Here is a 57,671-nt window from a genome sequence, read left to right as displayed (position 1 = left end):
CTATCTTGTTATCGGGATGGCGCATGTCGTGGCTGGAGCGATTCTGGAGCCGTTGCTCGCGCAGTATGGGCTGGATTATCAATCCGGCGGGCAATTTATTATGAACCAGTTCCTTGGATTTCTAGGCGGGGTGCTATTGACGCCGTGGCTGTCCTCGAAGCTTGGTCGGCGCAATACGCTGCTGCTGGCGTTAGGCAGCTTGACCGTCGCGGAAGGGCTGTACAGCCTGTTCCTGCCGTGGGGCTGGATGCTTGCGATTGCGCCGGTGGCGGGCTTTGGCTTCGGGATGACCGAAGCGATTATTGGAGCGATGATTATAGAGTACGTCGAGGAGAAAAAAGCGTCCGCCATGACGTTCATCGAGACGTTCTTTGGCGTGGGGGCGCTAATGATGCCGATCATCGCCGCCCTGTTGATCAAGAACGGGGTCTGGGAGCTGAGCTTCCCCATTGTCGCGGCTGTCTCGGGGGTTGCCTTTCTGTTATGGGCGTTCATGTCCTTCGGCCATGTCGATCAACTGATGGCGCGCAGGCCGCAAGCGGATTCCAGTATAGCACAGCCTGTGATTCGGCAGCGTTATCCACGCTGGGCCCTGCCGATTCTCGTGCTGGGAGTGCTGTATTTTGCCTTATACGTGGGTATGGAGATGAGCTTCTCCAACTATCTTCCTTCTATTATGATCGAGCGGCTCGGCTTGAATGAAGCGGAGGCGGCGTCCACGATCAGTATGTTCTGGGGGTTGATGGTCGTCGGTCGTCTGCTTGCTGGACGAGTGGCGGAATGGAGCGGGTACGGCCGGTTTCTGCTGATCATGACGGGCGCCGGCATGCTGTCGCTGATCGTACTGAGCTTCGTCAGCCAGGCGGGCTGGAGCCTGTTCGTCATCGGTCTGAGTGGTCTGGTATGGGCAGGGGTATTTGCAATCGGACTGGTGTACATCAATCAACTGCTGCCTGGCTACACCGAACGGACGACGAGTCTGCTCGTCGCCGCCGGAGGGCTCGGGGGCGCGCTGTTCCCGAAGCTGACGGGCTGGCTGATGGACACCTATAATGCAAGCTGGACGATGGCGATGCTGTCTGGATTGACCCTTGTGATGCTGGTGATTATGATCGTTCTGCTCCTGGTGGAACGGGTTCGGATTCGTCAGATAAGGTCAGAAAGTCAAATAAGGTCAAATTAAGCGAGTGAGGCAGCTATTTCAGCTTCATGGGGTTAAATGAGCTAAAATCGCGTTTTTCGGTGGAGGATCGGCTTTGAGGGCTTTGGTGACTGCAGTATATAATAAGAACTGTGAACACCACCAATCCACAAAGGAGCTGATTTTGATGTTTGATCTGATTCCATTCCGCAAACGCCAGGAGGATATGCTCGGACACATGATGAAGTCCTTCCACGATCTGGTGGAGGATCATTGGGCCGCTCCATTCACGGGCTCGGGCACCTTCCGCACGGACATTCGTGAGGAGAAGGATCGCTATCTGATCGAGGCGGAGCTGCCGGGCATCGCCAGGGAGGATATTAGCGTCGAAGTGGAGCAGCAATATGTGACGATCCGCGCCAAGCGCAATGAGTATACAGAGCAAAAGGACGATGCGAATCGTGTGCTACGCCAGGAGCGCCGCTCTGGCGAGTTCGCCCGCCGCTTCTACGTCGGGCAGATCGACGAGGACGGCATCAAGGCCAAGCTGGAGCAGGGTGTGCTGAGACTGGAGCTGCCGAAGCGTCTGGATACTGAGCACCGTAAGCAGATTCGCATTGACTAAGCAGGGCAGTTTGAACAAGGTACAGTCAGGCACCGTGCGCCATGGGATGGCGTGCGGTGCCTTTTTGATGATTGAGGCGAAGGATATGACGATTCGCTTCCTGCTTTATCATACGAAGGGTTATCCGGTATAATAGGACGCAGGTATGGATACAGGAAGGCGGATGAAGAAATGAACAATATCGTATCGTTAAAATGGCTGCTCGCCCGCATGTACGAGCCGGATGTCGTCATCGTTGATTGCCGATTTGTGATGGGCACGCCGGACGCGGGCCGCGAGCTGTATGAGGCTTCGCATATACCCGGAGCCGTCTACCTCGATCTGGAAAAGGATTTGTCAGCTCCGCTCGACGAAGAGGGGCATGGCGGTCGTCATCCGCTGCCGGATATTTTCGATCTTACGGTCGCGTTGAGCCGCGTCGGCATTAGTAACGAATCCCGCGTCGTTGCCTACGACGACCAAGGCGGGGCTATGGCTTCGAGACTGTGGTGGCTAATGAAATATCTGGGCCACGAGCAGGTATTCGTGCTGGATGAAGGCTTCACGGCATGGACGAATGCGGGCTTCCCGGTAACGTCCGAGCAGAAGGTACTCATTCCTGCGAAGTTCTTCGCAACGGTACAGCATACGATGCTGGTGGAGATGGACGAGGTGAAGGAGCTGCTCGGCAACGAGCGCGTCACGCTGATTGATTCCCGCGAGGCTCCACGTTATCGCGGCGAGGTCGAGCCGCTGGACAAAGTGGCCGGCCATATACCGGGCGCGATCAACCGCTTCTGGAAGGACGGCATCACAGAGTCCGGTGCATGGAAGGATGCCGCCGCGCAAGCTGATCGGTTCGCCGATCTGGATCGCGAACGCGAGCTGATCGTCTATTGCGGCTCCGGCGTCACCGCAACACCGAACGTTATCGCGCTGAAGGAAGCGGGATTTACGAAGGTGCGGCTGTATGCCGGGAGCTGGAGCGATTGGATCTCGTACAAGAATAATCCGATTGCGAGGGGAGAAGAGTAAGGACGGAGAGGCCGCGTTGGACGCGGGTTTGGGGGCTGTGACAGGTTGCCGGTGGGCGGGCTGTTGCGGCCCTCTTTGGGCTGTACTGTCAACAGCTTGCAAACAAGAAGTCGAGGAAAGTGGTTGCAGGAAGCCTGGAGCCAGCCACAGTCCGGCGGTCGGAACAGGTGGTTGTCGAATGTTCGTGACCCTTGCTTCCGTCCATCCACAACCCTCGTGACGAGTTCTTACGTGCGGAGCAAGAGTCCAGCCGCGATTTAGAAAGCATTGATAATCCAAAACTCCAACCATTTACGAACGAGCAGGACATTATTATCATTCCACGAATACATCAAGTACGGCGAATTTACGAAGTTCAAATTTATGTCAGTAATTAAACTACCACGTGAGCCATGAGGGATAGAGATAGGACTGATTATATATTGGGAGGTTGGATATGGACTTTATTTACGAAGATGAAACGCTGGCAGTAACCATTGTCAAAGCGATCCACACTGGCGATATTCCATCTTTGAAGCGACTGCTCGTCGAGAATCCAGGGTTGGCAAGGGCAAGAATTATCGGAAGAGACAATAGTAACGAAGGCGACAGCTATAGGATGTCTCGAACACTGTTGCATGTGGTGACTGACTGGCCCGGTCACTTTCCCAACGGATCGGCTACCGTGGGAGTGTTAGTCGAGTTCGGTGCGGAGGTGAACGCTCGTTTCACGGGTTCGAACACCGAGACACCGCTGCATTGGGCTGCGAGTTCCGATGACATTGAAGTTCTTGACGCGCTTCTTGATGCTGGCGCCGACATCGAAGCGCCAGGTGCAGTGATTGCCGGTGGCACGCCACTGGACGATGCAGTAGCATTTGCACAATGGCATGCAGCCCGTAGATTGGTTGAACGCGGAGCGACGATTGCACTCTGGCATGCGGCTGCGCTTGGACAGATGGACGTAATAAAAGCTTATTTCGCTGGGAACACGCTTTCTGAGAGATATCCTTGGGGAGCAAATAGCGCTTCTCCTCCGAACAAGGTTACCGTTGCCTTCTGGTGCGCTTGCCACGGAGGTCAGTTGCAGTCTGCAGCATACCTCCTCGAACAAGGTGCCGAACTGAACTGGATATCCGTCTGGGATGGATTAACTCCACTGGATGCAGCGCATCGTAGTTCTGCTACCGATCTTGTTCATTGGCTGCAGAGTCAAGGCGCCAAATCTGCCGGCGAATTGTTGACTTGACAGCTCTCAAAGAGCACGTAGGAAATCTTCCCCCGTTTTGTTAAGCGTCTATGATGAAGCTATGAGGAGCAATCTAAAATGAAAAGACGGAATGCTATATGCTCTGCTCGCCGGTATTGTGATTATAGCTGTTGTTGCAGGAGTGCAGTTACTAAATGGTCAAAAGAACACTATTGATATTACTATCATGGAAGGTCAAGATCATTTGGATCAGAACGTGACACAGTGGATCGAATCAACAACATCCAACAAGGGCATCCATCTATTCTATGTTCTACAGGAAGATGGAACGTACAACTATTGGCTCTATTTCAACAAGAACAGCGGCGAGAACCTTTATTACAAAACCAGAATGAACGTGTCAGAGGAAACAGGGAAGCTAAAAATATGGATTGCCGAAGACAATGCGAGTAATGATAGTGAGGTGAAGGATCACATCATCGCAAAATTTGGGCTTCAGAAGAAACCGGATGAGATTGACGTGTATTACAATGGTGCCCCCCATCAATTTGATGTGGTAGCGGGTTCGGGTTCTAGTTAGCTGCTGATGTCCCTTAGCAGCACAGCGTGCCCGGAGCGGGCACGCTGTATTAACGAATCAGTCCAAAAAAGATGCAGTGAGCTCGGCCAATTGCTTTGAGTGGGTATGGTGTAGATAGTGTTCGCCCTCTATGATGTGGATAGCTGATTTTTGACTATTTTGAATCATGTCTTGATGAATCTTCAACCAGTTATCGTTAGTATCTGTGCTTTCAGTAGCCAAAAAATATAAAACGGGCAGGTTCTTAGGATACTGTAGATCAATAGTTTTATTAAAATTATCTACCATGGATTCGCCTTCATTCATCGTTGCTTCCGAACCTATATTTTTAAGGGATAAATATCTATACTGCTCGCCAAGTTTATCTCCAACTTCTGGAATTTTTAACATGTCTACGTTCATATTGGAGAGTAATCGATATAGTCCCAACTTACTTAACAATTGAATGGCTTCCGAATTATGTTCATCAGCGCCTCCTTGGGAGGGAAGGCTGCTATCGATGCCTATGAAGGCTTCAACTTCATGAGGGTATTTATTAATATAGGCCAGAGAATATACCCCCGAGATGGAATGCCCCATAATTGTGTACTTGTTAATCCCTTGATGAGCCAGGAGCTCATGTAGTTCCTCATTTAAATTTTCAACAGATCTTTCCTTGTCCGTATCATCGCTTAAACCATACCCGAAGGGTTCTACTGCAATCACTCGATATTTTTTCTCTAATTCATTAATCAGTAGCTTGAAATCAATGATGGGCGAAGCCGTCATATAACCAGGTAATAGAACGATTGTCTTTTCGCCTTTGCCTGAGATCTGGAACCTCATGTTTTTTCCATCGATCACAGCGGTTTGACCGTAAGATACGATCTTCTTGCCTTCACGATTCAATTGAATTTTATTGTTAATAAAAACTCCTGAAAAAAACAGTGCAATAATGAGTAGCATAGATAGCGAAACGATCCCAAAAATTTTCAAGGGTTTCTTCATACGTCTTCCTCCCTTAATCATGGTGTAGCCCTCGTAAGTTTTTGACGATAGTTGAAAAGACCTCATCACTTAGCACATTTACTCCACTTTTTTGTAGCACATATTGAGCGGCTTTTAATTTCTCAAAAAACAATTCAATTGTATTTGGAAATAGGGCCTCAATGAACCAGGTGCCTGTTAATAAAATAATGAGCTCTGCCATCTGTTCGGGTTGCGGTACGGTGATCGAGCCGTCCTCATTGCCTGCCTTCAGATACTTGATTAGAATTGGGGTCATCACTTGGCACATTTGAGTGTTATAGATCGAAGCAAAGGTCGGGTCCCTGACTAAGGACAACGAAATGGCTGTCGATTTCGAAATATTCTCATTAAACATCGTTTCCAGTAATATTGTCTGAATCTTGTCCAAGCCACTCCAATCATCTCGTTCATCAATAGCATCGAATACATCCTGTTCGGGTATAAACCTTTGTGCGATTCCTACAATAATCTGATATTTCGATTCGAAATGATGGTAAATCGCCCCCCGAGTAAGCCCATCCAATCCAGCAACAATATCACTAATAGAAGTATGCTCATACCCTTTCTCAATAAATAACACCGAAGCCGTATCCAGTATTAAGTTTCTGACTTCCTTCGCTGTATATTTCTTTTTCAAGTTGTCCTCCTGAAAACATTCAATCGGTATGTTTTTTGTAAGTATAAAATAGATAGGCATAAATATCAATCGTTTTTCATGAGAAAATGTTGGAATATGGAGTGGTAGCTGGTTCTGATTAGCAGATGTAGCCTCTAATAGTAAAGCGTGCCCGGTTCGGGCACGCTTTATTTACCTGCTTGACGGTGGTTGCTGCCAGGCGAAGCCCGACCGTTAAGCTACTGCGGAGCATAAGCGGGGTCGAGTACAATGTGACGGGCGGTGATTGTGCCCTGGTCATCCCGGTGAAATAGAACGACGATATATCGATGACCATCGCCGCTCATTGGGAAATTATTGGTGGAAAATCCTGTCTGCCCCTCTTCAAATACCGTTTCAAGCGGTACTGTGGAGCGTATCCCATCATACTCAAACGTTATATTCCCGGATTCATCGTAATCAACCTCTTGAACCGAGCCCTCCACGGTCTCCCCGATCGAATCGCCATTGCGAATCGCCTCGCGAATCTTGGCGACCGAGGCAGCGTACTTGTCGATGTCGCCTGTCGGTTCCGTGCCTGAGGTTTCCTTGTTCCGCTCCGATTGAGGATTAAGCAAATCTTCGAGGTAATTCTGGGCTTGCTTCGGATCAGCCTTGGAGGCATCCAGAGGAAGATCGAACAGCAATGAGGCTCCAGCGTAGTCGGCTCTGGCATGGACCTCCCCTGTGGCCGCATCATATTCAAAGGCCGCGGTGCTGTAAAAGGGCGATCCGCTGCTGATGGCCAGATAAATCCCCCGGTCTGCAAAAATTTCCACCTGATCGCAAGCGATCAGCCTGTACATAATACCGTCGATCACGATATCATGGTAACCACCGTTCATGGAGGCAATATTGACACGCCATGGCTCTTGTCCTTTAATCAGCGGAGATATAAAGAACGGGTCCTGTCCATATTCGGGATCGCTCGTGTCGGGCATGGGCACGCCATCCTGGCGGCTAATGGAGACAACGGCGTAAGTTCGGCTCGGATACAGCTCTTCTGAAGAGTGAGGGAGCCCGCTCAGACTCGCCCCGCTCACCAGACCATGGAGTGTAAACACATACTCCCCGGAAGAGGCCGTCTGATTCATGGGTACAGCTTCCTTGCTTTGGAAGGCTTCGGCCAATAATGTATCGCCTATATGCGTAGCGATCTGATCGGGACGTAGAAATTGCACCGCCGCATAAGCTGAGATAGACAGCGTGAGCAGCAAAGCGGCGACGAACAGCCCGACCGTATATTTTTTGCGAAGGATGCTCTTCCCTCGGCTATCATCTTGCATGTGTCTGGTAACCTGCTGATTTAATGGTTCTCCGGGCTCTGGCGCGGATGACAGTGCATGATGCAGCAGTCGCTCCAGATCATCGTCTTTCATAGAGAGTGCACCTCCAATGCTTTTCTTAAGGTTTGACGTGCCTTGTGCAGCCTGCTTTTGATCGTTCCTTCAGGAAGTTTCAAGGCCGCTGCGATCTCCTCGATCGTCATGCCTGCGGTGTAGTGCATGTAGAGCGGCAGCCTGTGCTTATCGTTGAGCTGATGTGCCGCATGCTGTATCAGGGTCTGTCGCTCTATCGCCAATACGGCATCCTCTGGTGTGCAAGCCGTTCCGCTCGGATCAGACAGCTCCATTGCGTCCAGCTTGGCAGTCGGAGCAAGTCTCAGCCTGCGCGCGAGCTTGCGGCGAATATTCCGATGCACTTGTATGGCAATCGTCACCAGGAAGGCTCTTGGGTTGCGAGCCGTGTCAATTCGGGAACGCATCTCTACAGCTCTCAGGAACGTTTCCTGATAGAGGTCGTCTGCATCCGCCCTGTTCCCTTCGAGTCTGTAGCAGAAGGCATAGATAGATGTTCCGTGCTGCTTCACCAGCTCGGTCAACTCCTCGGTATTCAATTCGCAGCTCCTTTCTGAATGGCCATTCACCTATATATTGTCGTCAGAGCGGGATGGGTTCACTAGATAGATAAGGATATAAGGATTTATAAGTGGAGCGGCTCATACCTGACTTCTATATTTACGGCTACACGAAGCTTAGCACGTCAGGGAAGTCGGCAGCCATTTACGCTTGTGGTGGATGAGAATGCTCGGATGAAAGAGGGCTGAAATGATAGGGCTGTGAGGCTGGAAGTGGCAGGGGCTCGGAGAGGAAAAGCGTCCAGGGCCCGGCACCATGAATGGCGTGGCCCTGTTTCGTGGAGGATAGAATAGGAAATCTAATGTCTCAACGCAAAGCGATGTTATGCAATGCAATGTAGTGTATTAGTCGTATAGGGTCGTGCGGCCCGCGCTTATACCTGCTCCGCAACAAGCTCTCTGCAACGGACAGTCAGCTCAGTCATACCCTTGCCGCCGCTTAGCAGCACATGCAGCTCATAGCCTTCTTCATGGCGGTACAGCTCCTCATAGAGCCAGCAGCTGTTCTCGATTTCTCCCGTCTGATGAATAATCTTGGCTGCGACAAGTGTCAGGCGATTCAGATTCGTGAAGCCCCCATCCGTGTTCAGGCGAATAACAAGCTCCGGATCTGCACCGCCTGTTGCCTGCATCGAGACCACCCGGCAATCGTGGAATCGGCATCCGTTGCGAATCTCCTGGGGAATCGGCTCGGCATCCTGCGCCAGTGCGTACTCGCCCAGGATGCGATGCACCTCATGCTTATTCTTCTTGCTTTGCGCAGCCGCCCGGCGCTTGACCTCCTTGGTGCAGTAGCCGAGCGCATAGACACGCAGATCGGCAATCTCCGCACGCAGCTCGGGCGGAAGTGTGCGCTGCGCTACCGTGACATGAAGAGCATGGATGCTGCGGAATTCTTGGCGGCTATGCTCCTCGTCGAACGGTGGACGGGCATCGAACGCTGCAATTAACTGCTCGATATGAGCCTTTTGTTCAGGCGGCATCTCATAGACCATCGTATCCTCCTGAGCGGGAGCCTCTTCGCTCAGGAACGCATCCAGCCGCACCATAGTCGCTCCGTCCTGCTCCAGCATAAAGCGGGGATCGGTATCATAGAGCTCACGCCGAATTGTAATATGTTCTTTTTCTTTCCGCTTATAGAGACGGGCATACAGCCCCTCGTCAAGCCGATCCGCACCGCGATGAACCCTCAAGCGAGTATGCAGATCGATCTTCTGGCATAGGTCATACCATTCTGCTGTCAAATACCTCATGGGCGATATCTCCTTTACTCTACCTACTGAATACTATCAGTTCCATCTAAATTAAAGCAGATATGAATATATTTTTCCAGTGTAGGTTTATAAAATGGAGTCTGCGACCGGCTCTCCCATCCGTCTGCGGCTGACGATGACTAGTGCGGCAGCCCCGACGGATAAGAACGTACATACGTCGAACATGACAGGGTAGGAGCTGGGCTGACGACAGGCCCATAGCCAGGCTGCCCAGAGAGAAGCCAAGATCATAAGATGAAGGTGCCCATTAGCACATGATGATGGATGAGAGAAGGCTGTCCAGAACGTCCATTGGCATGAATAGCACGCCAAAAAAATACACCTCAGGAATGCGGATAAAACCGGCATGTTGAGGTGTGCTTCTTCTTTCATTGTCGGGTTCGATTCACATTCTTGAGAGACGGAGGGATGCGTGAAAATTCATCTGTTGATCCAATTGGCAACCTGGCGGGCCACAGTGGGGTGATTGAGATAGCCGAACAGATTATGCGGGTTGCACCGCCCCCGCTGATCCCGCCATAGATTGTAGATCGGAGATTCATCGATTACCTCCCGTACCAGTCCTCGGTCAAGCATCGGACGAAAATCATCGGCGATCGTCTGGTCGTGAGCAATATAGTCATCTACCGCATTGATGTTGACCCATTGTTCCACATTGGTGGGATACCTTCCGTCCTCCGGTTCATTGGAGTCATACAGACCCTTCATTACAGACGGCTCCCCCAGAGGATTGCCGATGGTCAGCCATACCTTCAGCTTCTGGTTCCATAGCTGCTTATATTCACTCATTCGCGAGAATTTCCATAGCACATCATAGGACACCATGCAGCCCATGCTGTGCGAGATCAGCATGACATCCTCGCTGCCGCCCAGCGCCTTGCCTAGAGGGGCCTGCAGCCGTTCACGAATCTCGGAGCCAACCCTCCGGCTGTCCAGATACGCCCCAAGATCAGGCAACAGCTTGCGAATCGCCCGATAGCTCATATCGAACAGAGAGAGGAAGGGGCTGATCGCTCCGGCCAGCTCATCGCGGAAGGTGATCCATGGCTGGTGGCGCACTAGCTCGCTGTAGGCCTTTTGGTTCAGCTCCGCCGTAGGACGCGCGATCAGCCGCTCCAGATCCTCATGGTAATAACATGCTCTTACATACCATTTGCCCTTCTGCTTGAACCAGTAATCCTCCTGCGACATCCCCACCTGCTTCTCCAGCAACAGCCGATTGTTAATGTCGCCGTAATAGACAAAGGAGAGCTTCACCGCTTCCTCCTCCAGCAGGTGTGCGGCACGCTCGTCGACTCGGCGCAGGCCTGCTGTCAACGACAAGCGGACGAATCTCTCCATCTCCTCACAGACGGGCTTCTTGTCGCGCCCATGGATGATAATCAGATGCTTGCTGCCCATGGTGTGTTAGCCTCCTCTACAGGATATGAAATTACATCATGTAGCATCCCATAATATGGAGGCAACTATTCACAGGAAGAGGAATGCCGCTACCCACCTGAGTTGTTCAGGTGTAGCTGCGCGCAGGCTGCAGCCTCCTCAAGCTACCGTAAGAGGTCGATGAGCGGGGCAGACAGAGTCTACTCTATGGAGCAGGAGCCATCCTGACAATTCGCCGCATCATCCTTCGTGCCGGGCTGCTCGCTGCCTAGCACTTGCAATGGACGCGAAGATTCACTCCATGCTTTCTGCACCGCCTGAAGGAACGTATCTGTCGACTGTGCCCCGGATACTGCGTATTTGCGATCGATGACGAAGAAGGGAACACTCGTGATGCCGAGCTGCCGTGCTTCATCCTCATCTGTGCGTACCTGGGTGGCGAAGTCATCACCCTCCAGCATCTTGGCCGTGGCCTGGCGGTCTAGACCGATCCGCTCCGCAAGGTCAAGCAAGGTATCGTGATCCCCCAGATGCTGCGAATCGGTGAAATAGGCGCGGAACAACTCCTCCGCAATCTTGTCCATCTTCCCTTGCTGCGCGGCATACTGTGTCAGTCTGTGCGCATCGAAGGTATTCGTCAGCTTCATGGTGTCAAATTGGAAGGTAAGTCCTGTATCCTCAGCTTGACGCGCGAGGTTGCGATTCATCTGAATGGCCTGCTCCCGGCTCATGCCGTACTTGGCGGACAGCATATCATGAACATCATGGTCAACCTCCCGTGGAGCCTGAGGGTCCAGCTCGAAGCTCTTGTAGACGACCTCAATATCCTGACGGTGTTCGAACTGTTCCAGAGCAGTACCTAACCGCTCCTTCCCGATGTAGCAGAAGGGACATGCATAGTCGGACCATACCTCTATTTTCATATTGAACTTCCCCTTTCGTTGTGTAGTATTCCAATACTTAACAAATCCTACTCCGCAGGTTGGATGACTACTGCCAGGTGCCTTGCGTGTCACCGTGGGGGGCTGTGGGCGGCTGGGGCAAGCACACAGCTAGTATTCAATCGACGTTAGCCGCGGGGCTTGAATGTACTCATATATGAACTGTAACTATTATAGTTACAAATAACCTTTCATGTCAAGTACCGTCTTTCAGTAAGACGCATGCCGGTTTGCCGTGTGGGAAGCAGGAGGAGGGAGCTAGAAGGGCGAGCTCAGACCTCGGAACTTGTCATTGACAGGATGGATGTACCAATTCTATAATATATATAAAACCTACTATACTAATAAGAATTGTTTGAAATTGCTGGTAGCAAAGGCATTTTATTATAGATACAGAGGAGCGATTGTAATGTCGACTGTGCGTACATTTAAAGCGACGGCTGAACTGCAAGACGGAGTGAAAGTACTGACCAAGGCTAGACAATTTGAGCTCGTCATTGACGAACCGCCAGCACTGGGCGGAACCGATACGGGGATGAATCCTGTAGAAGCATTGCTGGCCTCACTGGGGGCCTGCCAATCGATCGTGGCGAGAGTGTACGCGCCCAAGTTTAATGTGAAGCTGGACGGATTCCGCGTCGAGGTTGAGGGAGATCTGGATCTGGATGGGTTCTTCGATCGTGCGCCTGTGCGTCCAGGGTACTCGGATATTCGCTATACGTTCTACGTTCAGACCGATTCACCGAAGGAGGATGTGGAGGCATTCGTTCGCTTCCTGGAGAGCAAGTGCCCGGTCGGTGACACGATTGCAAACCCTGTCAATGCGAAGCTGGATCGCATCGTTATTGAAGATTCTTCGTCGGCACAGTCATAATTGAATGCGTCTATACACTACCGCAACATCTGCAGACCGCAGTTGCTGCGGTTTTTTTGATAGAGCCATCTACTTCGCGGCCAACAGTTTCGTTGAACCGTTCCGAGTGGTAAGGTAATAGTATCATTAACAGCCGTCTAATCGCGGCTTGAGGAGTGGAACTACAATGACGAAGCGACACCATGCGCCCATCCTATCTTCTATCTTCTATGCGTTGCTGGACATCCGTCCTCTAGGCGGCCCAGATGACGGCAGGCGTAACCGCCCCCACCACGCACTGCTCTATATACAGGGCGGAAGCGGTGAGCTGAAGCCGGAAGGGGAAGCTCCCATCCTGCTGAATCGCGGCAGATGTATCGTGCTGGCGCCCGGTACGCGCTACCAGCTTTGGAGCGATCAGAGGCAGAAGCTGCAAGGTGTGGAGCTGCTGTTCGACGGGATACGGCTGACGAATGCGGCTCAAGCGCATGGTGTTCGTCATGAGTCCGCCCTGTTCCCCTATACAGGAGAGATCGCCTATGACGAGAGTGGCTCCATCGGCGCAAGAATAGACCGCTTGCTCGAGCTGCATGTTGAGACGGATGAACGCGTGCAGTTGCAGTGCCAGCGGGAATTTCTTGAGCTGCTGGACGAGATGTGGGACGATGCGGCCCAGCGCTGCAAGCCGCGGATCGATGACCGCGAGGGGGCGATTCAGCGGACGATGGCTTACATGGAGCAGGCATATGACCAGGAGATTACAAGGGAGCTGCTGGCAGGAATCGCCGGCATGAGCCCCGGTTATTATTCCTCCGTGTTTCGCAAGGAGATGGGGCGCAGTCCGATGGATATGCTGGCGGAGATTCGGATGGAGCATGCCAAGCGGCTGCTGCTTACGTCGGACTATCCGTTGCGCCAGATTGCACAGGCGGTGGGCTATAGCAGCGAGTTTTATTTTAGCAGCCGCTTCAAGCAGGTGACCGGCCTCTCCCCCTCTTCCTATGTCCAGCGCAACCGCGGCCGCAAGCTGGCCAGCTCGGAGGCGTATACGACCCATTTGCGTGCTGCGCCTCCCACTGCTGATCGTGAGGCGAGTCGTCCACAGCGAATTGTCGGGCTGTTTCTGGAGGATCATCTAACGGTACTGGGCGTGAAGCCGCTCATGCAGTATTCATGGTCAGACTACTACCAGAGATATCTCAGTCCTTATCTGGAGGGGGTCGAGAAGCTGGATATGGGTCGACCTGACTTCGAGCAGCTTCGGCGCGCCCGGCCGGATGTGATCTTGCTTGGCTTTGCTTCCTTTGCAGGGGATGGGCGATATGACCGCTTCGCGGAGATTGCGCCGACCTATGTCTTTCAACAGGCGATGGGCGATTGGCGCGAGACGCTGCACAGTTTAGGGAGCCTGATTGGACGGGAAGCAGAGGCGAGGCAGGCGGTGGCTCGCTATGAGGTTAAGGTGCAGGAAGCGCGCGAACTGCTGTCGCGGAAGATCGGCCGCGAGACGGTGGCCGTGCTGCGCCTTCATTTCAAGGATGGATTGTGCCTGTACGGCGGCTCTGGCGGATATACCGCGCCCGTGCTGTATGAGGATCTGGGGCTAGCGATGCCGCAGATGCTATGCGATTGGCGGACTCAGGACATGCCCGGTGTGATGCCGGTCAAGCTGGAGACCGTATCCGCGCTGAACGCGGATCATCTGTTTCTAATCGTAGATGAAGGGCAGGAGGAACAAGCCGCGCAGCTCATGCGCGACCCAAGCTGGAGCAGCCTGTCTGCTGTGGGCAGCGGTCGCGTCTATGTGGAGACAACGGATGTCTGGATGACATTCGGGATCATTGCTCATGAGAGCAAGATTGAGCATGTGCTGAATGCACTGCTAGGTGTAGATCGGGGAGATGAAGCGGCGGACATTCTGGAGTAGGCGCCATATACTGCAAGCGCATCTGACAATTTTATAAAGATTTTCGGCTAATTCCGTATGGTTGCAGTCCAAGAGGCGTGTTACAATCATTTTCGTGATAATGAGAATCTTTATCAAACAAGGGGATGCAGCAATGAAAGTAATGCGTATCGTTCGGATGTTCAGCATGATAGCGGCACTGGGTGTGATGTTGGCCGCTTGCGGAGAATCGGCAGTGACGGAGCAGCCTTCAGGCACAAGTCAGAATGCCGCAGAGAATACAGGTGCCAAGCAGAATGGCGGCGATCAGTCTGATGGGGTACAGAAGGAGCAGGAGGCGGGTCAGCCGGCGGGAGAGAGCGGGTGGCCGCGTACATTTGAGCATGAATTTGGCAGTATGACCTTGCCTGAGGAGCCTAAGCGCATCATCGGCCTGTATTTGGAGGACTATCTCGTCGCTCTGGGCATTAAGCCCGTTACTCAGACGGTCATCGGATCGTTCTCGCTGCAGTATCTGCAGCCGCATATTGGCGATCTGCCCACGCTCGACTCGAGCGCTGTGAGCTTCGAGGCGGCGCTGACCGCTCAGCCTGATCTGATATTGCTGGCTTTTCCAGGCTATGCGAGCGAGGGCAAGTACGACAAGTATGACAAGATTGCCCCAACCTATGTGTTGCCCGCCGATGCGCCGGATAACTGGCGGGAGACGCTGCGCACGGTTGGCAAGCTGACTGGCAAGGAGGACGAGGCGGAGAAGGTGTTGGCTGACTATGAGGCCAAAATCCAGGATGCGAAGGTGAAGCTGGCAGCCGAGCTTGGGGATGAGACGGTCGCCTTGATCCGTGTTCGCAGCAATAAGGAGCTGCGGTTGTATGGTGGCCCCGGCGGTTATGTGGGCAATGTGCTGTATACTGACCTGGGTCTCAATCCGCCGAGCATTGTGAAGCAGCTCGCTTGGGGCGATGAGAGCATGAAGGTTGTCTCCACAGAGATTCTCCCGGATCTGGATGCCGATCGTCTGTTCATCACATATGATGAGGGCGGCAAGGAGCTGGCACAGGAAATTATGGACAGCAGCTTCTGGAAGGCGCTGCCTGCGGTTCAGAGCGGGAAGGTCTACGAGGTAAGTATGGATCACTGGATGACGTTCGGGCCGATCGCCTATAACCAGAAGGTGGACGATGTGCTGAAGGCGTTAGTAACGGAGTAGAGGGGGAGAATGGACATGGAAAGCTACGCAGCGATTGAGAAGACGATTCGCGAGCGCCGCACGGTCAATCAGTTCTCCAGCAAGCCAGTGCCAACCGAGCTGGTGCTGGAGCTGCTGGATGCGGCGGTCTGGGCACCGTTCCACTCGCGGAAGGAGCCATGGCGGTTCATTCTGTTTGCAGGGGAGGGCCGCAGGCAGTTCTCAGATGCGGTGCTGTCGACTTACCCGGATGATAAGCGGGAGCAACTGGGCGATAAGGTGGCGCATATCTATTGCAACGAGGTGCCTGTGCATCTGGTGGTCTTGATTGATGAGGAGCCGCGGTGGAAGGAATGGGAGGAGGCGCTGTGTGCCGCCAGCGCTCTGATCCAGAACTTGCAGCTATTGGCCTGGGAACGGGACATCGGGGTAGTATGGAAGACGAATGACTATAACTGGAATCCGCGATACCGCGAGGGCATCGGCGTCAAGCCAGGGCAGAAGGTGGTGGGTACGCTGCACATGGGGTACTTCGACCACGAGAAGGTGCGTCGCGCCAGACCACGAACACCGGTGAGCGAGCTGCTCACCTTGGTGGAGTAGGGCGGCATTAGCATAGGAGCAGGGAAGTTGTCCAGATGGCTTCGTCCAGGATCAAGGATCAGAAGCTGTCTATAAGGTGAAGCAGGGAGCCGTGAGGCTCCCTTGCTGCGTATGTGGCTTTGCTTAGGAATAGTTAAAGCATTGGCTATCGTATGGTCGGCTGACTGACGAAGCTGCTCGTTGCTGTTAACGGAGCGGTACCGCTTCCGCCTGCTGCGATGGAGCGGCCTCCGATTTAGCCACAGGCGCATGAGGCGCTTGCCGTGCGGCTCCGGCCCAGAAGGCCGCGAGGAAGCCTAGCGCCGCAGCCCCGACGAGGAACCAGAAGCCGTATTGCACCGCGTCACCGAGCAACTGGCGCAGCAGTGCAAGCTGATTGGCCGGGAGGTCGGTGCTGGAGCTTAGCAGGGCTAACGGGTCTGTGACAGTGCCCGGTGCTGTGGCAAGACCTGTCAGCTCGGAGCGATGCTCCGCCAATAGCCTCGACAGATGTGAATAAACCAATACCGTGAGGACTGCCGTCCCGAGCACTCCGCCGATCGAACGAAAGAAGCTGACGGAGGAGGTGGCAGCACCGCGCACGGATTCGTCAACGCCCATGCTGACGGCCGTCTGTCCAACCATCATCATCATGCCGATGCCCAGTCCAATCAGCACCATGACAAGACAGAGGACGATGAAGCTGACGTTGATCGGCAGGAAGATGAGCAGCACGATGCCGGAGCCAGAGAGCAGCATGGCGGTGCTGATCGTGAATCTCCATGTGGTACGCGAGATGAGCGCGCCACATAAGGTTGCGCCCAGCATCACGCACAGCATGAGCGGTGTCAGCGCTCCGCCTGTTCCCGCTACACCGCCGCCCAGGCCGCCCTGTACAAACAGCGGGATATAGACGAGCGAGCCATACATAATGATCCCTTGCATGAAGGTCGCCATATAGGTGCTGGCGATGACACGGTCACGGAACAGAGGCATCGGAATGATCGGCTCCTTCTCCCTCAGTTGCTGTAGGACGAACCATGCACCCAGCCCGATGCCTGCTGCCAGCAGTCCGATGATCTCGACCGAGCTCCAGGCGAACTGGACGCCGCCCAGCTTCAATGCCAGCAGCAGCGACAGGGTGCCTGTAATCAGCAGCGCCGGGCTGAGATAGCCGATCGAGGCGCCTCGATGCGATGGCGATGGATCATGCGGCAGTAGCCGAAGGAAGATCACGAGAATCAGCAAGCCGAACGGCAGGTTGATGAAGAAGATATAGCGCCAGTCCAAAAGCGAGGTGATGAGCGCGCCGATCGCTGGGCCGATGACCGAGGACAAGGCGAAGATGCTCATATACAGCGTCTGGTAGATGCTGTTGCCGGTTCTTGGCATCAGACTGAAGACCACGGTATAGGTAATCGGCATCAGGAAGCCAGCCCCGATTCCCTTGATCCCCCGGAAAATAATGAGCTGCAGCATCGTATCCGCCATGCCGCACAGGACGGAGCCAATGACGAAGATCGTCAGCCCCAGTATAAGAAACAACTTGCGGCCATATAGATCCGACAGCTTGCCCGCAATCGGGGTGATCGCCGTTGAAGTCAGCATATATATGGTGAACACCCAGGACATCTGGGCAAAGCCTTCTAATTGCGTCGCAATCGTCGGCAGCGCGGTCGACACGATCGTCTGGTCTAGCTGGGTTAACAGGATGCTCAGCAGCAGCCCTGCAAACAGCCAATTGTACTGCGTGCTGCTCCATCCCTTGAACTTCGTCTCCATACCATCACCTGCTCCATGTACACAAGGTTCTCTTAAATACCGGTCATTTTCGCGCAGCGGTTGAGATAGCCGTGCACGGTATGCGCCGCAATTCGCGAGATGGCAAAGCCTCCAAAACGGTTAATCGTCTCCTCCAGCAACTGTTGTACCGCATCCGATGCTGGCCCCCGGCGTTTCGTCCAGATCGCCACGAAGCGGTCGGCAACAATAGAGGAGTTGGCCTCCAGCTCCTGCAGCAGCTTCACAGTAGAGGCGGATAGCTCGCCATATGTACTGGAGGTGACGAGGAAGAGCAGGTCCTTGCCGCGAGGCGTCTCCTGCCTCCATGCCTCTACACTCCGGCACAGCCGCACCGTGCAGCCCTGCCAGCTCTGTATCATCTCCAGTATGCCCGACACATCCTCATCCTGTGGCGGATTCTCCATCTTGTCGTCTGCATTCGTGTCGCTGCAGGCTTGCCGCCCGGCCGCTCTCTCCGAGGAGGACTCTCGAATGTTCGTGGTTCCCGTCCCGAGTGCCGACTCATCATAGAACAGATGAATGACACGCGGCTCTACAGAGGAGGTGGCGAGTGGCTCGGCTGTTTTGAGACTGTGCGCCAGCAAGCCGTGCTGTGCCAGTGCGACCATCTGGTCGGCAATCTCGTCTTGCAGTCGTTCGATGGAGCCGGAGTGCCCGGTAATCATGGCGAGCGCCTCTTCGTCGCGGTAGTAGAACTGGTTCATCATCCCCCATAGGCAGAAGAGCACAACCTGCTCATTGACATGCGGATTGATAATGCCCGCTTGCTTCCATTCGGTGAACATGCGGCTTTTGTCGAGGAAATCCTGAAACCATTTTGCCGAGGCATACTGATCGAACAGCTTGCTGCCCTCCAGTGCTTCCTTGTGAAAAATTTTGTATAAGTTCGGAATTTTACATTTAATCTCAAAATGCGACTTCACATACTGTCTCAGCACTTGCTCGGGGTGGACATTCTCCCAGGACTGCTGCTCAAGATAGCTCTCCCACTGGCGAAACAATCGTTCCAGCACAGCCTGATACAGCTTCTCCTTCGTGTCGAAGTAGTAGTGCACCATCGCCTGATTCACCCCGGCCTTAGCCGCTATATCGCTGATACGCGTCGCCGAATAACTGCTGCTGGCGAACAGTTCCTCTGCGCCATTGAGTATTCGTTCCTGTACATTTGTTTTGTGCTCGTCCGTCTTCATGATTGGAGCCATGATCGAATCCACCTTTCTGCATGGGGCAAATATTCGGGTTAGCCTCTTGCCGCCGCCACGAATATTTCTCCGCCGCAGCTTACAGCAGAGCCTTCATGACAGCTTCTTGGGCTGTTGCCCATTCGGAGAGAACGTCCTGGCGCTGATCCAACTGCGAGTCCAGTACGTATAGCCCCCGCGCTGGGCAGAGCGCGCCCAGCTCCGACAGGAGCGGCCGCAGATGCAGCTCAACCGCCAGTTGATGCTGATAGCCTGCCCCGACCATAATCGGGAAGGCCAGCTTGCCCGCCAGGGCATTCATCGGCAGCACATCGAGGAAAAGCTTGAGTAGCCCGGTGTACGTTGCCTTGTAGGTCGGACTGGCGATGACCAGGCATGAGGATGACTCGATACGAGCGAGCAGTGTGCTTATGATGCTCTGATCCCATGTAGCCAGTGCGACGGCGTAGTCGGCCAGGTCGATCACCTCATGCTCAATCTCCTCCGATGTTTGTTTCTCTAGTATAGCATGAAGCTGTGAAGCCGCTTCCTCTGCGATCGTCCGGGTTTTGGATCTGGCCTTTGGATTGCCTATAATCGTCGTCATTAACATCGGTTACACTCCTGCGGGTTCCAGCTTGGCATAGCTGCCCTGGTAGAATAGAAGCGGCTCCGTCTGTGACGCCGCTTCTGATGGATGAATGCGGATGCCGCGCCCGAGCAGAATCAGATGATCTCCGCCCTCCAGCACATCGCTGATCTCACATTCAATGCTAGTCAGGCAGCCCTGGAGTACAGGCAGGTCAAGCTCGCCGCGCTCGTAGGCGATGCCCTGGAACTTCTCACTGCCGCCCTTCCTGGCGAAGCTACCGGATAGAGCCTGCTGTGAGGCCCCGAGCACATTGACACAATATTTGCCCGCTGCAATCAGCTTTGGCAGCGTGGAGCTGCCGCGATCGACGCAGATCAGCGCCATCGGCGGCTCCAGCGAGAGGGAAGTAAACGCATTGGCTGTCATGCCAAGCGGCTGCCCGTCCTCATCTATCGTCGTAATAATGGTTACCCCTGTTGCGAATTGTCCCATCGTGGATCTCCATGTCCTTGCATCCATTCCAGACGCCTCCTGGTCTCGTTTTTTCATTGCACAGTCGTGCGGTTGCATAGCTTCCAGGCCGTAAAGGCATAGATCGCCGCCGCATCCACCATATCCTCTAATGTGGGCTGAAAGCGGGAAGGCCCGAAGGTGGCAGCCGGGATGCGATACATGTTGAATATATTATGATCCCGCCACATGCTCGCATAAGCTTCATGCGCCAGCGTCAGCGGGCCGCGCTCCGCCGCCTGGCGCCCTGTATCGATCGCCTGAGCCAGCGGTGTCACCGCCTGCTCATCCGCCTCATAGCCCTGGCGGAAAATAAGCGGCAGCACACGTCCTTGCAGACCTGCGTCATGCAGCAGCAGCTCCAACTGACGCTGAATCGGGGCAATCGACTGCCTGGCGGTCAGATTGACCTCAATGTAGATCGAGCACACCTCGCTGCCCGCGCCCATAATATGCGGGTCGCCGCCACGAATCGCTGACAACTGCACCTTGGGGATGGACAGTCCGCCGCTCCCCTCATACGTATGCTCCCGCTCGTAACGGATTGCCCACTGCTGGAGTAGGGGAATGAGCACCGCGGACTGCACGAGCGGATTCGGATGCGCAGCCAGCTCGAGCGGATGCTCCAGAATCGGGGTGAACAGCTCCTCGCCATACAGATCAATTCGGAACAGCACATGTCCGCAGGACATCCAGGTGATGCCGAAGTCGGTGCCCTCTGCCGCGATGGCATAGTCGGGTGCTACACCGCCATGTGTCAGTAGATACTGCGCGCCAACCTCCTTGCCGAGATACTCCTGCCCCTGGAACTCCTCCACCTGCTCTGGCCCGATCTCACCCGGACAAGCTGTAATGTACAGATTGCCCTTGAGTGTCAGGCCCGCCTGCTTGAGCGCCTTGGCGGCCATCAGCGTGCAGGTCATCGGGCCGCGGTCATTCTCAACGGGTCGGCCGGAGAAGACGCCATGCTCGTAGCGCGCCTCCAGCCATTCCGACCGCTCGACCGTGCCCGGCTTGTAGCGCCATTCATCGCGGTAGTTATACTGTGGCGCCTCCGTATCCAGGTGGCTGGTCAGGAGCAGATTGCTTCCCTCGCCGGGCGCCTCTCCACCCAGTGTGCCGATGACATTGAAGCGGCTGGCGAACATGCCGGCCTTGCGCGGGGCGAAGCCCTCCTGTTGCAGCCAGTTGTAGACATACTCGCCAGCTTCCTGCTCGAAGCCAGGGAGGCTGCGGATATTGCCCAGCTCCAGCAGCAGTTGCACCAGCTCATTCGGGTCAATATGCTGGCGGATACGCTGCATGACCTCCCGATCCTCCTCAGACAGCGGCTGCTTCTCCCACAAGCTCATGGGCGGTCACGCTCCTTCCAATAGGAGAGCAGTTGAGCTGTTGTCAGAACGGTTGCAAAGTTCATCTCCAATATGCGTATGGACATCGCATGCACCTCCTGCTCGTAGGCGGCACATGCGTCCTCGACGACGTAGACTTCATAATCCTTCATCGCGCCATCGCGGATCGTAGAGTCGACGCAGCATTCGGTGGTCACGCCAGTCACTACCAGTCTTCGGATGCCGAGTCCCAGCAGCAGCAGCTCCAGGTTCGTTCCGACAAAGGCGCTGTATCGCTGCTTGCTGACGCTATAATCGTGTGCGGCGGGGGCTATCCGGTAATAATCTGCGCCGGGTGTTCCCCGTCTGCATACGGCAACAGCCTCTTCAGGATCATATCCCTGGCGCGTGTACCACGCCTTCATACCTGGGGAATCGGTAGCCGGATCGGTCACGAGCTGGATGAAGATGACCGGGATGTGCCGGTCATGCGCACCCTGCAGCAGCCGTTCAATCTGGTCGACAGCGGGATCGATGGCGGACAGGTCGGCGCCGTATTGCGCCATTTTGCCATCTGCTCCGCAGAAGTCCTGCTGTACATCGACAACCAGCAATGCGGTGCGGGTGGTCAGCTCCTGCATCATCTGCATCCCTCCTACTTCAGCACAGCGTTGCCGCGGAGCTGTGTCAGCACATCTCGCCCGAAGATGGTCAGATCCTCGACATAATCCGGGAAGGTGAGCATCATGCCATCGATCTTCGTAACCTCGATAATCTCCTTGATCCGGCTCGTGATCGTATCCACACTGCCCGCGATCGTCTCTGTCATAAATGCGCTCTTGGCCCGATGCACCATCGAGTTCTCGCGTCCATCAGGCTCCAGGCCGTAGCTTCTCAGCATCCCCTTGATCGCACCGATGTCTGCGCCCTCCTGATACGTCTTGATCCGTTGCTCGGCTTCCTCATCCGTTGCGCCCGGTACGATCGTGAACATGGCATAGGTCTTGATCGTCTTGTTACGCTCGGCTGCCATGTCCTTGGCTCGCTTGCTGACGGCTGCCAGATCCTCCAGGTCACGCCCGCCGATGAAGCAGGCATCTCCCTCATCGATCGTGAAGCCCATGCCCTTCTCGGATTGCCCGGCACAGATAATCTCCGGCCGTGGCGATTGCAGCGGCTTCGGCAGCGACTCGCAGTCCTCCAGTGTGAAGTATTCGCCCTGGTGGCTCACCGTCTCTTCGCTCCACAGCCGCTTCACGAGCTGCATCCATTCTCTCGCCAGATCATAGCGTTGGTCGTGGTCGAGATGCTCCGGCCACATGCCCATCTGTCTGAACTCGCCTGCGTAGGAGCCGGAAACGACATTCATGCCGACCCGTCCGCCGCTGATCTGATCGAGGGTGGCGAACATCTTGGCAGCGACAGCGGGGTGATACAGCAGGGTGTGCACGGTGGCATATATTTTCACCCGAGAGGTAGCCTCGGCCAGTCCGGCCATCATCGTCATCGATTCCAGGGAGATGCCCCAATGGTTGGTTGTACCGCCGTAGCCCTTCCATTTCGCCATCGACATGATGAAGTCCAATCCCAGCTCCTCGGCAATCATCGCGGCCTTGCGGTTGATGGCATAGCTGCCGTCCAGTGTCGGTGCGGTCTCGGAGATGATCCAGCCGCCGTTCGTGATGGGGAGAAAGACGCCAAAGTCTACGTTATTGTAATCGGTGCTCATGAATAATCGCTCCTTAGTGGTTATATGATAGAGGGACGCGGAATCGTAAAGTAAACTGCAACTGCAATCTGTACGTGGTCAACTGTTCTCTGTTATTGGAACTGCTGAACCGTATTCGAGCTCCAGGCATGTGCCTGAGAGAAGGGGGCTACCGCTCTGGCCAGATCAGAGCTTCGCCATTGTAGATGGAATTAATAAACGCGTTGTTCATCACCTTGTCCACGGGAAGCTTCTCCTTGATGACGCCTGCGTCGGAGAGCATCTCGATCTCTCGCGTCCATTGCTCATCCGATTGCCAGGCGATGCCGTGACCGGGCAGCTTGGCCTGCTCGACCAATCCGCTCTCGACCGTCCAGCGGTTCGTCTCGGTCGGCAGATCATAGAGGGAGTCGGATAGCGAAGCCAGCACCTTCAGCGAGGCATCGATATGGCTTGCCGCGTAGCTATGCGCCTTGGATACCGCGCGTAGGAAGTCCTCCACCGCTGTCGGATTCGCCTCAGCGAAGGCGTTGTTGACTGCCAGCACACCGAAGGATGTCTCTGCGCCGAATTGGCCGGGGTCGATCAGCGATACATCAAGTCCCATTTTCTTCATCATATACGGCTCGTTGGACTTGTATACCGTCAGTGCATCCACCTTGCCCGAGCTGAGCACTGTCGGATCATAGCCGACCGATACGCCCTTAACCGAAGTGGGATCGATATTGGAATTCTTGAGCATCGCCTGTATGTTGGCCGGGAGTGCGCCGTGATAGCCTATCGTCTTCCCGACCAAATCCTTCGGCTCCTTCATGCCGGAATCGCTCATGACCATCAGCGCGCTGACGCCAGTCGCAGCGAAGGTAGCGACGCCCTTGATCGCTGCGCCATTGGCCACCGATTGAATGACGAGGCTTGGCGTGCCTGAGCTGGCGATCTGGGCTTGTCCGGCGGCCAGGAACTTCATCCCTTCCGAATCGAGTCCGGGCATAATATGCACATCCAGCCCCATTTCCTCGAAGTAGCCCAGCTCCTTGGCCATGATGACCTGAATATCTGGCGGGGAGGCAGCGTAGTAATAGCCAGTAATGTAGGTGATCTGTCCCGCTGCTGCGTTGAGTTTTTTGCGGGCTGCCCAATCGATCGAGGACTCATCAGGAGTCGCAGTGTTCCCGCCCGCCTGGGCACCGGACTCTGACCCGCCCGCCGTAGTAGCTGATGTGTTGCTGGAGCCCGCGCCGGAGCTAGAGCTAGAGCCGCATGCGGACAGTGCCATGGCACTGCACAGCATCATAATGAGCAGCAGGGTATACCGTTTGTTTTTTCTCTCCATCTCCCATTACCTCCATGATGATCAATGTGATTGACAAGCTATGCTATATAACCAGCGAAGCTTCAGGTGCGGTCGCTGCTGGATACATGCCAGTATAATACCTTGCGCTCTAGCAGACGGACGATATTGGTCAGCAGGATGCCCATCATCGCCAGGATGAAGATCGCCGAGAACATGCGCTCGGTCTGCATGTAGTTGCTGGACATCATAATGACATTGCCCAGCCCTTGGGTGGAGCCGCTCCATTCTCCGACTACAGCGCCCATCACACTCAGGCTGACACAGGTGCGGGCAGCAGAGAACAGATAGGGCAGGCTATTGGGCACACGCAGCTTGAAGAAGATTTCGCGCTTGCTGGCGTGCAGTGATTTCATGTATTCAAGATGGTTATCATCAATAGAGCGGAAGCCGGTAATGGAGTTGACGAGCATGGGGAAGAAGGTGATGATAGCGGCGATTAAAATTTTCGGCAAGGCGTCAAATCCGAACCACAGGATGAAAAGCGGGGCAATCGCCATAATCGGAGTAACGTTGGCAAGCACAGCGATCGGGAGCAGAGTGCGCTCCAGCAACGGGGAGTGCGCCATGTAGATGCCTCCGATAATTGCCACCGTCATGCCGAGGAAAAATCCAGCCAGCGCCTCATACAGCGTCACCCAGGCATGTGGCAGATAAAATGTAAGGGAGGAGACAAACTCATACAGAACCGACGAGGGGGCAGGCAGTGTAACGGGTTGAATATGGAACAGTCGTACAGCCAGTTCCCACAGTAGGAACAGAACAACAAAAGCCGTCACAGGCGGCACATAGGCGGAGGTAGTGAACCAGGCTTTGGCTTTGCTCAGCATGGAGCCCCCCTTTCTGTCCAGCTTGGGGGAAACGATCAGTGCGGCTTCTCTAACGGCGCTTCTCATAGTAATCCTTCCTTTCCCTGACTTGATATAGTAGCATGAACAGCCTCGCTCTCCATGATGCGCGCAGCGACCAGATGAGTACTGATGGAGACGTGATCCGCGCTTATTGCCATTTATCTCGCAAGTATCCTCTAATCTCAGCAACATAGTGGTGAAATGCGTCTGTGTCTTCTATAGAGGCATCGCGCGGTCGGGGCAGGTTTATGTCGATAATCTTTGTAATCTGACCGGGCCGGGCAGACATGACAACAACCTTGTCTGAGAGCAGCACGGCTTCCCTCAGACTATGTGTGACGAACAGTACAGTCTTTTGATGGGATTCCCAGATGTTGAGCAACTGGTAGCTGATCATCTCTCTCGTAATCTCATCAAGTGCCGAGAAGGGCTCGTCCATCAGCAGGATCGGAGCTCCTGAGCCGAAGGCGCGCGCAATGCCTACTCGCTGCTGCATCCCCCCCGACAGCTCCTTGGCATAGGCATGGACGAAGTCTCCAAGCCCCACAGACTGCAACAGTTGTACCGGGTCTTCACGCTCCTGTACCTGGAGGCTATGTCCTCGGGTATTGACCTCGAAGGGAAGATTCATATTCTCCAGAACCGTGCGCCATGGGAAGAGCGCTGGTGATTGCGGGACGAACCCGAATTGCTTTTCGCTCTGTGCGTCGAGAGGGCTTAGTCCACCCACGGTCACCTCACCCTGCTCCACACTGGCCAAGCCGCCAACGATGCGCAGCAGCGTGGACTTGCCGCAGCCGCTGGGACCGATCAGGCTAACGAAGGTGCCTTGCTCCAGCTCCAGATTAATATCCCGCAGCGCTTCTGTCACTTGGCCTCGACGCTTGAAAAACTTGCTCACTTGATTCACCTTGATGTACGCCAATTCCCATCACCACACTTGTTTAAATGTTTAGTTAATTTTTATTAACTAACTGTTTAACTGATTATTCACATCGTATCACCACTTCACTTTCATGTCAATATACATTACATTAATTTCGGAATTCGAAGTGAATTAGCGTAATATTTATAGATTTATGTAATATAAAATATCATTAAATATATAAAAATTACAATTTAAGAGTCGTTTTTGCGAATTATATTACATGAATATAACATAAAAATTCTGGGCACATATAAAAAAACCAGACCAAAACGGAAAGTGACAGCTTCCGGTTTGGTCTGGCCTGGTTAAACTTGAAGATCCTTGTTGTTCGTATTTACAGCGACAGCTTGCGGGTGATTACCACAAGAAATTGAACGATAATATACGGTCTGCGTCTCAAGGTTGCCTTGCGTGCGACTGTTGCAGGAACGGCAAGACACTGGATGATGGATGAACAACTTACTGCACATATAATCTCAGGCTTGCTTTTGGGGAGTCTGTATAAGGCTGCTCATCTGGCAGGTTCTTGAACGGCTGCGGCAGCATGATGGCTAGGAACACGCCTTTTTCTGTGGTGGGAAGCGTACCGGATATTCTCCGATCTTGTTTGGGCGGTATGGTGTCGTAGATGGAGGGGTCTGCTCTCACTGATGGGAACCTGAACCCAGTTATACAGAGCGACGATATAACCGTCTAGCTCGTAACTGCCTTGATTTCCATAAATAATATCGTATGGAAGATGAGATTGTTCGGTGAGATAGGCTGCATTAGACCATATATTGTATTCAGTATCTCCTCTGCGCCCTACAAAGACGCCGTCTATGCGTCCAGGCTGTATAATATCCGGGTTGAATAGTGGAGGAGGCGCTACATCGATGGATTCTGCATTATACAACAGATTGATTCGAATATTCATGACGCGGGACAGGCGGTTCAGCTCTCTAATATCTCCATCTTCGATCATCAGATCAGGACTGCGAAAGAGAATGAGGTTGACGGAGTGAAAACCCGGATGATCCATTTTCAACGAGACGGGTATACTCGTGTACTGTTGAGCAGGAGCTTCAAAGAAATAATGGGTATAGGAGCGTCCGTCAATGTGAAGGTCTATTTGCTGGTCATGATTAAAGGCAAGGAGTACAAATCTTTCGGGCTGGGGGGTTTTGTTTCCTAGCACGATTCGCCTGTCGAACGTTCCTTGATGAATGTGAAAGGTGCGCGCGGCTTCAATATCTTGTTCTGTACTATACAGTCCGAGTGTGAAGCCCTGCCCTGTCTTGGCGATTGGCAGCTCATCCTGGGAATAATCGTATTCATTCTTTGTGGAACAACTGAGTAGTACCAATACGAAAAGGAGCAGCCCAACTATTTTGAATGGTCGCACGTGTACCTCCTATTAAATATCGCTCAAGGTCAACGGGTAGCTCGCATCAAGCAGCTCGAAGCGATTACCCTCGATGCGGATGAGTCCGTCATGCGCCATCCGTTGCAGCTCACGGGATAAGGCACTGCGGTCAACCGTTAAGTAGTCGGCCAGATCGCTGCGGGAGAACGGGATGGTGAAGCATGTGGCGTTGTTCTTTTTGGCTTGCAGGCTCAAGTAGTGCAGGACGCGATCCCGCAGCGACTTATGGGAGACCAGATCAAGCTTGCGGTAGATCGAGCGATTATTGACCAGCAGCAGCGCCAGCATGTTCTCGATCATACGCGCACGTAGCTGGCAGGTCTGCTGCCCAGGGCGGACGATATTCATCATCTGAATAAATAGCAGCTCGCAGTCCGACCCGGCAACGGCCTCGTAGCCGCTAGGCTCTTGCGGCAGGCGCAGTGCCGTCTCGCCGATCATATCGCCAGCCTCCAGCTCCGAGAATATATACCGCATGCCGGAGAGGTTCTCCCCGCACAGCAGCACATGGCCGCGCAGCACCAGGCCGACAGAATCGAGCAGATCGTCTCTTCTGAAGATCCGTTCCTTGCGTGCGAAGGAGAGGACGGTGCCCTGCAGACAATCGAGCGCAGCCTTCACCTCGTCCTCAGTGAAGCCTCTGAATAGCGCGGTGTTGCCGATTAACTCGTCATAGTCGCCGTACTTGCCATAGTCATTCACTTTTCTCGCCTCCTGTTGCCATGGCAACAGAGCTAAGCCGCTATCTCTGTTACACTGTAGTTAAGTGAGAAATATTCTCAATATTATGTATAGTATATCAGAACCGTGCAAGGCGTGCACAGGAGAAATGCGGGCTGCTGGTCATACCGCCCATCCAGCCAGGAGCATGCCAGGGCGGGTTATGGAGGGGGAGGCATGAGAATTACGGAGGACGTATTGCGGCTAGCCGAGCGCATTCAGGTGGCGAAGCACCAGATCCGCAGTCGATCTCTGGAGCCCAGTGACGCGCGAGCGCTATTGCAACTGGAGAGCGAGCCGGAAGAATGTGTCGTGTATGCGTTAGACCAGGGAGAGACGATCAGTGCCGAGATTTTGCCAGGTCATAAGTGGATTGCCATTCTGGAGGGGCGCCTGCGGGTGAGAGTCGAAGGGGAAGATCATCTGTTGTCTCCCGGCATGACCCTGGTCATTGCGAAGCAGAGCTGGCATGAGCTGGAGGCGCTGGACAGCAGCAAGTATATACACATCATAACTTGAATCGAGGAGGGCTTAAATATGGAACAGGAAATGTATATCAAACGACTGCCGCATGCAGAGGTGCTTGATCTGAGAACGATCGTGCCCGTAGCGGAGCAGCAAATCTGCAGTCTGGCGATGGTGCAGCGCCCGAGTCTGAATGTGACCCTATTCTCGCTGGATCAGGGGCAGACGATTGGCGGACACGCTTCGCCGGGTGATGCTATGGTGCAGCTGCTGTCCGGCCAGGCACGGATAACCATCGGAGAGCAGGACTATATCGTCCGTGCAGGAGAGAGCATCATCATGCCGGCTCGGGTCACGCATGCGCTGTATGCGGAAGAGGCGTTCCAGATGCTGCTCATGGTTGTGAAGCCTGAGCGTGAGCGCTGAGAGGGGGAAGCGGCATGAAAAAGGAAGTAGGCCATAACTTTCTAGCGAAGCTGGGCAAGAAACGGCTGCGTCCTGGCGGCACCGCGGCTACAGATTGGCTGATTCGTCAGGTACAGCTTGGACAGGATACCCAGGTGCTGGAGGTGGCGTGCAACATGTGCACGACGGCGATCCAACTGGCGAGTCAGTATCGATGCCGAATTACCGGGGTAGATATGGACGCGCGGGCGCTGGATAAGGCGCGCCAGCGGATCGAAGCGGCCGGGCTGGCGGATTATATTACGGTTCAGCAGGCCAATGCGCTCAAGCTGCCATTTGCTGATGAGAGCTTCGATCTGGTAATTAATGAAGCGATGCTGACGATGCTGAACCAGAATGCGAAGGAGAAGGCGGTTGCCGAATACTGCCGTGTATTGAAGCCGGGAGGGATCTTGCTTACGCATGATATTACCTATGTCAAGGCAGACCTGGCCGAGCAGCTCGAGGAGCTGCGCCGTACCATTCATGTGCAGGTTGAACCGCTGCAGGTGCAGCGCTGGGAGTCACTGTTCCACCATGCCGGGTTTGCACAGGTAACGCATCACGCAGGGCCGATGTCGTTGATGAGCATTAGGGGGATGATGCGGGACGAGGGGCTGCTGGGTACGCTGCGGATTATACGCAATGGACTGCGGTCGGAGAACCGTCAGCAGTTCCGGCAGATGTTCCGGTTCTTCAACGGGCCAGGACGCGATCTGAGTTACATCGCCGTATGCAGCAGGAAGGGAGAGGCAGGAGCATCGTAGCGTGCAAAAGTGCTACAGTTGCAGTGGTCTATGGGCGAGACTTGCTTCAGGGAGCGATAGAAGATAGCAGTGCTTTAGCTTCTAGAACTCGTATGGCGCTTTAAAGGGTTCGTAGCTCTGCTCTATTCATTCTATTTGGTAAAATGCTTACAGCTCATGACGAGTTCTCCTTGTAGAGGTGGTGTCATGGGTTATTTTGGTGTCATACTTTACTTTACAATTAATCTATGATAAATTTACAATAAACCTAAAATTGGTTAATTTATATCTTGGAGGTAAATATGGCAAAAAATTTATGTAAAAATCTCTTGTCGCTATCATTATCGTTATTGATTGTATTAGGAATGGGCACGTCGGTATTTGCCTCGCAATCAACTTTAAATGCCTCATCAACAGTTGGGACATTAACTATTTTTTCCTCGAACGATGGTAGCAATTCTTCATGGAGTACTTCAGGCCATTCGTTTATAGCCTTTAAAAACACAAGTTCTTCTTCTATCACTGTTGGCGGCTTAAGTGTAGGCTCTACTCATGAAATTACTTTTGGAACATGGGGCAACCAATCAAATCACAAAGGTATTTGGTATAACTTGGAGTCGTATCTAATTAACAATTATAATGCCTATGACAATAGAGTTTCTCTGTCGCTAAATGTAACACAAAGTGATATCAATACTATAAATAATTTGATTTCTACCAATGATAAATGGTCTGCGACAAACAATTGCTCTTCTTTCTCTACAAAAATTTGGAATTCCGTATCATCAACAAAATTAAGTGCTGGTACTATTATTGATACCCCAACTTCGCTTATTTCCTCAATTAAATCGAAGTCTGGTTATCAAACAAACCGTTCAGTAGGTAACACTACACCTATTGGATATATGAGTAATGGTTCTTTTGTATCTGTTACAAAGGCATACAGTCTAAAGGCTTTCGGTACTACTGTTAATACCACAGAAGGCTTCACAGAATTTGTCGTTCCAATCAACCTGAATCCTAACAGCTCACAGTAAATGGAGAGGACGAGATGAGTAAAGAAAAGTGGTTTCTACTGATCAATGTCTTACTTGTTTGCGCAATGATAATTCACGTTGGAGTAAGAATGTATATTCATAGTCAACATCCAGAATATAGTTCTCCTGTATATGTAGAATTAATCTATGCTGTTTATTATTTAATTCCTTTAATTGTAGTCAATGTATTAAAAGTTATTATGAGAAAATAACACTCTCCTATAGAGACGTTACTAGCTGAAAAATGAAGAACTACATAAAGAAGTACATCGTTCACACGGCGATGTACTTCTTTACGTTGGGCTAAGCTACGCCATTTGACCTTAAAACGGTCGCATGAAGCTCCGTACTTAGCTATATGTGCCTGCTTCGAGACATCTCCAGCTTAAAATACCTTGGTCGTCCACGATTCACAGTTCCAGGTCTCGGTCACGACATCGCGGTAAAATTCCGGTTCGTGCGAGATGAGCAGGATGCTGCCCTTGTATTCCTTGAGCGCACGCTTCAGCTCGTCCTTGGCATCGACATCGAGATGGTTGGTTGGCTCGTCCAGCACGAGCAGGTTCGTCTCGTTGTTGATCAGCTTGCACAGCCGGACCTTAGCCTTCTCGCCGCCGCTCAGCACTGTAATCTTGCTCTCGATATGCTTGGTCGTCAAGCCGCAGCGAGCGAGCGCGGCGCGCACCTCGAACTGGGTGAAGGAGGGGAATTCGCTCCAGATTTCCTCGATGCACGTATTATAATTGTCGGATTTCGACTCCTGCTCGAAGTAACCGATCTGCAAATTCTCCCCCCGCTGCACCGAGCCGGACAACGCTGGAATCTCCCCGAGAATACTGCGCAGCAGCGTCGTCTTACCGATTCCGTTGGAGCCGACCAGCGCAATCTTCTGCCCGCGCTCCATGCGCAGATCCAGCGGACGAGACAACGGGCTATCATAGCCGATGACTAGTTGCGTGGTCTCGAAGATCAGCTTGCCGGAGGTACGTCCCACCTTGAAATTGAACTGCGGCTTTGGCTTCTCGCGCGCCAGCTCGATCACTTCCATCTTGTCGAGCTTCTTCTGCCGCGACATCGCCATATTGCGCGTAGCCACGCTGGCCTTGTTGCGGGCGACGAAGTCCTTCAGATCAGCAATCTCTTGCTGCTGGCGCTTGTAGGCCGACTCGAGCTGCTGCTTCTTCATCTCATAGACCTGCTGGAAATGGTCGTAGTCGCCAGCATAGCGATTCAGCTCCTGATTTTCCATGTGGTAGATCAGGTTGATGACGCTATTGAGGAACGGAATGTCATGGGAGATGAGGATGAAGGCATTCTCATACTCCTGAAGGTAACGCCTCAGCCATTCGATATGCTGCTCATCGAGATAGTTGGTGGGCTCGTCAAGCAGCAGAATATCTGGCTTTTCCAGCAGCAGCTTGGCTAGCAGTACCTTCGTCCGCTGTCCACCGCTCAAGTCGGTTACGTCCTTGTCCAGGCCGATGTCCGTCAGGCCAAGACCACGCGCCGTCTCCTCCACCTTGGAGTCGATCAGGTAGAAGTCCTGGTTCGTCAGTGTGTCCTGAATCGTCCCGACCTCCTCCAGCAGCTGCTCCAGCTCCTCAGGCGTTACATCGCCCATGCGCCCGTACATGTCGTTCATCTCCTGCTCCATATCGAACAGGTACTGGAACGCGCTCTTGAGCACATCGCGGATCGTCATTCCCTTGGTCAGCACAGCGTGCTGATCGAGATAACCGACGCGCACCCGCTTCGACCACTCCACCTTGCCGTCATCGGGCTGCAGCTTCCCGGTAATAATATTCATGAAGGTTGACTTGCCCTCGCCGTTCGCACCGATCAGGCCGATATGCTCGCCCTTCAGCAGGCGGAAGGATACGTCATTAAAAATCGCCCGGTCACCGAAGCCGTGGCTCAAACGCTCTACATTCAATATGCTCATCTATGACACCTTTTCTATAGGATAATTAATGGCCTGGATTGGATTCAGTTGAACCTTAGCTGTGTATGCCATCGCCAATTTACTTGTTCTATTATAAACGTTAGGGCTACCCAAGCTCAATGCATTGGCGGATATTTCAAAGGATAATGTAGTGGGTCATTGTGGAAACGAAGCTTCGTCTGCGCAACGGGCTTGACGCCCCGCCGGGCCTGGATGCACATGCGAATAGAAGACCTCGCTTATAGACGTGGGCGGGGTCTTGAAGGGAAAGTGATAGGCAGCGCGCGTATCGTGGTTGGTGTAATCATGAGAATGTGGTTATGAAGGGGAATAACAGGCGGAGATACAAGGGAGCCATGGAGCAAGTACAGCAATCGTCCCTTAAGGCGCAGACTACGAGTAGCGGGCGAGCTGTTGTACCCGGAGCTCTGCTGTCAGTATGCCAGTGCTTCTTCAGTAATCTGTTTAATATTCACTTTCGACATCGATCCCTCGTTGACCATATCCGGCAGGATGGAAGTAAGGAAATAATCGACACAGTGCAGCTTGATCTGCTTGATTTTGATCAGAGCCTGACGGTACATCGTGACAAACTCCTTCTCCATATTGCCGCGTTGCAGCTCGGCGAAAGCCTCGTACACCTGGTCCATCTTGTCGGCAACCTCCAGAATCAGTCCTTCGACAGAGCCGTCCTTCCCTTCCCGCAGTTGCCTGCGGAAGATACCCTTGAATTCCTCAGGGATATGCTCCTCGATAAAATGCTCGATCATCCCTTCCTCCACCTGCTGAATGAGCTGTCTCAGCTCAATGGACGAATGCTTGACCGGCGTCTTGATGTCTCCGATAAATATCTCGCCGTAGTCATGGCTGCTCGTAATCTCATAGAGCTTCTTCCAATCTACAGCCACACCGTGCGTCTCTTCGATGTCCGCCAGCGTCTTGGCGTATTGCACAACCTTCCAGGAATGGGCGGAGACGCTGTGCTCCTCGAATTTGAATTTGCCTGGACACCGAATGATTCTCTCCAGCTCGTTCAATGACCGAAAGTACGCATGAATTCCCATAAGCAGCCATCCTTTGAAATCAAGTGTTAGATTACGGGTTCATTATAACCTTGGACTGTTAAATGGGGATTAACACGAGGTGAAATTGTAGAAAAGTGTTGAAAAGGCTGCGTGCAGGGTGGTAGACCAGCCGGAGGCTTGACAGACTATAGAGACTGTTTTATATTAGTATCACTTAGTTAATATCATAATGATAATAACTAAGTATAGCGAATAGCAAAGCAAGCTCCATAAGAACAGTGGAGCGTCAGCCTATCCATCAGTTCGTGCATGATGCTGCAAGTATATAGATATTTCCCCGAGACAGAAACAGGAAGGAAGAGACGTATGACACTTAGGGATCGGAGCGGGTTAACGGAGGAGGAGTTTTTGCAGCAGTATGATGCCGGAGATTATGAGCGCCCGTCCGTCGCGGCAGATATGGTGATTTTTACGGTGCTTGACAGCGAGGTGAGCAACTATCGCAAGCTGCCGGAGAAGGGGCTGAAGCTGTTGCTTATTCGCCGGGGTGGACATCCGTACTTGGGAGGCTGGGCGCTCCCCGGCGGCTTTGTCCGGCCTTACGAGACGACGGAGCAGGCGGCCAGGCGGGAGCTGCGCGAGGAGACGGGGCTGGATCAGGTCTATATGGAGCAGTTGTACACGTTCAGCGAGCCAGGGCGTGATCCGCGGACGTGGGTCATGAGCTGCTCGTATATGGCCTTGATCGACGGCAGTAAGGTGGAGGTACAGGCCGGGGACGATGCTGATCAGGCGGCCTGGTTCGATGTCTCTTATAAGCTACAGTTGGAGCAGAAGGAGCTGCTGGAGGATGGCATTCGGCGTAGCTGGCAATATGAGCTGCTGCTCCAGCAGGGAGGGCACACCCTGCGGGCGGTGGTGGAGAAGCAGACCACCTTCACCAGCGCCTCGACGCGCACCGAATATACGATTGTGAGCAATGACGGACTGGCCTTTGACCATGCCAAGCTGATCGCATGTGCCATCGAGCGGCTGCGGGGCAAGCTGGAGACGACGAGTATCGCGCTCCATCTCATGCCAGAGCTATTCACACTAACACAGCTTCAGCAGGTGTACGAGGTCATCGCCGGGAGAGAGCTGCTGAAGGCGGCCTTTCGCCGGAAGGTGGCTCATCTGGTGGAGGAAACCGATCATTACACGGAGCCTGCGGGTCATCGACCTTCGCGGCTATTCCGTAGAAATTGGGAGAATATCACATGATATATGAGTGGGAAGCATTATGTCGCGCCTATGAGGCGGGGGAACGGTTCAAGTATTTATTTTTCTGGGGACATACGCCACCGGCGGACGGAATCGTCAATCAGAGCTGTCTAAGCCAATGGTGGCCATGCCGCTTCGAGGTGGACGGTGTCACGTATAGCTGCACCGAGCAATACATGATGGCGGAGAAGGCGCGTCTGTTCGGGGATGAGGCGATGCTGGCGTCGATTATGGCAGCGGCCCATCCGAAGGAGATGAAGGCCTTCGGCCGCGCGATCTCCCCATTCGACGAGCAGCTATGGAATGCAAGCAGCTATGAGATCGTCAGGCGGGGCAACGCCGCCAAGTTCACGCAGAACGAGGAGCTGCGCCATTATCTGATCGGCACGGGCAGGCGCATCCTGGTCGAGGCGAGTCCGCGCGATCGCATCTGGGGCATCGGGCTAGGCAAGAGCAACCCGGATGCGGAGCATCCACCCAAGTGGCGGGGGAGGAATAAGCTTGGTTTTGCACTGACGCAGGTGCGTGACGAACTGCTGAGCTGCGGAGCCAACAACCAAGAATAGACTAGGGTGTGTCCTCGAACTGCGGGAGAGCAGATGTAGACACGACCCGCTTGCGACAAGAACGGGCAGGAGGAGAGAAGATGAATAGAGAGAGACGAGAGGCTCAAGAGAGGCATAGCACGGAAGGTGGACGCCAGAGCCGCCAGCAGATTGCAGAGCAGACGGTACAGATCATTCGTCAAGGATATTACGAACGGGAGGGAAGGCGCATCGAGATCGCCGCACTGCAGCAGCGGTCGGAAGCGGGTAGCTTCCTGCTTCGTCCGCAGGAAGGAGAGCGGCTGCTGGAGCAGGTACGCAGCAGCTTGTCCGGGTGCGCGCAGGTGAAGCAGCGGGTGACCAATGAGGCGACAGTGACGGCGATTCTGTCCTGTGAGCCGGAGGAACGTCAGACGCTGGGCGTGCTTAACTTCGCCAGTGCCAAAAATCCAGGCGGCGGCTTCCTAGGCGGAGCCATGGCCCAGGAGGAGAGTCTGGCAGCCTCCAGCGGTCTGTATGCTACGCTGCTGCTGCATGAGGAATATTATACGTACAATCGCGCCCGCCGCACTATGATGTACAGCCACCATGCGATCGTATCGCCGGACGTGGTGTTCTTCCGTGATGAACAGTATCGGCTGCTTGCCGAGCCAGTGACAGCGACCGTGCTGACCATGCCTGCCGTCAACTACGGTCAAGTGGTGGTGAAGGGGGAGGATACGGAGCAGGCCGAGCGCGTCATGAAGGAGCGGATGGAGCTGGTGCTGGCGATATTCGCCAAGCAAGGTATGCGGAAGCTAGTGCTTGGTGCTTATGGCTGCGGCGTATTCCGCAATGATCCGGCTAAGGTAGCAAGCTGGTGGAGAGAGCTGCTGGAGGATAAGGGGTATGGAGCCTTGTTCGATGAAGTGATCTACGCCGTGCTGGATAGCAGCAAAAACAAGGCGTGTATGAGGGCATTTGAGCAGATATTCAGATCCTCCATACATTAGCCTACATTAGGCGTGTCTGGAAACTCCCTCAAGGGCAATGTTAACCATTCTTCGTTCCCCGCTGCCTGCGCCTCCTTGACTTCCCCCGGTAAGCCTGCGTAAAGCGCCTGGCATGGAACGATGATGTAGCACAATTCGCTCCTTGCGAAGTTTTCAGACACATTTCAGAAAGGCAGAGAAGGTTCATGAAGAACAATGAAGGTAATTATCAAAAAAATTATCAAGATACTAAGATGGGAAGATTTCTAAGTCTGGTGCTGCGTCATCAGCCGCAGGCGGCAGGCATCACATTGGATCAGAACGGCTGGGCGTCTGTGGATGAGCTGATCCGCGGGGTGAACCGTACCGGGCGAAGGCTCGATCGGGCGGCACTGGATCGGATTGTGGCGGAAAACAGCAAGCAACGGTACAGCTTCAATGAGGATCGTACCCGCATTCGCGCCAACCAGGGTCACTCGCTGACAGTGGATGTAGAGCTGAAGCAGCAGATGCCGCCAGCCGTGCTCTATCATGGAACAGCTCAGCACTATGTGCAGTCCATCTTGCAGCAGGGCATCCGCCGTGGCACACGTCAGCATGTGCATCTAACAGAGGATCAGAAGCTGGCAGCCAAGGTTGGCTCCCGGCACGGACAACCCGCCGTGCTGGCAGTCGACGCGGCGGACATGCATCAGGCGGGTTATATATTCTACCGTTCAGAGAACGATGTATGGCTATGTGAGCATGTGCCTGCTATCTATATGCGCGTGGAGATGCACTGAGCGGGGGACTGACGGCTATGTGCATCTTGTGGCCCACCACTTTCCCCTAAGCGATAAACTCCGCCATAATTCGCTCCGTATCCCATGGCGTAATGCCAAGCTCCGGCGAGAAGATCGTCTCTGCTTCCTGTGCGTGCCCGACCAGATGTCCACGCGCTGTGGCGTGAAGCAGGAACAGCTCATACAGATCCGGCTTGCTCAGCGTCGTCATCGCCTGCCCCATCATCGCCATGCTGGACAGGTGACCCTCCACATTATTGTGATAGGCCGGATGCCGTGTCAGCGCCAGATCACACCAGATGACGGTTCGCTCGACGAGATCGAGAATAACCGGAATGGCGATCTGTGTATTGGCGGTCACATCGACCTTATCGATAACCGCAGACGGCTCGAAGACTTCCCCGGAGCCCGGCTTGCGACGCATCATCCATCCACCAAAGCATTCCGGCAGCTCGCAATACGGCTGACTGGTGAACGAGTTCAGGGAGGCCATCACATATCGGCCGCCATATTCCAGGATCGAGTCGATGTCCAGATCGATGAATTCACAGGCTCCATTCGGCGCGGAGACGATGTCTCCGCTATGGGCAGCCTTGTATTTGGCAGAGCGCAGATTGGTGTAAGAAATATGCTCCATATATTGCCAACCACCATCAAATAGAATTGCGGACAGATCAATATCAACGCGGCCGGTTGGCTTGCCGTTCACGATGCCCTCCTTCCACCACAGGAAGAAGCGGATCGTGTCGCCTGGAGGCATCGGGATACGGCTGCCGCGCGTCAGTGTCCGCAGCGACCTGCTAGCGGAGCGTTGAGCGAGAGGCACCATGAAACGCCGCAATTGCTCGTCGACGAACACCTTGCCGAGCGGTGGCAACTGTGCAAATCGCTGCCGCAGTGTGTCCCTGCATAGATCGGCTGCCGCGGCGCAGACCGTGGCGTCTAGCGGCGGCAATGAGCCGGGGATGGTAAACGCCTTGGCGACATTGCCCTTGGGGAAGAAGGTGCGCCAGCGTCTGCCATCGTGACGCCGAGTGAAGTGGGCAATTAATTGCAGCAGCACGGGTGTAGCGACCTGGTCGCTCACACTGCGGAACAAGGCGAGCACCTGCTGCGGCTCATCATGAATACGCAGCACATGGTCAAGCCTGCGGGCGAATTCGCCCGGACGCTCGGCGAGCAGCAGCGCCGCCGAATCCGCCTGGTACCAGCGCAGCGCCAGCTCGACCTGCCCGGCGAACGTGTCCAGCGGACGATCGTTACGCAGCATATCGAAGGCCGCCCAGCAGCGTGGATAGCGCGCCTTGTATTCGCCTGGATGGAGAATCTCGCCCAGCCTGATCCACCGCTGCTTATAGCGCCTCATATCCTCGGCGAGGTTCCCGCACTGCTCCAGCAGTTCGAGCAGCAGTCGGCGCTCGGCTCGCTTGAGCCTGCGAAAGCGGGTGCTCTCCGCCAGGCTGACATCCCCCTCCGACAGTGCGACGGCAAGCCGCAGCACATCGGTCGCTGTATGGAAGTAGCGAGCGAACTGTTCTGCGTGCGCCTTCCCGTGACGGAGCAGCGCAGCGGTGACGAAGCCGACATTTTCCTTGAGCGGGATCTGCTCGGGCAACAGTGTAGAGGGATCGCTCTCCAGCCGAATAGCCGTATCGATGTCCTCCTTGTCCGTCTGCGAGATGGAGCTACTGGCTTGAATCATCTGGCGGATCATCTGACGGAATTCGTCCATGCTGCCCAGTTCAATGGTCTGAAGCGCCCTCTTCTCGGGTGCTGAATGATCTGAAGCGGTTCTTGAAGCGGCGGAGACTCCAGAAGCTGTGGGGAGCGCCAGGGTAACGTAATGGAAGAAGGCATTCAGGTACAGCTCCGCATCGCCTTCAGCCATCACCTGGTCAGGGAAGCCGGGATACATCGGAGTGTATACGACATGAGCGCCGACGAGCAGCCTCAGTTGTTCGATCAACTGTTGGTATTCTATAGCGAAGGCCTCCGGGGACAGGCTGGAGAGCGCCTGTGCCAGCGGCTTCGACAGGGTGAAGCCAAGACTCTCCATGTTTTTCATGGCAGTTGCTATATAGGCATAAGGGAGAGCGCAGTCTCCCGGGTTGACGATCCATTTCCGTTGTCGTCGCAGCATGATTGCATTGATCATATGTCATCCGCTGCACCCACACGAGCTGATTCCACGCGGAATCTTGCGCCGAGCGGGGAGCTGCGGCTGCCTCCTCTCATCGATTAGATTCAGGGTCAGGGGATTCGCATCTCTATTCGAAAGCCATAATATCGCTTAGAAGGAAGAGATGCGATAGCCTGATCCGTCAGTGCTTCAGGAGAGCTGCCGCCCTAAGATCCAAGTTGTGTAGAAGGAAGGACGGCAATAGCCTGAAGGCGGAGGACGGCGGTACGTCTGGCTTACAGCTTGCACTTATGCGGCTCGCGCTGCTGTCCTCTTGGTATTCATTGTGCCACACCATAGAGGAGGCGAACATGGCGGAAGTATTACAATAGGGAAAAAATAGCTGGAGCTGCTTCGCAATCAGAGCCTAAGCTGCCCCGGCCAAGCGCTGTTATGATCCCGCAGGGACAGCCAGCTCCATGATGTAATCATCCATGACGAAGCCGCCTCCGATGTCTGCGACCTGAGTGCGGAGCTTGCGGAAGCCCTTCTGCTCATACACGGCGATCGCTGTGCGGTTGTGGCGGTTCACCGTCAGCCAGATGGCATGCAGCCCTCGCTCCTGGCAGAGCCCGGTCAGCCATGCCATCGCCTTGCTGGCATAGCCATGGCCCCGATACTGCTGGTGAATATAGAACTTGCTCAAGAACAGTCGGTTCTCCTCCTGCTTGATGCTGAGGTAGCCGATGCGTTCCCCTTCAAGCAGCATTTCATAGTATTCATAGCCCTGCGCTTCGATCTGCTCCGTCATCGCAGGAATGGACTGGAACTTCTCCAGCATATAGTGAATCTGCTCCACAGAGATCATCTGCTGGTAATGCGAGAGCCAGATGTCCTCGGCAAGAGCAGCGATGGCAGCAATCTGCTGCGGCGTCTGGACGTATTCCATCGTGAGCTTCATCTTCAGGCTTCAACCCTCTCGTGCATCGTTATGTGCAAAATGTGTAGAAGAGATGTGCGCTCTCCCCCTCCTTTGCTTCCTTTTCATTATACCTGTGTCTGCTCCTGGGTGTAAGGGTTCTCCCTCTGTTGCTCGCCTGTGATACAATAAATGCAAACGTAGGAAGCTGCTGGTCGTGGCGTCTTGCGAGCCAAGCGTCGCTTGATGACCCAGGCGGACTTGACGAGCGATCCTCAGGTTGGGAAGACAGGAGGGGACACATCATGTATAAAGTGCTCTTGGTGGACGATGAGTGGTTAATTCTTGATGGGATCTCTAGTGTGGTGGATTGGCCACGGCTAGGAACGGAGCTGGTGGGAACCGCTCAGAATGGATTGGAAGCGCTTGCTATAGTGGAGGGTCATTGCCCTGACATTGTGATCACAGATATTCGAATGCCTGGAATGGACGGCCTGCAACTGGTAGAGGCTGTTGCTGCACAGTATCCGTGGGTCTCCTTCATTATGCTGACGGGCTTCTCTGAATTTGAATATGCCAAGACAGCGATGCAGCATGGGGTGAAGCATTACCTGCTGAAGCCTTGCAGTGAGGAAAGCTTGGTGCAGGCAATTGAGGAGATCGTCAGTGAGAAACGCGAGCAGGCTGATCAAGAACGATTCGTGCAATCGATCAAGTATAATCTGGAGCGTGTGCTGCCGCATGCCAAGGAATATTTCCTGAAGGAGCTGGTGACGAATAAAACCTATGGGGCGAAGGAATGGCAATATTTCGACGAGCTGTTCGGCGTCCAGTTCCAGAGCCAGCGCGTGCGGCTGCTGCTGGTGGAGATTGAGGGAGAGCACGAGTACCTTCATCTGTTCGCCGTCAAAAATATCGCGGAGGACATCGTCCACAATCCCATCCTCAGCTCGACAGTCGGTCGTCATGTGCTGCTGCTCATGGAGGATAAGCCTAGCACGGAGCAATTGTTCGGCATGATCGAGACGATCCGCACAACCTTCGCCAAGTACTATCGGTTTGACCTGACCGTTGCGCTAAGTGAGTCGGGAGAATTAACCCATGCCCGCCAGCTCTACACACAAACCCTTGTCTATCTGAATCATCGCTTCTATCTGGGCGAGGGCAGTCTGATTATGGAGCGCGACATTGCGCCGCAGGTTGAGCCGGGACTGCCTGAGTTCGAGTATGATCAGGAACGGCTGATGGCCGCTCTGAAGGCGGGGTATTGGCAGGATGCCGAGGCGGAGCTGGGAAGAATGTTTCGACAGCTGTCGGAGCTGCGCGATGACATCTCCAAGACCAAGTCCTATCTGATTCAGATCTTTGTGGAGGTCATTCGGCTGAGTGGGCCAGTGGAGATGCAGGGCTACATGAATCGTCTGCCGCAGATGATCGAGACGAGCACTCTCCAGTCCTTCCAGCAGTTTGTACTTGCTATAGCCAAGGAGATTGCGCTGAGCCGCTATGAGCAGAACCGCTCCCGACAGTCGCAGATGGTGCTCCAGATGAAGCAATGGGTGGAGCGTCATTATAGGGAGGAGTCGTTGACACTGCAGGCTGTCGCGAACGATATCTATATGAACCCCGATTATATTAGCAAGATGTTCAAGAAGGAAACCGGGGAGAAGTTCACGAACTACGTCATGCGTTACCGCATTCAGAAGGCGATGGAGCTGCTAGAGCAGGATGGGCACTGCACCGTGTCGGCTCTGGCGGAGCAGACTGGCTTCGGCTCGAATTGGCCGTATTTCAGCAAGATGTTCAAGAAATTGACCGGCTATTCGCCGTCGGAGTATAAGCGTCCGCCGATGGTGTAGCCAGTGGGACGATAAGAGGGGAGAGCCTGTTTTCCGAGTGGTCGGAGAACGGGTTTTTCACTGTTCCAGGTTAGCTTCTAGGTTTACTTTTCTTCATAACGATCTCATTGGTAATGAGTACCGCCAATATAACAATGGAAACGACATCATGTGCTGTGAACTGCCCATCGAATAAGAAATTTGTTGTAAAGTAGACGAGTCCGCCAAACAATAGAGCCCTTAATAGGATCGATCCCATTCCATTCCTCCGTTCTTAGAACATGTATATAATGACTAATATTGTAGTTTATCTCCTATTTTATTGTAAACGAAAACCAATTGATATTTCCCGTAAATGTATTGCGTGGCCTTAGTTCTCGCAGTGTAAATATCGGGTTCACTTGGGGTCAGCAGGCACAATTTGCTGCGCGACCAGTATCATGCCATGTTGTATAATGAACAGCAAAGATGACATCAAGGGACGGATGAGAGATGCTGATGCAGGAATTTGAGACGTTTAATTATCGCTTCGATTCAAAACTTCGACCGTATATCCATTCTCATTCAGCCAACGAGATCTATTATTTTCATAGCGGAAAGTGTCAATATCTGCTGAGTGGTGACCTGTTTGAGCTCGCTCCCGGCGATCTGATCGTGATGAACGGGATTCGGGAGCATGGCCCCATTGCGGATGATGCCGAGCAGTATATTCGTTCAACGCTTATGTTTGAATCCAAGGCATTGCGCAGCCTGTCTCTGATCCCAGGGATGGTTGATGTGGGCAAGCCATTTCAGGTATCGACCTACTACCGATGGTCCTTGCAGGGAGAGCAGAAGGAGGAGTTCGAGCTGCTGCTGCATGAGCTGCACAAGCTGCACCATATGCCCACGGCTGTCGCCATGAACCGCTGTAATTTAAAGTTTTACGAGCTATTATTGTTCGTTTACTCCCGGTTCGAGGAGACTGGCGATATGATAAGGACGGCCCTCAGCGATCAGGAGCAGTTGATTCATCGCACGATGTTTTATGTGGACCAGCACTTTATGGAGGAGCTGTCGGCGGAGGACATCGCGGCGTGCATGCATGTCAGCAAGTCCTACCTGATGAAGCAGTTCAAGAAATACACGCATGAAACCCTGTTTGATTACATTACCAAGAGAAGGATCTCCCAGGCGAAGCTGTACTTCAATCTGCATCCAGGCGATACGGTCACCGATGTTTGTTACAGGAGCGGTTTTAAGGACGCGTCTCATTTCTCTAGAACGTTCAAGCGGCTGACTGGCCTGGCGCCTGAGGCCTACCGGAGGCTGATACGGCGACTGGACAGCCACAGTCAAGAACGGGAGGAAACCGGACACTCCGGGACATGAGCCTGGCGCCGAAGTGGGCTATGCTAATGGTGAACATCACAAATGCGCCATACGGCGCTGAAGGAGGCAGCCATTGAGTTCCATACCCATACATCCCCGATGCTTGAAGGCGGGTCTGCTGCAGATTGAGGTATTCGCAGACAGGGTATCGCTGGGGAGCAGGGCGGGTCAGGAGGCGGCACGCTACATTATACAACTGCTAGCGTCTCAGGATACGGTACGCATCATCTTTGCGGCAGCACCGTCCCAACGGGAGCTGCTTCGGGAGCTGACGGTTCACCCCGGTATCGATTGGTCACGGGTGGCGGTGTTTCACATGGATGAGTATATCGGACTGGAAGCAGGGTCTGAGCAACGATTCAGCTCTTTTTTAATGGTGAATTTGTTCCAGCATGTTCAGCCGGGGAAGGTGCACTTGTTGAACGCTTCCGGCCATACAGAGGTGGAGGCGGAGTGTGAGCGCTATGCTCAATTACTTGCAGCGGAGCCGATCGATGTCGTCTGTCTGGGCATTGGAGAGAATGGGCATCTGGCCTTTAATGATCCACCGGTTGCAGATTTTGCCGATCCGCTGCGGGTCAAGAGAGTCGAGTTGGATCAGGATTGCAGGCGGCAGCAAGTGAATGATGGCTGCTTCGCTCGTCTGGAGGAGGTGCCGACACATGCGTTGACGCTTACTATTCCGGCCCTGATGGCCGGAAAGCGACTGTTTTGCTGTGTCCCTGGACAGGCGAAGCGCAGTGCTGTCATGCGGACGCTGCTGGACGAGATCGGAGCGCCCTGTCCAGCGACGATATTAAGGCAGCATCCGAATTGCACGCTGTATGTGGATCAGGATGCCTTCGATGATGAGCAATGGCAGGAGCGCTATGGACTTCGATGAGGGCTGTCTGCTCGGCAGGCATTATCGGACAGGGAAGTGTGTTCTGGTCTGCTGCCGCAATGGGAGGATTACAGAACTGCGGGAAATTGCTTATATTGGGGACAGCGCCCGGCAGCTTCCGCTCATTGGGCCAGGCTTTGTTGATCTCCAGGTCAATGGCATGGGGGGCGAGGATTTTAATGGTGGCAGTGTGGATACGGGCATCACGCAGCGAATCGCGCCGATCTTGTGGAAGACAGGGGTGACTTCTTATTGTCCTACCCTGATTACGAGCGCGCCGGAGCAGCTTGAGCGTTCCTTAAGTGTTATGGCTTCGTCACTGACTAGCGATAGCCTGGAGGCGTCTACCGTTGCTGCTCTTCATCTGGAGGGGCCGTTCATCTCGCCGGAGGACGGCGCACGCGGTGCGCATCCGCTAGAGTATGTACAGGCTCCGAATTGGGAGCGCTTTCAAAAATGGAATGAGGCCGCTTTCGGCTGGATCAAGCTGGTGACCTTATCACCGGAATGGCCGCAGAGCACCGCCTTCATTGAACAGTGTGCAGCCGCAGGCATTACGGTGTCGATTGGGCATACGGCTGCCACGCCGGAGCAGCTTGAGGCTGCCGCCGCTGCAGGCGCCTCGCTGATTACCCATTTTGGCAATGGCGCTCATCCGCTACTGCCGCGCCACCCCAACTATCTGTGGTCGCAGTTGGCGGATGACCGACTGGCCTGCTGCGTCATTGCCGATGGTTTTCATGTGCCGGATGCCGTATTAAAGGTGGTATGCAAGGTCAAGGGGAGTGGCATGGTTCTGGTCAGCGACGCTGTGCAGCTGTGCGGCATGCCGCCGGGAGCATACCATATGCCGGTGGGTGGCGAGGTTGTGCTGCGGGAGGATGGCAGATTGCATCTACAGAGCGACCCCCGTCTGCTGGCGGGATCGGCCAGGCCGCTATTATGGGGAGTCAATCATCTGATCCGTCGGGGCATCTGTATGCTGGCGGAGGCTTGGGAGATGGCATCGATCCATGCGGCTCGGCAGCTTGGGATGCCTCAAGCGGAGGGGCTAGTGCCGGGAGCGCCAGCCGATCTCGTGATGTTGCAGGAAAAGGATGGACAATATGAGGTAGTTCAGACGATAAAAAGCGGAGTCATGGTCTATGAATCCGCAGGGAGGTGGGCGTAATGACACACGAGCGGGAGATTCGGATTGGCATTGCGGGGGCGGGCATTATTGCCCGAAGCCATGCCCAGGCCATCCAACGGGTGGATGGGGCCTCGCTGATCGCGGTATGCGATATAGAGGCAGATAAGGCCAAGAGGTTCGCAGATGATTTCAATGTGGAGCTGGTGTTCCAGGATTATCAGGACATGCTAAGCCGAGAGGAGATCGATCTGGTTCATATTTGTCTGCCTAGCGGCCTGCATGCGCAATGCGCCATCGAGGCTGCTCATGCAGGCAAGCACATACTAAGCGAGAAGCCACTGGATGTGACGCGGACGAAAATGGACGCGATGATCCGCGAGTCCCGGGCACGCGGGGTCAAGCTGGGTGTAGTGTATCAGCGCCGAACTTTGCCAGAGGCAATAGCGATCAGAGAGGCGCTTCAGTCGGGGCTGCTCGGCAAGCCTGTCCTGGGCGATGTCTATATGAAATATTATCGCTCCCAACAGTATTATGACAGCGCGGGTTGGCGGGGGACCTGGGAGCTGGATGGCGGGGGTGCCTTGATGAATCAGGGTATTCACGGCATCGACCTGCTGCAATGGATGATGGGCGATATCGAGTCGGTATACGCCAGATCGGCGGCGCTGGCGCGCGATATCGAGGTGGAGGATACAGCGGTGGCTTTGATCAAATACCGTAATGGCGCCATGGGCGTTATTCAGGGGACGACCTCCGTATATCCGGCCCAGCAAACCCGGTTGGAGCTGCATGGAGATACCGGGACGATTATCCTGGATGATACGGGCATCAGAATGTGGGAAACCTTAGATGCGTCTATAAAAAAGCCTTCTTTTTTGGAACAGGTGGGAAATCTATCTGATATTATTTTGAACGGCCATACGAGTATAATTAGAGATATGACTGCGGCGATTCGGGAAGACCGCGAGCCGATGGTGAACGGCGAGGAGGCGCGCAAGGCTGTAGATGTCATTCTAGCCATCTATGAGTCCGCAAGGGAAGGCAAGGAAGTATACCTTTAACCTAAGATGAACGTATCCCATTCGAGGCGAATGAATGGGATACGTTCATCTTACACGCATGCAGAGATAAAGGGGAGGGCGCAATGAGAGCCTACAGATGGGTTCAGCATTTCCGTCACGAGTTAAAGGTGAAGCCGCTCTATTTCACCATGCTGGCTTGTTTTTTGGCAGCCATCGTGCCAGTTGCTATCATTGGAGGGTTGGTCTATTACGGCAATCTGTCCTTGCACAAAGCCAAGCTGCTCGAAAATTTGAGTACGCAGCTAAATTTTTCAGCGAAGTCCGTCGATGCCTATCTGCGTACAACGGAGCAGGTGGCGATGAATTTTTTCATGAGCGAGACGGTTCAGCAGCATCTGTTGCCTGCAGAGCACAAGACGGAGGTGGAGAAGACCGGCACCTCCAGTATCATTAAGGTGCTGGCCTCCAGCCGCAATATGATGAACTCGTTTATTGATGACATGTTTGTCTATACAGACAGGCAATCTGTATATTTGAGCAGCGGCACCGAGAATTATTCAACCTTCTTCACTACCTTTAATCGCTTTGAGCAATATGATGAATCGTTCTGGAACGATCTGCTGCTTACGCATATGAGCTTCCAGATGCTGCCTCCAACGACAGTGATCAAGGCATTTACAGGAAAGTCCGCCACTGTGGTGCCCATTGTGTTCAAGCAATACATTCGGGGCCATCAGGCAGTTATGGTTGTGACGATCTCTACCCGCGATATTTTGAATACGCTGCGCCTTAATGCGCTTGACCCGTCCATTCAATTCACTGTAACGGATTATATGGGCAATGTGGTGGCGTCGAGCTTTCAAGGTAATGTGGAAGCGCTTTCTGATTTGGCCTATTATACGTCCCATGCGGAGCTGAACGTATCGGGGGAGGATTACCTGGTCACCAGAGTCGTGTCCGACTATGGCTGGGGCTACTATTCGATGGCGCCTAAGCACATATATTACAATCAAGCGGGTGGCATATTGCAACTGACGTCCTGGTTTTGCTTGTTGCTTGTTGCAGCGGGCATCGTATTGTCCTTTGTGTTCAGTCACCGGCTGTACAGCCCGATCCAGGCGCTTCTGGACGATCACCGGGAGCGCGAGTTGTTCTCCGATGTCCTGCTGGAGAATGTGTTCCATTATATTGTGCAGGGCCATCGGCCGGAGCATTTTGAACAGATCATGCGATCCATTGGCTTCGACTCTGGCAATTACTTATGCGTGTGCATCAAATTTGAGGTCAAGGAGGCCTTTCTGCGTGAAGTGCAGGATACGGAGCGCGAGTTGATTCTGGACAAGCTGAAAAAGGTCATCGAGGCCATCTTCAGCAGCAGCTTAACCGCACATGTTGTGGAGGCGCAGCCGCATCTGTTTGTCGTGATGGTCAATCTGAAGCATGAGCGCGAGCGCGGCCTGCTGGATGAGCGGCTTGTCGTGTTGACGGAAACCTTTCGTTATGATCTACGCTACTGTCGGTTGTCGATTGGTGTGGGCAAGGTGTATCCAACCATTAACGGACTAAGCGATTCACTCGATGATGCCCGCATGGCGTTAATCCGTTCCGACTCCAGTGGCGATGTGCAGATGGCGACGGCCTCTGCCATGCCCGCGACCGAAGCTCTGTTGTTCAGCTATATGGATGAGAACAAGCTACTGAATGGCTTAAAGGCGAGGGATGAAGCGGCTGTCACCGAAGCCCTCAATGAGGTGATCGCCCGGAATATTCGAGAGGATATATCTAGTACCTCGATGCATCTGCTCCTGATTGAGCTGTATAATGTCGGGTTGAGGCTTGCCAGCGACCGAGGGCTGACGGTTCAGCAGCTCATCCCGCTGGAGAAACATCGCCTGCTGAGTGGAAAAGGCCCGAAAATCTTTGATTTTCAGGCACATGTCAACCAACTGCGCCATTTCTACCAGGAGGTTGTCCACCATGCTGTCGTGCCGGAGGAAACGAAGGCGAGCCAATTGGTGCAGGAATCGATCGCCTATATTGAAGCCAACTATATGGAGGATCTGTATCTGGACAAGATCGCAGCGGAGCTGGGGCTGTCCTCGAAATATTTCTCCCGTATCTTCAAGGAGACCACGGGCCGCAGCCTGACTGACTATATCAGTATGCTGCGTATGGATGAGGCCAAGCGGCTGTTGGCGACGACCCGGCTCAAAAATGATGATATTGCGCAACGGGTTGGTATTGTCAGCAGGGCGACCTTCTTCCGTGTATTCAAGAAATATGAAGGGATCACGCCACAGGAGTACCGCAATCATAGGTGCAGCGGGGTTGCAGCATCAGCGGACGATGTTGAGACTGGCGTAGAAAAATGAGATATCCGCATGTTCGGGAGAAATGAGAGCCTTTTCACCCTTTTGAGCGTATTCTTCGCCCCTCTCTGCAGGTAAGCTTGCGGTAGAGAGGAGGTGAGAGGATGCTGAAAAAGGCGATAATGCGCCATCCTTACTTGTACCTGATGTTTGTACCGCCCTTGCTTTATTTTCTAATTTTCCATTATGGCCCGATGTTCGGCAATCTCATTGCATTTCAGCAATTTAATATTGTCAAAGGGGTCTGGAACAGTCCGTTCGTCGGTCTGGAGCATTTCAAGACGTTTCTGACTGACCCGTACTTCTGGAAGCTGTTCCGCAATACGCTGATGTTGAATGTGTACGGTCTCATCTTCAGCTTTCCGGCTCCGATCGTGTTGGCGCTGCTATTAAATGAAATTAGACAAAGCGGCTTCAGACGGTTGGTGCAATCCGTGGTCTACCTGCCGCATTTTCTATCCACGGTTGTCATTTGCGGGATGCTGGTCAACTTCTTGTCCTACGATGGGCTGGCGAATCAACTACTGGGCATGCTCGGCAAGGAGCCGACTCAATTTCTCATTAGTGCGGACTGGTTTCGGACGATTTATATTTCTTCGGATATTTGGCAGCATGTCGGCTGGGGAACGATTATTTATTTAGCGGCTCTTACCGGCATTGACCCCCAACTGTACGAGGCTGCGGTTATGGACGGAGCGGGTCGGTTCAGGCAGATCATCAGCATATCGATCCCTTGCATTTTACCGGTTATTACGATTATGCTGCTGCTCAATATCGGTAATTTTCTGTCGATTGGCTATGAGAAGATATTGCTGCTGTATAATGGCTCCACGTATGAGACGGCGGATGTCATACAGACCTTTGTGTATCGGAGAGGACTGCTGGGGAGCGATCTGAGCTTTGCGTCTGCGGTGGGGATGTTCCAGTCGGTCATTGCATTTTCGATGGTGGTGGCGGCCAATCGCATCACGAAAAAAATCGGGGGGACTACACTTTGGTAACACAGGAGGAGCCACATGAGGCTGAAACGGTGGAGTGCATTTGATTGTTTGAACATGATGCTGATGGTAGCCCTCATCTGTGTCATGCTGTATCCGCTGTACTATCTGCTGATCGTCTCGGTCAGCAACGGAGGTGCGGTGTCGCGGGGCGAGGTGACCTTAGTTCCCGTCAATATCACGTTTAAAGCCTATGAATTCATATTTTCGGATGCTCCAATTGTAAACGCATACAAAAATACATTGCTCTATACCTCATTGGGTGTACTCATTAATCTGCTGTTTACATCGCTGTGTGCGTATCCGTTATCGCGGAAGGAATTCGTCGGCAAGGAATGGCTGTCGTTAATGATCGTGTTCACAATGTTCTTCGATGGCGGCATGATTCCGCGCTTTCTCGTCGTGCATGCGATGGGGATGCTGGACACCGTATGGGCAATCGTTATCCCGCCAGCGGTAAGCGTGATGTATATGGTAATGATGCGCACATTTTTTCAAAATATCCCGGAGGCGCTTCATGAATCGGCCTATATGGACGGGGCGAACGATTGGGTCGTCTTCCGCAAGGTGGTGCTGCCGCTGTCGGCACCGCTGATGGCAACGATGACGTTGTTCTATGCTGTGGCGCACTGGAACAGCTTTTTTCCGGCACTCATCTATCTGAATGAAAGCAAGCGTTATCCGATTCAGATGATATTGCGAAATATCGTCATTCAGGGCGATCTGTCGGCACAATCCGTGGAGATGACAGGAGTTATGGGCACGCTGATCGTCGATCAAAATATTAAGTATGCGGTTGTCATCATTTCGATATTACCAATTCTACTACTGTACCCCTTCTTACAAAAATATTTTGTCAAGGGCGCAATGATTGGCTCAATGAAGGGTTAAAAAAGGAGAAATGACTATGGTGCCTAACAAACAATATCGTATTCTGTTCGCTTGTCTCATGGCGTTCACACTGCTCCTGTCGGCATGCTCAAGCAGCAATCTACCCTCCGCAACCCCCGCGGCCGGGGACGGCACGACACCGGGGGAAACGAATCAAGTCGCCGTTAAGGAGCCGGTAACGATCACTGTCATGCGCGGCGATGCGCCGATCCAGCCGCTGGTTCCGAATTCTCCTGCACAAAAGGAAATTATGAAGAACACGAATGTCGTCATTAATCTTGAAGGTGTGCCGAACAGTGATTACGATGCCAAGCGTAATACGCTCATTGCCACAAACAACATACCGGATGTAATGCATATCTCGCGGGCCGATCTGATTACGCATGCCAACTCTGGCGTGTTTCTCAATCTATCCGACTATATCGAGCAGTATGCCCCCAACTTTTTGAAATGGGTGGACAAGGAACCAGAGATCAACAAGCTTCGGATCGATGGCGACTTCTATGGCTTTCCGATCTTAGCGAATGAGGAGCACGCGGCATTTGTCGGGGCGATGCCGATGATTCGCACCGACATTCTCAAGGAGCTGAAGCTGGAGACGCCGACCTCGTTCGATGAGCTGTATGAGGTGCTCAAGGCGATGAAGGCCGCATACCCGGACTCTTATCCGTGGACGATGCGTAACGGAGCCGAGGCCAATATCAAGTTTCTGGCCTTCGCCTTTGGCAGCGGGTATCCGGTCTATTATGAGCCGGATGAGGGCAGCTATGTGTTCGGGCCGACCCGTGACCGTTTTGCCGATGTGCTGGTTTATTTGAACAAGCTGTACAAGGAAGGGCTGCTCGACCCTAACTTTGCGACGAATACGGCGCAGCAATGGCAGCAAAACTTGAGCTCGGGCAAATCATTCTTTTTCTTTGACAATTACACCTTCGCAACCAATTATAATCTGTCGCTGCAAGAGGTCAATAAGGAGGCGAGCTTCGATATGCTGCCGGTTCTTGCAGCGCCGAGCGGGGCGAAGCGACATCATATGGACAGCCCTAACAGCTATAATTCCTATGTCATCAGCAGCAAAACGAAGCATCCGGCAGAGATTGTGAAGATGTTCGACTGGATGTATAGCGAGGAAGGGATGGAGGCAACCAATTTCGGTACGCCGGGGGAGCACTTCACGAAGGAAAATGGCAAGATCGTCATCTCGCCTGCACTTCTTGAGGAGTTCAGTACGAAATCCGACCCTTATCGCGCGATGCAGTCGTTTACGGGAACTGGGCTGCTCGCCTTTACAGTGGTGACGGATGATACGCCGATGCTGACGATCTCGCCGGACATTTTGACGACATGGTCGGATAAGGTGAAGGCGCTGGCTGCTGAGGGGCAGGTGGTAGAGAAGGTGCTGGACCCTCCGTTCACGGAGGCGGAGCGCGAGCGCTTGAAGCAGCTCAATTCCAGTGTAAATACGATGCTCACGCAAAATATCGACAAGTTTATTTTGGGCTCCAGACCGCTGAGTGAGCTGGCTTCCTTGGGCGAGGAGCTGGGCAAAGCGGGCGCAACGGAAATCGAGACGATCTACAATACGGCGCTTGCTCGCATGGGAACAAATTAGGGGAGTCTTAGTGCCTCCAGGGAGCCGTTGCCCAAAGCTCGTTCCATTCCAGGCCCTTCCTATGTAGGCCGGGGACAACGTCAAGGAAATGAAACGCGGCAGGGCGAACAAGCGGGGATCAAGACGAGAAGTCATGAGCCGGAGTGGAGTGTGCGTAACAATGCTCCGGCTCCTGAATACGGAACAGAGAGGAAGCGGGACAAGTGGAGATGAAGCATGTCGTGGTCTATCGCGAGGAGGGCCGCTATGCGGGCTGGCCGGCGAATTACGGAATATGGAGCTTTGGGGATGAGATCGTCGTAGGCTTTACGTCCGGTTATCATCTAAGTGATGGGGGTTTTCACGCTAGAGACCGAACGCGCCCGTTCACGGCGATGCAGGCTCGCAGTCTGGATGGCGGCGAGAGCTGGAGCTATGTGCCGATGCCGATTGTGACACCAGGCAACTCTGGCTTATCGGTCGGGGAGCATAGCGATGCAGTTGTTGATCTGGAGATCAATAAGCCGCAGGTACTGGATCGCGAGGTCGATTTTACTGGCCCTTCGTTTGCTATGATGATGGGGAGGAAGGATCTGCAGGGCGATTCCTCGTCCTGGTATTACTTGTCCGAGGATCGTTGTCATCGCTGGTCGGGGCCGTATGTATTGAGCAAGATGGGACAGGTCGGGGTAGCCGCTCGCACCGATTATATTGTGGAGGGCCGTCAGGAGGCGCTCCTCTTCCTGACGGCGCAGACGGTACCGGGCCAGGAGCTGGGCAGCCGTGTATTCGTGGCAAGAACAAGCGATGGCGGCCGCTCGCATCAGTTCGTATCCTGGATTGGCGATGAGAATACGCAGGCATTTTCCATCATGCCGGCTAGTGTAAGGCTGGATACCGGCGACCTGCTGGTCGCTAATCGTATCCGTACCTATGTTGACGGGGAAGCTGCCGATAACTACATCGAGCTGTACCGCTCAGTCGACAACGGATTAAGCTGGAGCTATGTCGGCAGGCCCGTGGGTCATACGGGCTTCGGGGGCAATCCGCCGACCTTGACGCAACTGCAGGACGGGCGGATCGTCTTAATCTACGGGTTTCGCGATCCTGTCCGTGGGATGCGGGCCAAGATTAGTAAGGACAAGGGCGTGACTTGGGGAGAGGAGATCATCCTCAGAGGGGACGCAGGCAGCCATGACATCGGCTATCCGCGTGTCGCCTTGCGACCGGATGGCACACTGGTCATCGTCTATTATTATAATGATGAATTGCAGGGAGCTTGCTATATCGCGGCCACATTATGGAAGCCCTAGATGATGCGGAGAAAGCGAGCGTGAGAGAATTGAATCCAACGGACAAGGGATGCGATGCAGTTGCGCCGGGAGCTGCGCTGGAGGAAGAGGTAAGCATCCGGCTGCTCAGGAAGGACGAGCTGCGGGAGGCCGTTGCACTCGCTGATCAAGTGTTTCGTCAGGATGGACGCAGATCGATGGGCGCCTCGCTGCCGAAGGTATTCTCCAGCAGTCTGCAGCAGGGCATTGGCTGCTTTCACAAGGGGCGGCTGGTGTCCTATGCTGGCATGGTTCCTGTCGCTGTAAGGGTCGGATCAGCGCAGTTGTCCGCCTACAGCTATGGGGCTGTATGCACCGCTGCCGAATATCGCGGCAGAGGCTATGCCTCCCGGATTTTGGCTTATGCCAAACGATATGCGGAGCAATCGGGTGCTTCGCTACTCTTCATCTCTGGTGAGCTGCCCCTCTATCTGGAGGCGGGGTTTCGATATTTTGGACCCTGTATCAGCTATACCTTTCGCTTTCGAACGGATGACGCGGAAGCGCGGGAACGGGCAGACGTTTCAGGGAGCGAGCTTGGCATACGCGAGCTGGAGGCTGCTGACTGGCTGAGGCTATACCGGTTAGCGCGGCAGAGACCCATTGCATTTGAGCAGAGTGTCTGGGATTTGGCGGATCTGATCGAAGCAGGCTCGATGGCGGCTATTCGTCGTTGGGAGCAGCGTGTTCTGCTCCTACTGCAGGGCGGAGTCGAGGCGGGATTTATCGTACTGGCCTATGGAATGGAGGGGGAGAGGAGGCGGCTTCGCGGGCAGGTCATGGAGTGGTCTGGCCCGCTTGAATTGGTCTCGGCCGCGCTGGAGAGGCTGATGAGGTCTATGGAGCTGGCACAGGTCACGCTATATGCCGATGCCAAGGAATGCGGCAAGGTCGCCGTCTCGGCTTCGGTGGAGGTAAGCAGCCAGGCGATTGCTAACGCGGGAACGGTGCGAGTGAGTCATCCGCAGCAGTTGTTTGCGGAGCTTGCGCCTTACTGGCGGGAGCAAGGTATCGATTCGGAGCGCTTGCCCTCGATAGAGCGGGATGAAGGCGGTACGGTGAGAATTGTGGCAGGTGACTTGCGGTCGCGACCGCTTGGACAGGCCGAGCTGGCAGATTTCATTTTCGGGGAGGGTGGAGCCGTTCTTCATGAGGAGGATGGCGAGCTGCGGGAGAGGCTGGGGAGCTATGTTCCTGTCCCGCTGCCGTATACCAAAGGCTTGAATTTTGTATAGTGTGCAAGAGGAGGCAGAGTGAAATGCAGTTCGGCATTTACGGATGCGAGCATAATCATATTGCTATTTTTATTAAGGAGATGCTGGATGAGGGTCATCACTGCATCGGCGTCTATGAGCCATCCAATCATCGGCTTGCGGACAGCGTATGCCTCCAGTTCAATATTCAACGGCTGAAGCATCGCGAGGCGCTGCTTGCCCCGGAGGTGGAGGTAATCGGCAGCGCGGCGGTCAACGAGGAGAAGTTGGACGTAATCGAGTGGTGCCATGAGCATGGCAAGCATGTTATGGTGGACAAGCCTGCGGTGACGAATGCAGCACAGTTGGAGCGGCTGCTGAAGATTCTGAAGGCGGGCCGCATTCAAGTGGGGATGCTGCTGACCGAGCGCTTCCATCCAGCCATTGTTGCCATAAAGCAGCAACTGGATCACGGTGCGGTGGGAGAAATCATCTCCATTCAGATAAGAAAGCCGCATCGCTTGTCTGCAGATAATCGCCCAGACTGGTTTTTCTCCAAGCAGCGCAGCGGCGGCATTATGATTGATCTGCTGGTGCATGATCTCGATCTGGCCAACTGGTTTACGTCGAGCAGACCGATTATGCGTCACGGCTATATGCTCAAGCGCATCCTGCCTGGCTATGAAAGCTTCTACGATACAGCAGCTTTACAACTACTGTATGGCAATGGTACCGCTGTGCAGTTGTATGCCGATTGGCATACACCGAATAGCTGCTGGACGTGGGGAGACGGCAGAATTATCGTGACGGGCACGAAGGGCATTCTGGAGGCTCGCTTATCAGGAGAGGATGGGCAGCATCAGGAGCCGGTGCTAACCTTGATGACGCATGATCAAGAACTGCGGCGCGTGCCCCCTATAGAGCCGCCGACTACGATTACAGCCGATTTCCTGCGGCGGATTGCGGGCGAGCGCTGTTTGCTCCGTCACGAGGATATTGCTGCAGCGCTGCAGGAGGCGGTAGCGGCGGATCGCGAGGCGTTTGCCTTGCGATCGACAGAGCATCTAAGCGAGTAAAGTTGGCTTAGATTAAGTCATGGATGTGAAGCAGTAAAGCGAGCCAATATAGCAAGCAGTGGAACGGCCCTAGTCCTGTATGTTACAGGATAAGGGCCGTTTTCCATCTCCATGACATGACGGGGGTTATGCCGGGGCCTTTGTCACGATGGGTAGAACAACGGCTCCCCACCCTCGGTTTTGAACATACATTGACCGGAAATGAGCATGGGAACCCGATTTGGAAAGCGTTATCATTTTACATATCCACTATGGAATGGCGTTCAGAATGGAGGCAGAAGGATGAAGCTAGAGCCAAGGCCGACGGCCAAGACGAGTACAGGGAGAGGGGCAGGGACAGGGATAGGGAGTGCCAGGCCGCCAGGCCGATTGCGATTGCTCAGGAAGGAATGGATGCGGAACCGATACGTCTACATGATGCTGATCCCCGTCGTCGCTTACTATCTCATCTTCAGCTACGGGCCGATGTATGGGCTGATGATGGCGTTCCAGAAGTCGTATAGTCCGGTGAAGGGAATCTGGGCGGGCACCTGGGTTGGGCTGGACAATTTCACGATGTTCTTCAACAGCTACTACTTCTGGCGGCTGATCAAGAACACCCTCATCTTGAGCATGTACAGCATCCTGTTCGGCTTCCCCGCCCCGATTATTCTGGCGCTGCTGCTGAATGAGGTTCGCAAGAGATGGTTCAAATCGGCGGTGCAGACGATCAGCTACATGCCGCATTTTATCTCGGTGGTGGTCGTGGTTGGGATGTTGAAGACGTTCTCCGCACTGGATGGCGGGCTGTTCAATATTATTCGCAGCTTCTTCGACCTGCAGCCGGTGATGTTCCTGGCGGAGAAGGATATGTTCCGGCCGATGTACATCCTCTCGAATATATGGCAGGGAGCCGGCTGGGCATCGATTATCTTCCTGGCGGCGCTGAGCAACATCGATCCACAGCTCTATGAGGCCTCCAAGATCGATGGGGCGGGGCGGTGGCGGCAGTTGCTGCACATTACGATACCGGGCATCATGCCGACTGTCGTCATTATGCTGATTCTGCGGCTGGGCGCTGTGATGAATGCAGATTTTCAGAAAATA

General features: G+C 53.8%; 54 protein-coding genes (2 of these 54 running past the window's edge). 31 read left to right on the top strand and 23 right to left on the bottom strand.

What is annotated here, in order from left to right; all coding sequences use genetic code 11:
- From ACY1JZ_RS20225 to ACY1JZ_RS20200, 6 genes are all read left to right on the top strand, one after another.
- Positions 1-1,183, top strand: partial view of an MFS transporter gene (locus tag ACY1JZ_RS20225; RefSeq protein WP_270167166.1) — the 3' portion only. The gene continues 32 nt to the left of window position 1, outside the view; only the last 1,183 of its 1,215 coding nucleotides appear in the window; the start codon falls outside the window, past its left edge; the stop codon is at positions 1,181-1,183.
- 145 nt (positions 1,184-1,328) lie between these two features.
- Positions 1,329-1,766 (top strand): Hsp20/alpha crystallin family protein, encoded by a 438-nt coding sequence (locus ACY1JZ_RS20220; RefSeq protein ID WP_462630717.1) that lies wholly within the window; start codon positions 1,329-1,331, stop codon positions 1,764-1,766.
- A 10-nt stretch (positions 1,767-1,776) separates the two neighbouring features.
- Positions 1,777-1,899 carry a hypothetical protein gene (locus ACY1JZ_RS20215; RefSeq protein ID WP_462630716.1) on the top strand — a complete coding sequence of 41 codons (123 nt, stop codon included), beginning with the start codon at positions 1,777-1,779 and terminating at the stop codon, positions 1,897-1,899.
- Between the two features lie 38 nt (positions 1,900-1,937).
- The gene (locus ACY1JZ_RS20210; RefSeq protein ID WP_462630715.1) at positions 1,938-2,780 is read left to right on the top strand and encodes a sulfurtransferase; all 843 of its coding nucleotides are present in this window, start codon (positions 1,938-1,940) and stop codon (positions 2,778-2,780) included.
- Positions 2,781-3,216: 436 nt separating this feature from the next.
- Positions 3,217-4,008 carry an ankyrin repeat domain-containing protein gene (locus tag ACY1JZ_RS20205; RefSeq protein ID WP_462630714.1) on the top strand — a complete coding sequence of 264 codons (792 nt, stop codon included), beginning with the start codon at positions 3,217-3,219 and terminating at the stop codon, positions 4,006-4,008.
- A gap of 91 nt (positions 4,009-4,099) precedes the next feature.
- Complete coding sequence (locus tag ACY1JZ_RS20200; protein ID WP_462630713.1) at positions 4,100-4,549, top strand: hypothetical protein; 450 nt, start codon at positions 4,100-4,102, stop codon at positions 4,547-4,549.
- Between the two features lie 57 nt (positions 4,550-4,606).
- Here the strand turns inward: ACY1JZ_RS20200 and ACY1JZ_RS20195 are convergent, their stop codons facing one another.
- The 7 genes from ACY1JZ_RS20195 to ACY1JZ_RS20165 form a co-directional block, all read right to left on the bottom strand.
- Complete coding sequence (locus ACY1JZ_RS20195) at positions 4,607-5,536, bottom strand: alpha/beta fold hydrolase (RefSeq protein WP_462630712.1); 930 nt, start codon at positions 5,534-5,536, stop codon at positions 4,607-4,609.
- Between the two features lie 13 nt (positions 5,537-5,549).
- Positions 5,550-6,194 (bottom strand): TetR/AcrR family transcriptional regulator, encoded by a 645-nt coding sequence (locus ACY1JZ_RS20190; RefSeq protein WP_270167176.1) that lies wholly within the window; start codon positions 6,192-6,194, stop codon positions 5,550-5,552.
- Positions 6,195-6,412: 218 nt separating this feature from the next.
- A complete protein-coding gene (locus ACY1JZ_RS20185) occupies positions 6,413-7,591 on the bottom strand; it encodes a hypothetical protein (RefSeq protein ID WP_462630711.1) in 1,179 nt (392 codons plus the stop codon).
- Entirely contained in the window at positions 7,588-8,109 is a 522-nt protein-coding gene (locus ACY1JZ_RS20180) for an RNA polymerase sigma factor (RefSeq protein WP_462630710.1), read from the bottom strand. Before ACY1JZ_RS20180 ends, ACY1JZ_RS20185 begins: the two co-directional genes overlap by 4 nt.
- 395 nt (positions 8,110-8,504) lie before the next feature.
- Positions 8,505-9,383 carry a DUF4085 family protein gene (locus ACY1JZ_RS20175; RefSeq protein ID WP_462630709.1) on the bottom strand — a complete coding sequence of 293 codons (879 nt, stop codon included), beginning with the start codon at positions 9,381-9,383 and terminating at the stop codon, positions 8,505-8,507.
- 441 nt (positions 9,384-9,824) lie between these two features.
- Positions 9,825-10,805 carry a hypothetical protein gene (locus ACY1JZ_RS20170; RefSeq protein ID WP_462630708.1) on the bottom strand — a complete coding sequence of 327 codons (981 nt, stop codon included), beginning with the start codon at positions 10,803-10,805 and terminating at the stop codon, positions 9,825-9,827.
- A gap of 179 nt (positions 10,806-10,984) precedes the next feature.
- Positions 10,985-11,707: a DsbA family oxidoreductase gene (locus ACY1JZ_RS20165; protein ID WP_462630707.1), complete on the bottom strand. Its 723-nt coding sequence runs from the start codon at positions 11,705-11,707 to the stop codon at positions 10,985-10,987.
- A gap of 427 nt (positions 11,708-12,134) precedes the next feature.
- Between ACY1JZ_RS20165 and ACY1JZ_RS20160 the strand changes: the two genes are divergently transcribed.
- From ACY1JZ_RS20160 to ACY1JZ_RS20145, 4 genes are all read left to right on the top strand, one after another.
- A complete protein-coding gene (locus ACY1JZ_RS20160) occupies positions 12,135-12,599 on the top strand; it encodes an OsmC family protein (RefSeq protein WP_270167197.1) in 465 nt (154 codons plus the stop codon).
- A gap of 166 nt (positions 12,600-12,765) precedes the next feature.
- Positions 12,766-14,505 (top strand): helix-turn-helix domain-containing protein, encoded by a 1,740-nt coding sequence (locus ACY1JZ_RS20155; RefSeq protein ID WP_462630706.1) that lies wholly within the window; start codon positions 12,766-12,768, stop codon positions 14,503-14,505.
- 133 nt (positions 14,506-14,638) lie between these two features.
- Positions 14,639-15,694, top strand: coding sequence for an ABC transporter substrate-binding protein (locus ACY1JZ_RS20150; protein ID WP_462630705.1), 1,056 nt, complete (start codon positions 14,639-14,641; stop codon positions 15,692-15,694).
- 15 nt (positions 15,695-15,709) lie between these two features.
- On the top strand, positions 15,710-16,276 hold the full coding sequence (locus ACY1JZ_RS20145) for a nitroreductase family protein (RefSeq protein ID WP_462630704.1): 567 nt from the start codon (positions 15,710-15,712) through the stop codon (positions 16,274-16,276).
- 186 nt (positions 16,277-16,462) lie between these two features.
- Here ACY1JZ_RS20145 and ACY1JZ_RS20140 read toward each other — a convergent pair whose 3' ends face one another.
- From ACY1JZ_RS20140 to ACY1JZ_RS20085, 12 genes are all read right to left on the bottom strand, one after another.
- Positions 16,463-18,037 carry an MFS transporter gene (locus ACY1JZ_RS20140; protein WP_462630703.1) on the bottom strand — a complete coding sequence of 525 codons (1,575 nt, stop codon included), beginning with the start codon at positions 18,035-18,037 and terminating at the stop codon, positions 16,463-16,465.
- Between the two features lie 32 nt (positions 18,038-18,069).
- Complete coding sequence (locus ACY1JZ_RS20135; protein WP_462630702.1) at positions 18,070-19,260, bottom strand: TetR/AcrR family transcriptional regulator; 1,191 nt, start codon at positions 19,258-19,260, stop codon at positions 18,070-18,072.
- A gap of 79 nt (positions 19,261-19,339) precedes the next feature.
- Positions 19,340-19,852: an NADPH-dependent FMN reductase gene (locus ACY1JZ_RS20130; RefSeq protein WP_462630701.1), complete on the bottom strand. Its 513-nt coding sequence runs from the start codon at positions 19,850-19,852 to the stop codon at positions 19,340-19,342.
- Between the two features lie 3 nt (positions 19,853-19,855).
- Positions 19,856-20,350: a flavin reductase family protein gene (locus ACY1JZ_RS20125; RefSeq protein WP_462630700.1), complete on the bottom strand. Its 495-nt coding sequence runs from the start codon at positions 20,348-20,350 to the stop codon at positions 19,856-19,858.
- Positions 20,351-20,376: 26 nt separating this feature from the next.
- Positions 20,377-21,693, bottom strand: coding sequence for a zinc-binding metallopeptidase family protein (locus ACY1JZ_RS20120; RefSeq protein WP_462630699.1), 1,317 nt, complete (start codon positions 21,691-21,693; stop codon positions 20,377-20,379).
- The gene (locus tag ACY1JZ_RS20115; protein WP_462630698.1) at positions 21,690-22,316 is read right to left on the bottom strand and encodes a cysteine hydrolase family protein; all 627 of its coding nucleotides are present in this window, start codon (positions 22,314-22,316) and stop codon (positions 21,690-21,692) included. The genes ACY1JZ_RS20120 and ACY1JZ_RS20115 overlap by 4 nt, the downstream gene beginning before the upstream one ends.
- Before the next feature lie 11 nt (positions 22,317-22,327).
- Positions 22,328-23,401: an LLM class flavin-dependent oxidoreductase gene (locus ACY1JZ_RS20110; RefSeq protein ID WP_270167211.1), complete on the bottom strand. Its 1,074-nt coding sequence runs from the start codon at positions 23,399-23,401 to the stop codon at positions 22,328-22,330.
- A 148-nt stretch (positions 23,402-23,549) separates the two neighbouring features.
- Positions 23,550-24,713 carry an ABC transporter substrate-binding protein gene (locus tag ACY1JZ_RS20105; RefSeq protein WP_462630697.1) on the bottom strand — a complete coding sequence of 388 codons (1,164 nt, stop codon included), beginning with the start codon at positions 24,711-24,713 and terminating at the stop codon, positions 23,550-23,552.
- A 62-nt stretch (positions 24,714-24,775) separates the two neighbouring features.
- A complete protein-coding gene (locus ACY1JZ_RS20100; protein ID WP_270167213.1) occupies positions 24,776-25,627 on the bottom strand; it encodes an ABC transporter permease in 852 nt (283 codons plus the stop codon).
- A gap of 103 nt (positions 25,628-25,730) precedes the next feature.
- Positions 25,731-26,507 (bottom strand): ABC transporter ATP-binding protein, encoded by a 777-nt coding sequence (locus ACY1JZ_RS20095; protein WP_462630696.1) that lies wholly within the window; start codon positions 26,505-26,507, stop codon positions 25,731-25,733.
- Positions 26,508-27,021: 514 nt separating this feature from the next.
- Positions 27,022-27,894, bottom strand: coding sequence for a hypothetical protein (locus tag ACY1JZ_RS20090; RefSeq protein ID WP_462630695.1), 873 nt, complete (start codon positions 27,892-27,894; stop codon positions 27,022-27,024).
- A 12-nt stretch (positions 27,895-27,906) separates the two neighbouring features.
- Complete coding sequence (locus ACY1JZ_RS20085; RefSeq protein WP_462630694.1) at positions 27,907-28,617, bottom strand: Crp/Fnr family transcriptional regulator; 711 nt, start codon at positions 28,615-28,617, stop codon at positions 27,907-27,909.
- A gap of 195 nt (positions 28,618-28,812) precedes the next feature.
- Between ACY1JZ_RS20085 and ACY1JZ_RS20080 the strand changes: the two genes are divergently transcribed.
- From ACY1JZ_RS20080 to ACY1JZ_RS20065, 4 genes are all read left to right on the top strand, one after another.
- Positions 28,813-29,154, top strand: coding sequence for a cupin domain-containing protein (locus ACY1JZ_RS20080; protein ID WP_462630693.1), 342 nt, complete (start codon positions 28,813-28,815; stop codon positions 29,152-29,154).
- Between the two features lie 18 nt (positions 29,155-29,172).
- Positions 29,173-29,526 (top strand): cupin domain-containing protein, encoded by a 354-nt coding sequence (locus ACY1JZ_RS20075; protein WP_462630692.1) that lies wholly within the window; start codon positions 29,173-29,175, stop codon positions 29,524-29,526.
- Between the two features lie 14 nt (positions 29,527-29,540).
- Positions 29,541-30,311: a class I SAM-dependent methyltransferase gene (locus ACY1JZ_RS20070; protein ID WP_462630691.1), complete on the top strand. Its 771-nt coding sequence runs from the start codon at positions 29,541-29,543 to the stop codon at positions 30,309-30,311.
- A 281-nt stretch (positions 30,312-30,592) separates the two neighbouring features.
- Entirely contained in the window at positions 30,593-31,327 is a 735-nt protein-coding gene (locus ACY1JZ_RS20065; protein ID WP_462630690.1) for a hypothetical protein, read from the top strand.
- A 385-nt stretch (positions 31,328-31,712) separates the two neighbouring features.
- Here ACY1JZ_RS20065 and ACY1JZ_RS20060 read toward each other — a convergent pair whose 3' ends face one another.
- Together ACY1JZ_RS20060 and ACY1JZ_RS20055 are read right to left on the bottom strand one after the other, a co-directional pair.
- Positions 31,713-33,269 (bottom strand): ABC-F family ATP-binding cassette domain-containing protein, encoded by a 1,557-nt coding sequence (locus ACY1JZ_RS20060; RefSeq protein WP_462630689.1) that lies wholly within the window; start codon positions 33,267-33,269, stop codon positions 31,713-31,715.
- A gap of 434 nt (positions 33,270-33,703) precedes the next feature.
- Positions 33,704-34,333 (bottom strand): YfbR-like 5'-deoxynucleotidase, encoded by a 630-nt coding sequence (locus ACY1JZ_RS20055; RefSeq protein ID WP_462630688.1) that lies wholly within the window; start codon positions 34,331-34,333, stop codon positions 33,704-33,706.
- 327 nt (positions 34,334-34,660) lie between these two features.
- On the opposite strand from ACY1JZ_RS20055, the gene ACY1JZ_RS20050 reads away from it, so the two are divergent.
- The 4 genes from ACY1JZ_RS20050 to ACY1JZ_RS20035 all read left to right on the top strand — a co-directional run bounded on the left by ACY1JZ_RS20050 (position 34,661) and on the right by ACY1JZ_RS20035 (position 37,852).
- Positions 34,661-35,554: an NUDIX hydrolase gene (locus ACY1JZ_RS20050; RefSeq protein WP_462630687.1), complete on the top strand. Its 894-nt coding sequence runs from the start codon at positions 34,661-34,663 to the stop codon at positions 35,552-35,554.
- Positions 35,551-36,120 (top strand): riboflavin biosynthesis intermediates N-glycosidase, encoded by a 570-nt coding sequence (gene ybiA / locus ACY1JZ_RS20045; RefSeq protein ID WP_462630686.1) that lies wholly within the window; start codon positions 35,551-35,553, stop codon positions 36,118-36,120. Before ACY1JZ_RS20050 ends, ybiA begins: the two co-directional genes overlap by 4 nt.
- 80 nt (positions 36,121-36,200) lie before the next feature.
- Entirely contained in the window at positions 36,201-37,091 is an 891-nt protein-coding gene (locus ACY1JZ_RS20040) for a TIGR02452 family protein (protein WP_462630685.1), read from the top strand.
- Positions 37,092-37,276: 185 nt separating this feature from the next.
- A complete protein-coding gene (locus tag ACY1JZ_RS20035; protein WP_462630684.1) occupies positions 37,277-37,852 on the top strand; it encodes an RNA 2'-phosphotransferase in 576 nt (191 codons plus the stop codon).
- Positions 37,853-37,898: 46 nt separating this feature from the next.
- Here ACY1JZ_RS20035 and ACY1JZ_RS20030 read toward each other — a convergent pair whose 3' ends face one another.
- Positions 37,899-40,007 carry a TerD family protein gene (locus tag ACY1JZ_RS20030; protein ID WP_462630683.1) on the bottom strand — a complete coding sequence of 703 codons (2,109 nt, stop codon included), beginning with the start codon at positions 40,005-40,007 and terminating at the stop codon, positions 37,899-37,901.
- A 415-nt stretch (positions 40,008-40,422) separates the two neighbouring features.
- Positions 40,423-40,932, bottom strand: a complete 510-nt coding sequence (locus ACY1JZ_RS20025) for a GNAT family N-acetyltransferase (protein ID WP_462630682.1) — start codon at positions 40,930-40,932, stop codon at positions 40,423-40,425.
- A 263-nt stretch (positions 40,933-41,195) separates the two neighbouring features.
- Between ACY1JZ_RS20025 and ACY1JZ_RS20020 the strand changes: the two genes are divergently transcribed.
- The 13 genes from ACY1JZ_RS20020 to ACY1JZ_RS19960 form a co-directional block, all read left to right on the top strand.
- On the top strand, positions 41,196-42,749 hold the full coding sequence (locus ACY1JZ_RS20020; protein WP_462630681.1) for a response regulator: 1,554 nt from the start codon (positions 41,196-41,198) through the stop codon (positions 42,747-42,749).
- Between the two features lie 477 nt (positions 42,750-43,226).
- Complete coding sequence (locus ACY1JZ_RS20015; protein ID WP_462630680.1) at positions 43,227-44,099, top strand: AraC family transcriptional regulator; 873 nt, start codon at positions 43,227-43,229, stop codon at positions 44,097-44,099.
- A 73-nt stretch (positions 44,100-44,172) separates the two neighbouring features.
- Complete coding sequence (locus ACY1JZ_RS20010; protein WP_462630679.1) at positions 44,173-44,982, top strand: glucosamine-6-phosphate deaminase; 810 nt, start codon at positions 44,173-44,175, stop codon at positions 44,980-44,982.
- Positions 44,945-46,153 carry an N-acetylglucosamine-6-phosphate deacetylase gene (locus ACY1JZ_RS20005; protein ID WP_462630678.1) on the top strand — a complete coding sequence of 403 codons (1,209 nt, stop codon included), beginning with the start codon at positions 44,945-44,947 and terminating at the stop codon, positions 46,151-46,153. Before ACY1JZ_RS20010 ends, ACY1JZ_RS20005 begins: the two co-directional genes overlap by 38 nt.
- A complete protein-coding gene (locus tag ACY1JZ_RS20000; RefSeq protein WP_462630677.1) occupies positions 46,153-47,175 on the top strand; it encodes a Gfo/Idh/MocA family protein in 1,023 nt (340 codons plus the stop codon). The genes ACY1JZ_RS20005 and ACY1JZ_RS20000 overlap by 1 nt, the downstream gene beginning before the upstream one ends.
- Positions 47,176-47,258: 83 nt before the next feature.
- Positions 47,259-49,508, top strand: coding sequence for a helix-turn-helix domain-containing protein (locus ACY1JZ_RS19995; protein ID WP_462630676.1), 2,250 nt, complete (start codon positions 47,259-47,261; stop codon positions 49,506-49,508).
- A gap of 101 nt (positions 49,509-49,609) precedes the next feature.
- Complete coding sequence (locus tag ACY1JZ_RS19990; protein ID WP_462630675.1) at positions 49,610-50,506, top strand: ABC transporter permease; 897 nt, start codon at positions 49,610-49,612, stop codon at positions 50,504-50,506.
- Positions 50,507-50,521: 15 nt separating this feature from the next.
- A complete protein-coding gene (locus tag ACY1JZ_RS19985) occupies positions 50,522-51,394 on the top strand; it encodes a carbohydrate ABC transporter permease (protein WP_462630674.1) in 873 nt (290 codons plus the stop codon).
- Between the two features lie 16 nt (positions 51,395-51,410).
- Complete coding sequence (locus ACY1JZ_RS19980; RefSeq protein WP_462630673.1) at positions 51,411-53,006, top strand: extracellular solute-binding protein; 1,596 nt, start codon at positions 51,411-51,413, stop codon at positions 53,004-53,006.
- Between the two features lie 203 nt (positions 53,007-53,209).
- Positions 53,210-54,298, top strand: a complete 1,089-nt coding sequence (locus ACY1JZ_RS19975; RefSeq protein ID WP_462630672.1) for a sialidase family protein — start codon at positions 53,210-53,212, stop codon at positions 54,296-54,298.
- Between the two features lie 20 nt (positions 54,299-54,318).
- Positions 54,319-55,551: a GNAT family N-acetyltransferase gene (locus tag ACY1JZ_RS19970; RefSeq protein ID WP_462630671.1), complete on the top strand. Its 1,233-nt coding sequence runs from the start codon at positions 54,319-54,321 to the stop codon at positions 55,549-55,551.
- Positions 55,552-55,574: 23 nt separating this feature from the next.
- On the top strand, positions 55,575-56,585 hold the full coding sequence (locus tag ACY1JZ_RS19965) for a Gfo/Idh/MocA family protein (RefSeq protein WP_462630670.1): 1,011 nt from the start codon (positions 55,575-55,577) through the stop codon (positions 56,583-56,585).
- Between the two features lie 393 nt (positions 56,586-56,978).
- Positions 56,979-57,671, top strand: the 5' portion of a protein-coding gene (locus tag ACY1JZ_RS19960; RefSeq protein WP_462630736.1) for an ABC transporter permease. 192 nt of this gene lie beyond the right edge of the window; the window shows 693 of its 885 coding nt (coding positions 1-693); its start codon is at positions 56,979-56,981; its stop codon lies beyond the right edge, outside the window.

Source organism: Paenibacillus sp. J5 (genome assembly GCF_054955055.1).
The sequence above is the reverse complement of the archived record's forward strand: the minus strand, read 5'-3'. Positions and strand labels throughout refer to the sequence as shown.

Excerpts from the sequence above, each read along its gene's own strand:
- ACY1JZ_RS20220 (WP_462630717.1), top strand. The coding sequence starts at position 1,329 with ATGTTTGATCTGATTCCATTCCGCAAACGCCAGGAGGATATGCTCGGA.
- ACY1JZ_RS20210 (WP_462630715.1), top strand. The coding sequence starts at position 1,938 with ATGAACAATATCGTATCGTTAAAATGGCTGCTCGCCCGCATGTACGAG.
- ACY1JZ_RS20205 (WP_462630714.1), top strand. The coding sequence starts at position 3,217 with ATGGACTTTATTTACGAAGATGAAACGCTGGCAGTAACCATTGTCAAA.
- ACY1JZ_RS20200 (WP_462630713.1), top strand. The coding sequence starts at position 4,100 with ATGCTATATGCTCTGCTCGCCGGTATTGTGATTATAGCTGTTGTTGCA.
- ACY1JZ_RS20195 (WP_462630712.1), bottom strand. The coding sequence starts at position 5,536 with ATGAAGAAACCCTTGAAAATTTTTGGGATCGTTTCGCTATCTATGCTA.
- ACY1JZ_RS20185 (WP_462630711.1), bottom strand. The coding sequence starts at position 7,591 with ATGAAAGACGATGATCTGGAGCGACTGCTGCATCATGCACTGTCATCC.
- ACY1JZ_RS20175 (WP_462630709.1), bottom strand. The coding sequence starts at position 9,383 with ATGAGGTATTTGACAGCAGAATGGTATGACCTATGCCAGAAGATCGAT.
- ACY1JZ_RS20170 (WP_462630708.1), bottom strand. The coding sequence starts at position 10,805 with ATGGGCAGCAAGCATCTGATTATCATCCATGGGCGCGACAAGAAGCCC.
- ACY1JZ_RS20165 (WP_462630707.1), bottom strand. The coding sequence starts at position 11,707 with ATGAAAATAGAGGTATGGTCCGACTATGCATGTCCCTTCTGCTACATC.
- ACY1JZ_RS20160 (WP_270167197.1), top strand. The coding sequence starts at position 12,135 with ATGTCGACTGTGCGTACATTTAAAGCGACGGCTGAACTGCAAGACGGA.
- ACY1JZ_RS20155 (WP_462630706.1), top strand. The coding sequence starts at position 12,766 with ATGACGAAGCGACACCATGCGCCCATCCTATCTTCTATCTTCTATGCG.
- ACY1JZ_RS20150 (WP_462630705.1), top strand. The coding sequence starts at position 14,639 with ATGAAAGTAATGCGTATCGTTCGGATGTTCAGCATGATAGCGGCACTG.
- ACY1JZ_RS20145 (WP_462630704.1), top strand. The coding sequence starts at position 15,710 with ATGGAAAGCTACGCAGCGATTGAGAAGACGATTCGCGAGCGCCGCACG.
- ACY1JZ_RS20140 (WP_462630703.1), bottom strand. The coding sequence starts at position 18,037 with ATGGAGACGAAGTTCAAGGGATGGAGCAGCACGCAGTACAATTGGCTG.
- ACY1JZ_RS20135 (WP_462630702.1), bottom strand. The coding sequence starts at position 19,260 with ATGGCTCCAATCATGAAGACGGACGAGCACAAAACAAATGTACAGGAA.
- ACY1JZ_RS20130 (WP_462630701.1), bottom strand. The coding sequence starts at position 19,852 with ATGTTAATGACGACGATTATAGGCAATCCAAAGGCCAGATCCAAAACC.
- ACY1JZ_RS20125 (WP_462630700.1), bottom strand. The coding sequence starts at position 20,350 with ATGGATGCAAGGACATGGAGATCCACGATGGGACAATTCGCAACAGGG.
- ACY1JZ_RS20120 (WP_462630699.1), bottom strand. The coding sequence starts at position 21,693 with ATGAGCTTGTGGGAGAAGCAGCCGCTGTCTGAGGAGGATCGGGAGGTC.
- ACY1JZ_RS20115 (WP_462630698.1), bottom strand. The coding sequence starts at position 22,316 with ATGATGCAGGAGCTGACCACCCGCACCGCATTGCTGGTTGTCGATGTA.
- ACY1JZ_RS20110 (WP_270167211.1), bottom strand. The coding sequence starts at position 23,401 with ATGAGCACCGATTACAATAACGTAGACTTTGGCGTCTTTCTCCCCATC.
- ACY1JZ_RS20105 (WP_462630697.1), bottom strand. The coding sequence starts at position 24,713 with ATGGAGAGAAAAAACAAACGGTATACCCTGCTGCTCATTATGATGCTG.
- ACY1JZ_RS20100 (WP_270167213.1), bottom strand. The coding sequence starts at position 25,627 with ATGAGAAGCGCCGTTAGAGAAGCCGCACTGATCGTTTCCCCCAAGCTG.
- ACY1JZ_RS20080 (WP_462630693.1), top strand. The coding sequence starts at position 28,813 with ATGAGAATTACGGAGGACGTATTGCGGCTAGCCGAGCGCATTCAGGTG.
- ACY1JZ_RS20075 (WP_462630692.1), top strand. The coding sequence starts at position 29,173 with ATGGAACAGGAAATGTATATCAAACGACTGCCGCATGCAGAGGTGCTT.
- ACY1JZ_RS20070 (WP_462630691.1), top strand. The coding sequence starts at position 29,541 with ATGAAAAAGGAAGTAGGCCATAACTTTCTAGCGAAGCTGGGCAAGAAA.
- ACY1JZ_RS20065 (WP_462630690.1), top strand. The coding sequence starts at position 30,593 with ATGGCAAAAAATTTATGTAAAAATCTCTTGTCGCTATCATTATCGTTA.
- ACY1JZ_RS20060 (WP_462630689.1), bottom strand. The coding sequence starts at position 33,269 with ATGAGCATATTGAATGTAGAGCGTTTGAGCCACGGCTTCGGTGACCGG.
- ACY1JZ_RS20055 (WP_462630688.1), bottom strand. The coding sequence starts at position 34,333 with ATGGGAATTCATGCGTACTTTCGGTCATTGAACGAGCTGGAGAGAATC.
- ACY1JZ_RS20050 (WP_462630687.1), top strand. The coding sequence starts at position 34,661 with ATGACACTTAGGGATCGGAGCGGGTTAACGGAGGAGGAGTTTTTGCAG.
- ybiA (WP_462630686.1), top strand. The coding sequence starts at position 35,551 with ATGATATATGAGTGGGAAGCATTATGTCGCGCCTATGAGGCGGGGGAA.
- ACY1JZ_RS20040 (WP_462630685.1), top strand. The coding sequence starts at position 36,201 with ATGAATAGAGAGAGACGAGAGGCTCAAGAGAGGCATAGCACGGAAGGT.
- ACY1JZ_RS20035 (WP_462630684.1), top strand. The coding sequence starts at position 37,277 with ATGAAGAACAATGAAGGTAATTATCAAAAAAATTATCAAGATACTAAG.
- ACY1JZ_RS20030 (WP_462630683.1), bottom strand. The coding sequence starts at position 40,007 with ATGATCAATGCAATCATGCTGCGACGACAACGGAAATGGATCGTCAAC.
- ACY1JZ_RS20025 (WP_462630682.1), bottom strand. The coding sequence starts at position 40,932 with ATGAAGCTCACGATGGAATACGTCCAGACGCCGCAGCAGATTGCTGCC.
- ACY1JZ_RS20020 (WP_462630681.1), top strand. The coding sequence starts at position 41,196 with ATGTATAAAGTGCTCTTGGTGGACGATGAGTGGTTAATTCTTGATGGG.
- ACY1JZ_RS20015 (WP_462630680.1), top strand. The coding sequence starts at position 43,227 with ATGCAGGAATTTGAGACGTTTAATTATCGCTTCGATTCAAAACTTCGA.
- ACY1JZ_RS20005 (WP_462630678.1), top strand. The coding sequence starts at position 44,945 with ATGATGAGCAATGGCAGGAGCGCTATGGACTTCGATGAGGGCTGTCTG.
- ACY1JZ_RS20000 (WP_462630677.1), top strand. The coding sequence starts at position 46,153 with ATGACACACGAGCGGGAGATTCGGATTGGCATTGCGGGGGCGGGCATT.
- ACY1JZ_RS19995 (WP_462630676.1), top strand. The coding sequence starts at position 47,259 with ATGAGAGCCTACAGATGGGTTCAGCATTTCCGTCACGAGTTAAAGGTG.
- ACY1JZ_RS19990 (WP_462630675.1), top strand. The coding sequence starts at position 49,610 with ATGCTGAAAAAGGCGATAATGCGCCATCCTTACTTGTACCTGATGTTT.
- ACY1JZ_RS19985 (WP_462630674.1), top strand. The coding sequence starts at position 50,522 with ATGAGGCTGAAACGGTGGAGTGCATTTGATTGTTTGAACATGATGCTG.
- ACY1JZ_RS19980 (WP_462630673.1), top strand. The coding sequence starts at position 51,411 with ATGGTGCCTAACAAACAATATCGTATTCTGTTCGCTTGTCTCATGGCG.
- ACY1JZ_RS19965 (WP_462630670.1), top strand. The coding sequence starts at position 55,575 with ATGCAGTTCGGCATTTACGGATGCGAGCATAATCATATTGCTATTTTT.